This window comes from Flavobacterium sp., from assembly GCF_039916025.1.
Taxonomy (GTDB): domain Bacteria; phylum Bacteroidota; class Bacteroidia; order Flavobacteriales; family Flavobacteriaceae; genus Flavobacterium.
The window spans coordinates 1-42984 of record NZ_JBDSMB010000103.1; the positions used below are offsets into that span (position 1 = coordinate 1).

The following is a 42984-nucleotide window of genomic DNA, read 5'->3' on the forward strand; positions in this document are numbered from 1 at the left end:
AGCACAAAGACAAAATCCATGATTTAAAAGTTTCGGATGAACACTTCAGAAAATTGTTTGATGATTACCACGAACTGGAACGTCACATACAAAAAATAAATGCAGGTTCAGAAATTGTTATCGACGAATACGCACACGAATTAAAAGCCAAACTATTATTTATAAAGGACGAAATTTATTCGTATTTCTAATAAATAATTAAATTAAAAAACAAACCACGTTGAAAAACGTGGTTTGTTTTTTCTATAGGGTATTATGTCTTAAGTAAAAAATGAGTAAGTTCAAGACAAGTCCTAATTCGTAATTCCCAATTCCCAATTCCCAATTCAATTCATTTCTTTACATTTGTTTTTATGAATAAATCAGTGCTCTGTATTGGCGCCACTTTAGTAGATGAGTTGTATTTCTGTGAAAGCAACATCGTCTCTGCATCTTCAAATCCTGCAAGAAAGGCAACAAGTATCGGTGGTGTAATTAGCAATATTGCACAGCATTTAGCTATTTTAGAAGTCAATCCGGCAATCATCACAGCAATTGGAAATGATGCTGATGGCATGTATATCAAAGATACTTTTGTAAAAAACGGTATTTCCTGTGAGCAATCTCTTGTAGAGGATGATACTACTGGCAAATATGTTTCGATACTGCAACCCGATGGCAATTTATATGTTGCAGTTTGCGAGGATAACTGCGGAAAGTATATTTCTGTAGATTATTTAGAAACACAGATTGATTATATCAAAGGCTTTGACATCCTGATTATCGATACAAATCTGGATAGCAAAACGATTCAATGGATGATACATTTCGCCAAAGACTATCAAAAACAACTCATAATAGAACCCGTTTCAGTGGCCAAAGCAACAAAATTAGTTGGCTTAGATTTGAATGGAGTTTTTATGATAACACCAAATCAGGATGAACTACGCGCAATGTGTAGCAACGATACTCCAAAAGAACAGCGATTGACAACCCTTATTAACAGAGGCGTAAAATCCATTTGGATTCGAAAAGGAGCAAAGGGTTCTGTAATGTATACCGAAACCAAAAGAATAGATTTGTCGGTTCCGGAAATTCAAATCGTGGACAGTACCGGCGCAGGTGATGCGGCATTGGCAGGCTGGGTTTTTGGCTATGTAAATGGCGAAGACGAAAAGACTTGTTTGCAATTAGGACACACTCTGGCTTTGGAAATACTAAAAAGCAAAGGCACGGTTGACGCCACGTTAACACCTTCAGCATTATACAAACACAAGAAAACGTATTATAATGACTAAAAACGATTATATCATTATCAGTCCGGAAGTGCAAGATGCATTGGATAATAACTTACCTATTGTTGCTTTAGAATCCACCATTATTTCTCATGGGATGCCGTGGCCGAAAAATGCTGAGACAGCAGCAGCTGTTGAAGATGTTGTCCGACAAAATGGTGCTGTTCCTGCGACTATTGCCATTCAAAACGGAAAGTGCCTAGTAGGTTTGTCAAAGGATGATATTGATTATTTTGCCCAAACAAAAGACGTTTGGAAAGTAAGCTTACGCGATATGCCGTATGTGATTGCACAGCAATTGCCCGGTGCGACTACTGTTGCGGCTACGATGCGTATTGCTTCTATGGCTGGAATTAAAATCTTTGCCACTGGCGGTATTGGAGGCGTTCATCGCGGTGCCGAAGAATCCATGGATATTTCAGCCGACTTAACCGAAATGGCAACTACAAATGTTGCGATAGTTGCGGCTGGTGTAAAATCGATATTGGATATTGGCTTGACCTTGGAATATATGGAAACAATCGGTGTTCCGGTTGTAACCTATGGACAGGATGAATTCCCAAATTTTTATTCTTCCAAAAGTGGCTTTAAATCACCATTGCGTTTGGACACGGCTAAAGGAATTGCCCAACTCTTAAAAGCGAAATGGGATTTGGATTTAAATGGTTCAGTTTTGATTGCTAATCCTGTTCCTGCAGAATATGAAATGGAACCAGCCGTTATTGAACAACACATTCTCAAAGCACTAAGCGAAGCCAATAATCAAGGAATAAAAGGCAAATTGGTAACACCTTTTTTATTAAAATTCATTGCCGATAATACCGAAGGCGAAAGCCTGGAAGCGAATATTGCCCTGATAAAAAACAATGCTAAGATAGGAGCGGAAGTTGCTGTGGCGTTGCAAAATCTTAAATAAACCTTTTCTATCATAGTGCGAAAGTGCTTGAATAACCAGAGGTAAACAATCTAATGGAAAAACAAAGGCTATCCCGTTAAAAAAGGATAGCTTTTTTATGTTTTTAAGCCCATTATTCAAACATGTGAATGATACAATTATACTATTTTATTGTATAACGATACGGTGCGCTTTGGGGTCACCTTTACCAAGTAATAACGGCTAAGTTATTATGTAAAAATAAACAAGATGAAAACAAAATTACTCTATCAACTGTTAGGTATTATAATATCAATAACAGGATTGCGATCAAATGCTCAGGCACCGGTTTTAGGAACGGCGACAGATTTCGTAATTTTTTCAAGAGATGGTGCAGTTACTTCTAATGTTACCAATAGTTTAATGACTCACCTTACCGGAAATGTAGGAACTGATACTTCCGGCGCTACTTCAACTGGTTTTGGAAACGTTAACGGTGTGATGCATGATGATGATACTGCCAGTCATATTGCATCAGCGGATGTACTGACTGCCTACACACAATTAAACGCACTTATTCCCAATTATTTTCCGTCATCTTTATTAGGAAATGGAGCAACACTAACCGCGGGTACTTATTTTATCAATAGTGGCGCGAGTTTAGATGGAGAACTTATACTCGATGCCGAAAGTAATCCTAACGCCGTTTTTGTTTTCCAAATCCAGGGTGCTTTTTCCACTAATGCTTTGTCACAGGTTACTTTGATTAATGGCGCTAAGTCCTGTAACGTTTTCTGGAAAGTGGAAGGTTTGGTGGATATGTCAAGCGGAACCAAAATGAAAGGTACTGTAGTTGCTAATAACGCTGCTATTCTTATGGGTATTAATTCAACACTTGATGGAAGACTATTCTCTACTACAGGAGCCATTACCGTAAATGGTATTGTGGCTAAATTACCTTTAGGCTGTGCAAGGCCTGCACTTACCGGACCGACTGCTCCTAATTTAGGTACAGTAGTTTGTTACGCTCTGTTTTCAGGTAACCAAAATGTAATTAATGACGGCGTTACTCTTGTTACTGGCGATGTAGGAACCAATGTTGGTTTGACAACTGGTTTTGATGCAGCGAATGTTACTGGTACTATTCATCCTGAACCTGATACTTCTACAGCACAATGTGCCACTGATTTACTAACAGTTTATAGCTATTTAAATACATTGCCTACGGATATTGAATTATTGTATCCTGCACAGTTTGGTAATGATTTATTACTTACACCACATGCTTATCTGCTAAATACTGCTACAGTATTAACCAATAATTTGTATCTGGATGCCGAAGGAAATGCTAATGCCGTATTTACTATTAATATTTATGGTGCGTTTTCAACCAGTCCATCTGCTAAAGTTTTTCTTTTGAATGGAGCGCAGGCCCAAAATGTATACTGGAAAGTTGACGGGGCAGTTTCTATTAGTGATCATTCTGAATTCACGGGAACACTGGTTGCTAATAATGCCGCGATAAATGTAGCTACGGGTTCTACTGTTACAGGAAGAATGCTTACCACCAACGGTGCATTAACTACCTTTGCCATAACGGACACCATGCCGGTTGGCTGTACCTCATTAGGTATTGGCGATATTACGCCTAATAGTAAAAATGTTGGTGTGTTGTACCCAAATCCTTTTGCTGATAGCTTCGAAATTAAGCTTTCTGATTTGAATAGCTCAGGTGAATTTTATTTATATACTACTTTGGGCGAACTTGTTTATCATAAAGCTATTAATGAAACAACTACTATTGTTAAAACAAACCTTTCTGCCGGAATGTACTTCTACAGACTGATTAGCAGTACCGGATTGATACAAACAGGTAAGCTGTTGTCAAAATAAAACTGAAAAGTTGAAACCCGATTAGTTTTACTAATCGGGTTTTTTATTTAATAGCTCTAATCACTTCCCATGCCTTTAACTTCTGCTCAAAGCTTTTATCGGCATGAGCCGGACTTGTGGATGGCAATGTAATAAACTGATAATCTTTTGTAAGTCTGACATGCTTTTTAAAAAAAGCGGCAGCTTTTTGTCCGTTGAAGGCAATGAGTTTTATATTTGGATGCTGTTGTAAAAAACTTGTAAAATCGTTTGGGACTTCTTTAATAATGGCACTGTCTAAACTGCCCTGCCGTTCACAAGCCTGCAATACATCCCAAACCGCTACTTTATTTCGTTGCAGCATTTCTTTTTTCTGATTGTAATCTGTTGAAAATTCCTCATCGAAAATAGTATGCAATAATTTCCAGAAATGATTTCGCGGATGTCCGTAATACTGATTTATAGCCAACGATTGTACGCCGGGCATAGTGCCAAGAAGCAAGACTATAGCTTCGGGATTGGATAGAGACGGGAATGAGTAGATTTTCATATTAAAACAGTATAAACCAAATTAAAAGAATCTTTTCAATTAATAAAGGCTATGCTTTAGTTGTTTTATTTACAACAAAAATTCCACCAGAAAAAAGTAAAACTGCCAATCCCACATAGAGATATCCCTGTTGTTTTTCGGATTCGTTTGAAACATCTATTCTTAATCCTAAAAGATTAACTTCTTTTGCATTATCGTCTATTTTATTGATGCCGATATAGCCAATCAATAAACTGATAAGTATTAGTACTGCTCCTATAAATTTTGACATGTTCATTTTTTAGGTCTTAAGGTTAATAAATTAATAATGGATCTTATTTTTTACCGATTCGGCTTATAATCCATATAATCACACCGACTACTGCCAGCACTATAAAAATTCCGACTCCCATTCCGGCTTTAAAGATGCCTTCTACGACTTCACAACTTGTAAATAGAGTGAGGATAAAAATCAATACTGTGGCAATTTGCATTTGTTTTTTCATGACTATGTGCTTTAGGGTTAAGTGAATATAACCATTCCGTTGTTAAAAATAATATGATGAAATTACAGGAATTAACAAGAGTAGTTGTTATAATTTTTTTCAAATCAGTTATATAATCTGCATATTAAATTTGGTTTAATCACTGTTTATAGGGCATGAGGATGTAAATTCTATTTAAATCAAAATCATCATTATATAATTTAAAGGAATAATTATATAAATAATGCTTTCGGTAATGTTTTAATTTTGAATAAAATAAAGAAACAAATCATGAAAAATACTACCAACCGAAGCAGTGGGTTTGAAAAGTTTGCCAGTGCGGTTTCAAAAGCAGCTGGTTCTACTACGGCCTTTGTCATGGCTTTTTCAATTGTAATCATTTGGGCTGTTTCCGGACCATTTTTTCATTTTTCCGAAACCTGGCAGCTCTTTATAAATACAGGGACAACAATCATTACCTTCTTAATGGTTTTTCTGATTCAAAAAGCACAGAATAAAGATTCGCTTGCGATTCAGTTAAAACTAAATGAACTGGTAGCTTCGAACGAATTATCGAGCAACAGGCTAGTTGATATTGAAAGCATGACCGAGGAAGAGATGCAGGTGGTACAGAAGTATTACCAAAAACTTAGCATGCTGACAGAAAAAGAAGAATCTTTACACACTTCACATTCCCTTGGAGAGGCTCAGGAACAGCACAACATAAAAAGCAGAAAACAAGAAATTCAGGATACTAAAAAAGCTAAGGGAAGTGAAAACTCAGCTAAATAATCTGCATATCTTTTCATCATTTGTTGCTTAATTGCTCAGTTATACCTTGGTATTATTTGGAAGATGCAGGCTGTCGAGTATAATCCCCGGAAGGTGGTTAATCTCAGCTAGTGTTGCAGGTTTTCTGATAAATTTAACTTTGGGGCTGTTAATATATTTATTCTGTTCTGCGGTATTTATCTGGGTAGAAATGATAAACTTGTACATATCGGGTACCATTTGGCTTTCTTCCAGTTTTTTTACCACTTCTGACCCTGTCAATAATGGCATATACATATCGATGAGCAGGATGTCAGGAATATTTTTATTAACCATAATTTCCTTGACAGTCTCAACTCCTGAATCTAAGCATCCAATGAGTTCGAATTTTTCATTCTGGTTGAATAAAAATTTAAGCAATTCTCTGTCATCTTCATCATCGTCAGCTATAATAATCGTTAAGGGTTTATCTGATTTCATGAGGCAATTTATTTAGCTCAAAGTTGCAACATCTGTAGGATAAAGATGTTATAAGAATTTCGTTCCTCGTTACATAATTATATGTTTTTGACGGTAGAAATCAAAAATCGTAAAGAAGCAGAGCTTATAAATTAAATTAAAAAAGGGCTTAGTAACCGAACAAATTCTTTGATGGTATTTGGTTTTGCAACATATCCGTCAGCACCCAATTTATTAACCTTGTTAATTGTTTCCATATGTGAGGATGTTGAAAGAACAATAACAGGAATATTTAATCCGGGAACTTTTTTTAATTCGGCTAAAAACTGAAAACCATCCATTCGCGGCATGTTAAGATCGATGAAAATAACTTCTGGAGCAAGTTCACGGGACGTTATTCTTTTTAGTGCATCGACGGCGTTGTTTACTGAAATGCATTTGATTTTACTGTCAATGCTTTGAATTGCAGCACTGAAAATTTCCAAATCATCTTCATCGTCGTCAATATGAAGCACATTTTTTCTCATCCTTTTTAAATTTTATATGTAACAATTGTTAATCGTTTTTTTCAGAGTGAAAACATAACTTAACAGGACAAGTTTTTTAGGTTTGACCAAATTTAGGGAAAATAGTTTCCTAATGGATAAACGCCACTACAAAATCGTTGAAATGCAATATAATTTCGGTAAAGTCAGAAGAATTTTAAATTTAGTAAGAAAGTATTTTCTTTTTTTATTTTTTAAAGAGAGCTTCCATAATCACTCCATCCGGAAATTTTCGGGAAGTGATCCGACTCATCAGTGAAGAACAATTTTCAAGAAGATTCTCTTTTTGAATACAACGATTTGGCTAATTCTTCAGTATAAAGATTTAATGAGTTTGCTGACTGAATGATAATGTTTGTCATTTCTTTTGTTTCTTCAGGTGTCATAGTTTCATCGTCAATTAAATGATATGCAATACCTAAAATATTGGCTACGGCTTTTCTTATCCTATGGGATATGGCAAAAGCTATCTCATTTAAACCGGTTTCTGCATTTAGAAGTTTCGTATTAGCTATTTTGAGTTCGGCGGTACGCTCATTTTTTAATGCTGTTTCAACAATAATTTTTTTATTAGCAGTATTCAATGCTGCTGTTTGAGTTTCTGTTTTATTGTTGGAGTCTTTTAAATGTTTGTTAGCAGTAACTAGTTCCCTATTACATTTTTCAAGTTCTTGAAGATGAAGCAGTAATTCCTGATGAGCGATTGTCAATTCATTAAAAGTGCGTTGTCTTTCCATAGTTTAAAATACCCGTATGTTTAATTTAAAGAAATATAACTTTTTGTGAATTGCCAATTTTCACAACTTATCAGCAGTTAAACAGCTACTGTAAGCACTGTTTTGTTTTTGTGCTAGTTTGCTTATAGAGAAGTCTTTTAAAGGTAGCCAAAAGTTAATGAAGTTGTTTGTAATTGTATAAAAGCGGGATATAAAGCCGATAAGCAGTAGATTTTAACGTTAAAAGGATAATTAGACATTTAAGTTGAGGTAATTTCTATAACGCTATTATAGAAAAAAGATGATGCAACTCTTTCTTTAAAAAGCAAGGAGCCAAAAGGGCTTACAATTTAATAATTTTACTTGACTGTCCAGTTTCCAATCGAAGAAGATAAGTGCCCGAAGCCAGTGTGCTGATGTCTATAGCAGTGGTATCAGTATTGATGTTTACTTTTTTTAATTGTTGCCCCAACACAGAATAAATTACTGCATTTCCTCTGTAATTTGGTGAATTGAGCGTTATAAAATCTTGTGCCGGATTCGGATATACTGTCACATTATTCAATTCGGGAGCAGGGATGCCCAAGGTTGAAGTATTGATTTTAGTAACGTACGGATAGCATGTAAAGTCAGTCGCAGTGTTATGCGAAAGTGCATCAAAAGTTACATTTCCGTATGCCATTCCAGAAAGGATAATACTGCCGTCGTTTAAGATGGATATGCCATCAGCGCGGTCTTCTGAAGTACCGCCAGCTGTTTTAGCCCATAGGACATCGCCTTGCGGGTTATATTTCAATACCAAAATATCATTGTTAAAATTGAGGGATTGCGAACTTATACTTGGACTCCATTGGATAGTTCCTCTATATCGGGCGGCTATATATGGATTTCCCTGGTTGTCTATCGTCAGGAAATTTCGGTTGCCCAACTGTACTTCACCGTTTCCGGGTACTTCTTTCACCCATTGGTATTCTCCGTTGGCATTTAATTTTGCCAGAAAGAAATCGGTGCCACCACCACCAACAGGCCCTTCAGTAGCTATGGTGCCAAAGGTATAACTGCCATTTAGATATGAACTGAAATACACTTCATCCGGAGTCCGTGCGACTACCTGCGGTTCGGGACAAGTCACATCTTCTTCAAAATGCATCCACTGCATCTGCCCTAAAGGATTGTATTTGACCAAATAAGTATTGTATGGAAGTAAATTGACAACGTCTGTGCCGTTGAAACTCACGTTCATTTCTGCGCAGGCACCCGCTGCATATATATTCCCTTGACTGTCCACACTAACAGATGACAGCGATTTTACCTGAGTTTGATTAATGGTTGTAAGGGAATTGCCTTCTGAGTCTAAACGTTCAATATGGGTGTCCAGAAAATCACCATAACCTATGTATACGTTTCCGGTACTATCAACAGCCAGCGCTTTGAAGTATTCTGTAAATTCACCTCCTATTGTTTTGCTCCACAGTAAATCGCCATTACTGCTAAATTTCAATAGTATGGGTTTGACTCCCTGAAAACTGGTAGTTATATGTAAGTCATCAATGCTTATTTCATCTATATAAGCCGCAGCGATATACAGATTTCCGGCTGTATCAACAGTCATTTTGTAAGCATTCACAGTCCCAGTGATGGTTCTGCTGAACAGCAATTCTCCAGCCGCATTGTATTTCAACAGCCAAAGGTTTCCAAAGATATCGTTATAAATTAAAGGCGAGTCTTTGAATCCGCATACGAAGGTATTTCCCTGGTTGTCAGAAGCAGTAGGGTAGCCAATGCCTTCGGGATTGAAACTGAAGTTGATAGCAGGAGTTCTCAGCCATTCAAATTGCTGGGCACTCAGTTGTTGGTTTAATAAAAGGATAACTGCCAAAGTAAATATTCTTTTCATAATTGCGTTGATTTATTACTAACACAAATTTGCGAAAAAATAATATGTGGCGGGATAAAGTTAGGTTTACATGAGGTGAACAAGTAAGAAAGCAGTAAGCAGTAAGCAGAAAGCAGAAAGCAGAAAGCAGTAGTAAGAGATAACCAAGCTGACCTTAGACCGTCTCTTTGAGTGTTCCGACTTGTCAGAATGTATCGAGAAGTTTTTATGAGTGCTCTTGAGGATTATCTCTTTTCAAATCTCCTGAAAGCACCAACCCCATAAGGAATCCTGTTACCAGTCCGCCAATATGCGCCACATTATCTACATTTCCGAAAATTCCCATTAGCAGCGTATAGCCAATGGATATACTGGCAATAATGAAAAAGAACTTGTTAATTCCCGGCGATGTTACTTTCATTAAAATTAAAGCCAACATAAAACCATACAAGCCAAAGATAGCGCCCGAAGCTCCGACAGTATTTGTATGTTCGTGCCAATAGTAACTGGCAATTCCGGCACAAATACCACTTACTAGATACACCATCACAAAGCGCCACTTGCCTAATATATGTTCCAAAAAGAAGCTTACAAAATAAAGACTCACCATATTATTGAGAATATGCATTAGTCCGCCATGCAAAAACATATAGGTAACTAAGCGCCACCATTCACCCTGAATTTCAAGATAAGGTTTGTATAAAGAACCCCATTCGATTAGCTCAGACCCATTGAACGAAACTAAGCCCATTCCGCTGAAAACCATAGCCAAAAACACTAAAAGATTGGCATACAACAAAAGTGGTGTGCTATAAAAACCCTCATGAGGCAATATCCATTCGTAGTTTTTTCGCCATCCCCGGGCTTTTTCACGGGCTATTTTTTTGTTGTCTTTACTCAGTTCTGCTGTAGTTTTGAGTCGGAAGCAGAGCAGGAGCAAGGCAAAAATAGCCAGCACTATCCCTGTAGATTTAAACACCCAGCCCAGTTTTTCTCCATTGCGCTCAGCAAAGTCACCGTGTTGTGTTTCCAGGAGTATATCGATACCATCGCGTGACCAATGGTTCAGACTGGCAGCATGTCCAAAATATTTGGCATCCTGACCATGACTGATGCGCTCCAAATAAGAAAAAGAAAAGGACTCCAGTTTAAATTTCATTTCGCTCGCGCGCACAAAATTATCAAAGGCTGCTCTTTTAACTTCTTCTGACGAGTAATTGCTTATCTCGTCGATATATTTTTTACAAAGCCAGTAATGTGTGGTTCCGGCCAGAGTATCCTGTTGTGTTTTTAGAATAGGCACTACACAATAAAGCCTAAAATCCATATACTGATTGTTTTTGCCGCTGGTTCCTATATCTTCTTTGGTGCTTACATCATTTTTATAAAAATAATATTGTTTGAGGGTGTAGTATTTGGTTTTGGGTAGGGAGTCTATTTGGCTGATGTTATCCAAAGCCGTTAGTTTTCCTGTTGCGGTTGACAAATACATTTGAGCGATGATAGTAGGAATCCCTATTCCAAGTGTGAGAATGAAATAAAAAAAATCAGAACCTTTATCGTTTTTAAAATACAAGCGTCTGACGGTAGAGCGGAGCATCGTGATAGCAATTATAAACGCAATGATTGCAGGGGCAAAGATCTCAATGAAAATGTCATCAACAGTTATCCATTCGAGCTGAATAATCAGCAGCCAATTTAAGAAGCTATAGCCTAGCAGTAAAGCAATAATACACAATAAAAAAGGCAATAAGATATAGCGGAGTTTAGTCAGGTAATTGGTCATGTATTTATTTAAAACTATAATTTTATTTAGGGTCTATTATTTCTAACTCAGCACCTCAGTACCTCAGTACCTCTTAACTATTTATAAACTCCGCCAACAATTTCATCTTATAAAACAAGTTGGAAAACTGCAGTGCTATAATTGATTTATCGATATTTTCCAAGGAGCTGTGATATTGCTTTTGGTTTCTCAAATCATCAATTTTCTCATCAATGTTTTTGAAAAGCCATTCGGCACTTTTACCCCTATATTTTTTGTTTCTATCGTCTTTGATGTGCTTGTTTTCAATGACCCCTTTTTTTAAGGTTGCAAAGGTGAATCTGGATTCTCTTGCTTTCTGTATCCTATCATTCTTCAGTAGGGATAACAGCTTATCATAATTTATAGTTTTATTGTTCTGTGCCGTTTCAAACCCTTTAATATTGAGTTTTAACTCCCGAATCAACATATCTTTTGTGGCTCGGTTGTTCTTTGCCAATTCTCCGAAGGAGCTAACAATCTCGGTTATGTTTTTAATACTGGAAAGCCATTCCCAAGCCATAGAATAAAGTTTAAAAGGGTTATAAAGGTTATAAGTTTATTGAGGTCTAAAGTAGTGAAATATTTTATGTTTGAGAAAGATGAGAGATGAAAGATGAGGGGTGAGGGAGAACTGATATCAATGTTAAAATTATGTAAATAGATTTAGTATTCGTATAAAACATTCTCAGAATTATTTCCGAAATTAGTCTTGTCAAAATTTAAACTAAACTATAATGGACCAACCAGAACCATTTACTATTGTCGTGGCCGATGATGACTTCGACGACAGAGAACTTCTTAAAGATTTATTCCTGCATAATGAGCGTTTTGAGCTTATCGGGTGCCTGACTTCAGGGATAGAAGTCTTTGATGAAATCAGCCGCAAAAAGAACATTCCGGATATTTTGCTGATTGATATGTACATGCCTTTCTTCTCGGGGATAGACGTAGTAAATGCATTGCAGGAACTGGAAGCGGCACCAGCGATGGTTAAGTTTGTAATCTCAACGGCTATCAATACGGATGAGCAGGAGAGACACCTTGATAATCCATCGGTTATATTCCTTAAAAAGCCAGTAAGCATAGAAGAAATGAAGGAGTTACCGAATAGGATACTGGACACAATGATGCAAAGGAATAGTCTGAGGGTTTACTAAACTTACCTGTAGCGAGTTTCAATCCCGAAGCCTCGGGAGCAGAGTTTTAAAGTAGATAAACAGTTAATTTTTATAGTCAATTTAAAACAATACCATTATGAAAACCGCAAGCGATTATTTAAAAAATAAAAATACAATACCAACTGATGCTGTTGAACATTCTGTTTCACAGCCCGGCCCCGAAGACGGAAGAGACCAAAATATAAAACCGGATTCCAACAGCTATGATTCAGATAATGGGAAATCAAAACGATTGATAAACCATAATGAGGAAGTGTACCGTTCTGACGAAGATGATTCGGAAAAAGTACGGGTAGAAAAAAGATAACCACTATAATTTTAATACTTAACTAGTATGATTAAGACAAAGGATATAAAATTATATTCCAATAAATTTCAGCTGCAATATTTTACCAATGACGCCATTGGCGCTAATATTAATGAAGCTAATTGTGAAGATATAATAGAAGTCATTTATGCCCCATTACCAACAAAATCAAAGAAAGAGGTTGACCAAATATTCAAAGAAAGAGAACAGCAGCTACTTAAGCAAATAGCTATAGTTCTTAATGAAAATAAAAAATTCTATTCCAAATTTTATATTTCATTAAAATTAGCCAGAATAAAATATCTTTATGAGGATAACTTGGCTTCAACCGGAAATGTGATTAAGACAAGTAGTTTTTTGAAGATAACATTGAAAAATGCACGTAATTAAATAGCTGCAAAGTTTCAAAGATGCTGATTTTCAAAGTTGCAGAGTTACAAAGTTTAAAATTAGACATACGTAGAAGAAAAATTGTCCCCTTGCGGGGACTTTGGCCTGTCATTTTCAAATTTTCAAATTTCCAAATTTTCAAATTCTTTTAGGGCTACACTGCGCTTCCGGGAAAGCCTGGTTCGTTGCTATCAGGGAAAGGGCTGTTACCTTCTGCCGGATCTACATGACCCCAGTCGCCTTTTTCATCGTCTTCATCATTATCATCGTCATTATCGTTGTCATCATCCTCATCTTCATCCTCATCATCAGGATCGGGAGCATCAATACCTGACATAGCATGTATGTGTTCGTCGTCTTCGGCTATGCTATAGCGATTGACTTCGCTAATAGGATCATTGTCTCTTGCTGCATCGCTTACTGAAGCATTGGTCTCGGCATCCTGCCAGTCGTTTTGTGGAGCAGCATCTTGTGCTGAATCCCAGTTTGTATTTTCCATGATTGTAGTTTTTAGAACGTAAAGTTAGTTCCGTCTGAAACAATATTTGTTATGGAATTTTGGAGAAATGTTGCGGAATTTTATTCAGACTGGCTTAGACTGCTTAGATTTTAGAGTTAGACATTTTAGATTAAATAGCCACAGACTGAATCGCAACTCTGCAACTCTTTTAAAATAACTCCAATTGCCATGGCTTATCTAAAGAGTATCCATGGAGCATCAATGACTTTGGTATTGCTTAGCTAAGTATTTGGCGGGCAAATACAATCTGTTTGAATAATACATCGATATCCTGCAATAATTAAATACTATCCGAATCCCTTCCATACTATCAGGCTGCGAATTAATTTTGCATTCATAAATTATCATTATGATTTCAGCAAACAGAAGGCGTTTTGCCACTTACCTTGCTCTGGCTGTAATTCCGTTATCAGGTTTTGCCACCGATATCTATATCCCTTCGCTTCCACAGATGGGAACCGACCTGAAGGTATCGTCCCTGCAGGTGCAGATGACCCTCAGCATTTTCCTGATCAGTTACGGAGTCTCGCAGCTTTTTATTGGCGCTATCCTTGACAGCTTTGGACGCTACCGCCTCGGATTGCTTTCGTTAGCATTGTTCGCCGCGGCCAGTGTCGTTATTGCCACTACCACCAATATCCATATCATTTATATCATGCGTGCCATACACGGGCTCACCGTGGCTACCGTAGTGGTTGCCAAGCGCGCCTATTTTGTCGATGTGTATCAGGGTGATGAACTCAAAAGCTACCTGAGCATCTTTACCATTATCTGGTCGGCGGGACCTATCATTGCCCCTTTTATTGGTGGTTACCTGCAGGATGTCTTTGGTTGGAATTTCAATTTTTATTTCCTTGCGGGGCTCGCGGTGCTGCTGCTTGTTCTTGAGTTGTTTTTTAGTGCCGAAACCTTACCCAAGCGGTCTGTGTTTAATCTCCGAAAGATCAGCACCACCTATTTTAAAATGATTGTGACGCCAAGCTTTACATTGGGACTTATCATGCTCGGCTTTGCCTATTCGATGGTGATGGTTTATAACCTTACGGGACCCTTTGTCGTACAGCATCACTTTGGTTTTTCGCCTGTAGCAGCAGGCTATTGCTCGCTGATTCTTGGGATGGCGTGGATGGCGGGTGGGTTTATTGGCAAAGCCACGATACAAAAGCCTTTCCTGAAAAAGATTACCCTCAACCTGATAGTGCAGCTGCTTCTGATTGCGGGTATGATTGCCAGCCTTGCCTTTGGTGAAAGCCTTTACAGCCTTGTGCTCTTTGCCTTCCTGATCCATACTTGTGCAGGCTATACCTTTAATAACTATTTTACGTCGAACCTCAGCCAGTTCCCGGAACATGCCGGAATTGCCAGCGGGCTTGTGGGCGGTGTGGTTTTTATCATCGTCTCGTTTCTGTCTTATGGCATAGTATCTGTTATCCCCGCGAAAGACTCGGCAAACCTTAGCCTGAGTTACCTGCTTTTATGTGCAGCATCGTTTGTTGCGCTTTATGCTATTTTTAGGATGGGTAAAAAGGCCTGATTAGCGAATAGACAATTACTACTATTTGAAGTTACAGTTGTTAAGGAATTTTGGAGTGATGTTATTACCACACGAAAGATTCTTGCGGGAGCGGGGTTATTGAATTTGTGTTGGATTTTGATAGGGTAGATATTTAAAAAAAAAAGCTCCATTATTGTGGAGCTTTTGTATTTGTAACACGTTTATTACTGTATTTTAGAAATCATTTTTTCCTGATCGTGTAGGCGTCCAAAGATGGTGTTAAGTGTCGATTTTAATTTATCAGTCGCTCCCGATATGGCTAATGCCTCAGAATCTGCTTTGCAGGATACCGCGATTGGCTTTCTGCCTTCTAAACGTGCTTCTAATAAACAAAGCGTATCGTTAATAGCTTCTTTTTTTCCGTTTTCGTCAGACAAGTGGACTTCAATTCGTGTAATATGGCTTTCAAATCGTTTTAGGTTTTCTTCAATTACTGAAGTAAAATGGTTTTGATTTCTTTCCTCGCCACTAATGGTCTTGTCGGTGTTGAATTGAATTTTCATGATAGTATATTTTAAATTTTATCTGTTTTCGTATTTAGTAAAGATGCTGTTTATAAGACGCCTTCTATTACAGAATTAGTACTTTTAATTACATAATGTTGCTTTACTGCCTTATGATTGTTATTTGATGTATTACAGTGGATTTCCCTGTCAACAAGATACCTAGAAATAACGGTTATGAAAAGTGTTTTAACAAAAGGATAAGAGTTGTGTTATGGGATTGTCACCGTTTGTCTTTCCTGCGAAGGCGGGAATCCAATCAGATTTGAAAGCATTTTAAAATAACTCCACACAAATCCCAATATGAAAAGGATAGCTTCAAACATATTATTTAAAATTCAAGCAAAAAACTATTTTATTTTAACTCAATGCTATGCCAGTTCACTACGCTGGCTACCGTTACATAATCGATGAACTACCTGTTTATTTAACACTACACTGCTGTACCATTAACATTATGTCGTTGTGGAATGTTATATCTTTACAGTCCCAAACTGTAACAAAATAAACCTATGTCTGTAACTACTGTTATTGAGTATTGTCAAAGCATTGATAATCCTTTATTGATAGAATATTATTTTAAAGGAGAACTAATAGATGACCCTGATTTATTTTTTGATCTCAATCCTGGTCTTTTTGAACTGGCTTTTCCCTCAGCCGAAAAAACCCAGGATATGATTAACAAGAACCTATTGTATGGTACTACCCACAAACTCGTTATCTCAGAGTACGGATTTAACTTGGTGTTCCGATAATTAGGCAGGACTTTTGTTATCACTACAGGATTTTTGTATAGCCTGGAATTCGCAGAGCTGGGAAATATGTTATTTACCACACGAAAGGATTTGTGCGGTAGCCGGGGAAATCCCCGCTATCGGATTAAAAAACTACCTAAATCGTAACCCCAAGCGCGGCAGGAACTACATTCGGGGTTTTAGCAATACCAAGAGATAAACTTCCTTCCTGAATATCGTCTAACAGCCATTTTCCTTCCGTGTATTCTAAGAACCATACGAATTCTAAATCATCGTAGCCACTTTTTCCTTTAACGATCGCTTTGGTATCTCTATCCATTAAATAATCTTCGGCAACCAAATTAATGATAATCGCAATTCTGGAACCTTCAAAATTAGGTTCGTCCGTAAGTTCCAGATAGATCGGTTTTATTTTGGTAATTTCTTTAAGATTAGAAACATTTTTTACATTTTCCCGCTTCCATTGATCTAGGAAAACCATTTGTTGATTTTGCCAATACCAATGGTTCATATAATTCTTTACTTCGCTTAAATCTTCATTTGTCCACGCATTGTAAACGCGTCTGATGATATTGGAGAACTCTTTGTGCAAATGCAACCAGCCCAACTCTTTGTGCTGCACACTAAGCTGCGCCAAAATCTTTTTAATCTTAACAGCTTTTCTATATTCAATTAATTTGATGTAAATAATAAGCGGCAGCAGAATTATAGTGAGTACTATCAAAATTATTTTTCCCCACCATGTTCTAAAAAAAACTTTTGCAACCGTACCACCCGGACCGGCATAGATGGGATCTATTGTAAAAAGGATAATAACTACCGTTAGTAGCAGTAACCACTGTTTTTTTGATAAATTCATATTTAAGTATTTAAAGAAATAATTCTAACCAAATTAACGAAACCAAAGAAACATAGCAAAATGATAAACCGATAATTTTTTCGGGTATAATAACTTTTCCGCAAAAAAAAGACACTAAACCCAAACAGCGCCAGCCCAATTCCCAAAATAAAATAAATTTCTTTAGTACTGTTTTTTATAACAACCGAATTATTTTTTAGAGATATGCTGGAAACCTCTTTGGTAAAATACCTCACCTCAAGCTGCACCGAATCACCTACCGTAAGGGCATTGTATATTTTCTCAGTAAATTGGTCGTTATTGTTGGTAAAGCGAATGTTGTAGGTGGTAGTGCCAAAACGTTGTCTTTCGCTTATGCTTTTGCTTTCAACCACCGTGGTCATTTTTTGAAATGGTAAAAACTGCTCCACCAAAGTAAGCAAGCCTGCCAGTAATGGTATAACTAAAAAGAATTTGGCTATTTTATAATAAGTTGAAGACTCCATTTTTTTTATTTTTAGTTGCTGCGAAGTCAGGAGACTTCGTAGAGTGCTGTTACTAGCACATGAAAGATTCGTGCGGCAGACTTGAGAGCCATTCCTACGCCATATGTTTTAATTTAATAGTTCAATTTTACTTTTAACTTTTTCAATAAATTTACTCCTGTTTTGCCCTATTTTAATATTAGAACGATAAAAATCACCACTACCGATTAGCCAAAATATTTTGTCAACAGCATAAGTACTAACATTATTTAATTTTGCAATTCTATCCATAGCTTTTAAAGCTTCGTAATCTTGTTTTAAAGTAGATTTTTCATTTGGATTAATTATGTTTAGAGCTTTAAAGATTTCTTTTATATGTACATCAGGTTTGCCATATTCTTCAAAACCTATTTCTTTCAAAAAATCACAAGCTAATGGGAAACCAATTCCTGATATTTCTATACTAATCATTAAAGGTAAAGCTGGTTTTGACCTAGTATCATTGGTATAAAAATGAGCCCATTCGTAAAAGTCGTTTATGGTTTTAAAGTTTGCTAAAAAATGTGCAGAGTCAATAATAGTCTTGCAATACAACGGCCAAAGACTTTTTTTAGTGTCTCTTACTTTACCAGAAGGGTTTAATTTCAATTTAATTTCTTCGAATAAATGAAATGCATCCAGACTAGAATATTTTGCTGCAACTTTATGAGGATTAAAATCAAATAATATTGGACTTAGCTTTTCAACTCCGCCAATTGAATTGCCAATAACTTTTACACTCATTTGTTTGTTTTGAGCTGTTTCACAAAACCTTTTAAAAATTATATTGAAATCATTTGGTTTTTGATGCAACGGTATCAAATGTTTTTCAATTTCCTGTTTTGAAATAGAGTCGTGAGATATTAAGTAATTTAAGGCATGATTGTATATTTTGTTTTCCATAATTATTTAAAACAGATTAATTAATTTAATTAAAATATAGCGTCCCTTTAGCATAACCATAACTACTTGTAAATTTGAGAATTACTTCTTGATAGGTAGCATATTCATAACAATATTTTGTTTCTATATATAAATCAGTGCCTTCAACTTTGTATAGATTTGATGCTTTGCGGGTAAGATTGACTTTATAAGTGTCAATATTTAGTTTTGTTGGAACTAAAATCACATCAATATCTTCAATATCACCAGATGAAGTTAAAACTTTGGTGTCTCTATCATTGGGTTCTACTGCTTTGTAAAAATTAGAAATGTCACAAGTATTTGATACTGTTAATTTTTTAGATGTAAACGATGTTGTGATTATCATTGTCATGATTAGTAATAAATAAGATACTGTTTTCATAATCAAATGTTTTAAATGTTACGCACTCTTATACAAATACTTTTGAAACCCAATAAACGTTTCTCTAATTTTATCAATTCCTCCAAGTGCGATTGTAGCATCGCTAATTGATTGGTATTTCAACATCAATAATTGTGGTAGTTTTTCCTGATCTAGTTCATCAACCCCTGTTTCAATATATTTAGACAGCACGAAGTCTAAAAAATCTCTGTGTTTTGAATCTAAGTTGCTTTCAAAACTACTCTTTGCTTTCTCTACACGGACAACTCTTGGAATAGGCGTAATACTATAGGCTATGTATTCCAATACGTCAAATAAGTCACTGTTCTCGGCTTCTATTAATTCCTGTAAGTTGAGTAGAGTGTCTTTGCCATAACCGGCAGAATCTAGTTTTTCTAATAATGACTTTCTGGTTATTGGGTCTGACCAAATTGTTCTCAATTCTTCTTCATTACTAAAAAATTCCGGTAGTTTACCGTATAAGTTTTGCATAAACTGCTCTACTGAAATAGGCTTACCATCTGCATCCCAAAACGAAGTAGAAACCATACTTTTAATAGTTCTCTCTTTTCCGTCAGCAAGTTTTATTTTTACTTTATTTCTTTTCAGAACTTCTATAGGTTCTGGTGGTGGGTCGTTGACAATTGGTTTAGGTTTTTCTATGCCACCAGTGGGTATGTCAGGTTCTGGTGCAATAGGTTCACCATCCCATTCGGGGTCAAGAAAGTTTTTATAGGCATCTACAAAGTCATAAATGGTAAAATAGTCTTTACCGTCAAACATCCTAGTGCCACGACCTACAATTTGTTTGAACTCTATCATAGAATTTACCGGACGTAGTAACACTACACTTCTAACATTTCGGGCATCAACTCCAGTGGAAAGCTTTTGAGATGTTGTTAATATAGTAGGAATAGTTTTTTCGTTATCCTGAAATTCTTTTAGATATTGTTCTCCCAGCGCACCATCATTAGCAGTAACTCTAACACAATAATGTGGATTAGTATTTTTGCTATTCTGATTAATCAAATCTCGAATAGCAGCAGCATGCTGCTGATTGGCACAAAACACAATGGCTTTTTCGTTAGGATTAGCCAACTCCATAAACAACTGCACACGCTTTAGTTCCCGGGCTTTGATTTCTATATTTTTATTGAAGTCCGCTTCTTTGTATACTTTGTTGTTTTCCACTTCGCCTTCAATCACATCATCATCGGGTGTGTAGATGTATTCATCTAGAGTGGTTTGGATGCGTTTTACTTTAAACGGCGTTAAGAAACCGTCATTAATTCCTTCTTTTAATGAATAGATATAAACAGGCTCTCCAAAGTAAGCATAGGTGTCAACATTGTCTTTTCGTTTGGGAGTTGCAGTTAATCCCAATTGTACCGCAGGTGAGAAGTATTCTAATATTTTGCGCCAGTTGCCTTCGTCATTAGCACCACCACGGTGACATTCATCTATAATGATAAAATCAAAGAAGTCAGCTGGATATTCACCAAAGTATGGTTCGGGATTACCTTCTTTATCTGTGCCGCTCATAAAGGTTTGAAATATGGTAAAGAAGATATTACCATTGGTAGGTACACTTCCTTTTTTGCTTATTTCTTTAGGATTGATACGTACTAATGCATCTTCTTGAAATGCCATAAAACCTGTAAAAGCTTGATCAGCTAAGATGTTTCTATCTGCCAAAAATAATATTCTTGGTCGTCTTGAACCATCTTTCTTTAAGTTCCATCTGGTTTGGAATAACTTCCATGCTATCTGAAAAGCAATAAACGTTTTTCCTGTTCCTGTAGCTAAGGTCAATAATATCCTTTGGGTGTCGTTGGCAATAGCTTCCATCGTTTTGCTAACAGCATTCTCCTGATAGTAACGTGCGCCTTTAGTACCACCAATTAACTCAAACGGAACCGAATTAAATTTATCACGCCAGGCATTAACTTTGGCAAAAGTCTTATGCCATAATTCTTCTGGGGTAGGAAAGGAGTCAACTAAACCTTCAGTTCCGGTTTCCATATCTATCTGATAAATTTCTCTACCATTAGCCGCATAGGTAGTTTTTAACTGTAATCTTACCGCATATTCCTTAGCTTGCATAACGCCTTCGCTAACATCTAAATCATCACTCTTTGCTTCTACAACAGCTAACTTAATACCTTTATAAACTAACACATAATCAGCAATAACTGGTTTACCACGTTTACCGCCTAACTGAATTCGCCCATCGGTAATGTTGTGTTCTCGCAATACTTTGGTATCTTCTATAACACCCCAACCACTTGCTTTTAGCTGTGGGTCTATTAGTTCGGCTCTTGTTTCGGCTTCGTTCATAAACTATTGGTTTATTTCATTTTCCCAAGCATGAATTCTGGTATCAATTTCTGCCATTGGAAGACGGTCGTTCAATTCTTTTAATAATCTCAACTTTTCAACACAAGTTATAATTGGTAATAATCCTTGCACTTTTATTTGTTCAATTATATAGATCATTCCTCGTACTTCAACTCCTGACGCACTTGCTTTTGTTCTCAATTTTCCGTCACCAGTAACTAGTATGCCATCCATTTTTTGAGCAAAATACCAAGTAGAACAATCTTCAAAACTCAAACCAGCATGTTCTTCCGTCATTTCAAAAATAGCATTCATATCTGCTTCATTTGCACCAAGTTTTACAAGAACAGCAGATTGTAATGCAGCTTGTTGTTCAAGTTCCATTTCAGCAAAAACAAAATCTGTAGTATATAATTCAAACCCCAATGCCAAAAATGCCACAGCCAAATCAAGTTTGACGATGTCCATTAATATATTAGCATCATTAATATGGAGTTTCATTTATCGGATATTGGCAGTTAATTTATTTTTTAAATCTCCTAAACTAATCTGCAATAAAGAAGATGCCTTACTCATAGAAATCAATTCTTCTGAAACAGCTCTATACACTAAATTTTCATAACGGTTAGAATGTGCCAAACCATCGTAACGACTTTGCTCGGTTACTCGTTTTAACTCGGGGTCAGAATTCAATTGCTGATAGAATCGTTTAACTCGGTCTTGTGACATTATTTTAGTTTCTCCAAGTTTATATACAATAGCAGAAATACTAATACCGTATTTTTCCTGTACGTTTTTTAATTCTTCCAAAGTAACTCGGCTTCTTTGTTTGCCAAATTCAACCAAAACATTGGCTTCGGATAATAACATTTCAGAAGCAAACACATTGCAAAATCGCTCTTGTTGTTTAGCTTCCAAGTTTCCAATAGGCAATAGCAAATGTCCTAATTCATGTAGTAAAGTAAAGCGTTTGCGTTCTATAGGCATTGCTTTAGCAATAACAATAATGTGGTATTTGCAATCAATAATAGTAGCTAATCCATCAAAGTTGCCGCTTTCATCTTCTATTTCAATTACTTTGATATGATTGTCTTCTAATAAATCAATGATGTTATGAATAGCATCCTGACCGATATTGCAATAATTTCTTAAGGTGGTTACAGCAGTTTTTACATTGACTTCGCTTTGCATTACACTATTTACTAACGGATTTTGAAAAGCATTAGATACTTCGCAAATATTTTCTATATACAAATAGTTCTCTATTTGAATACGTATTTCTTCTTTTAAAGCACTTACTTTTTTAGCGCCGAATTTGCTTTTCTTTCTGAAGTTTATTTCTCCAATAATAACCTCGGGTTTTCTAAAAAAGTAATCTACTTTTTGCTGGAACAGTTTTGATAGTGCAATAAGCTTGTCACTTGTAGGCACAGATTTCCCTTGCTCATACTTGCTTATCATTTGTTTGGTTACGCCAATAGTATCGGCTACTTCTTGCAATGATAAACCTTTATGAACTCTCGAATTTCTTATTCTTTGTCCAATAATTGCTTCCATGTTTGTTGGTGTTTGGTTGACAAATATATAAATATTATTTATTTTGTCAACCATTAAAAACAATTAATTTGTTATTTATCAGGGTTGTCAAATAATATTCTGTCGAAATTAGTAGCTATATATTTTTGAAATTGTGGCTTTACATGTTCCTTTTGATTCTTGGTATCTTTACCATTAAACCAAACTGAACGTTTTCCAATATTGTTACCTTTAATATTTTGATTAGAGTTCTCGATAAACTCTTTTGAAGATAGTATCCATAAAGTATCCATCCGCTCTGAAAAAAAAACAAACCAATAATTTTTTCTGTAATCATGTCTTAAACCAGCAAACAATGCAGCATCTCCAAATTTATTACCTGTTGACCTAGCTTTTATTTGCACTTCTACAAAACTACCATCAGGTTTTTTTACCACAGCATCAATAGCATCATCATCAACCAAAGGCAAATAAACATCTAAGCCCTGTTTGAGCATTAACCCAACAACATAAAACTCTATCCTTTTACCAAAGGCAGCGGAATGGCGGAATGTTTTTATAGAATTTCCATCCATAATTTAATTATAAAAAATTATGTTCGCTAGAACTTAAATATTCAATCCTTTCTAATTTACTCATATAAAAAACCTGCGTCATCATATAGTCCAAAGAATTAAAAACACGATATTTTAAATTTTCCTTATTCTTAATTTCATTCTCCACATCATAGAATATATTCTTTATGTTTCCCTTAGTCCAATTTATTTTATCACCTTCAAGCAATACGGTCAAAAGAGCATTTTGATCTTTTTTGTCTTCAAATTGTGGCAAATATGTAATAATAGCAACTGCTTTCTTATCATTGATGATTGCCTCAAACATATCAACGAACCCATTTTCATATTGCCCTCTATCATTAACTTTGGACCATTTAAAATTCATATCATTCATTTTTATATAATTACACTTTTACTCGTTAACTCCCCACTAAACGCCTTTTGCAAAATACTCTTTTTTAACTCCTCTAAATCTAACAACTTTTGTTCATAAATGCCTTCCAACTTTTTTGTGGCAGCGCGTAAGTTGTCTAATTTGGTGACTATGTTTTGTTGTTCTTGTAATGATAATATTGGGATTTTATATTCTTTAATCATTGGTACTGTAAGTTGTGGAATGGCACTTCCGCTTCTTAAAATTTCTAAAGTATCTATTTTATATTTTAGAAATTCTAAACTCATCAGTTTATAATTTGGAATTAAAACAATAAGCCTAACTATTGGTAAATAATCTTCGTTGCGTAGTTCGGTGTGACCCGTTCCACTTCCTCTTGCTGCAATTGTTATTGATGGTTTACACACTCGGGCAAAATTTGTAAATCCATACAAACCATTTTTCTTTACAGAGTTTGCATATATTGGAATTGTAAATTTTTGTGTTTTTTCTATTGAAAAATTATTTTTAGGAGCATCACCTCCAGCAAATATTTCATCACAAACTTCTTCAATTGTTTTCTCCTCCCGACTATTACACTTATCACTAAACACCCTTTCCAACTCACTCTTAAACAACTCTTTTGCATTGTTCAGATTATGCTCTACATTGGCTTTTGCTTTGGCTATGGCTGCAAAGACTTCATCTAAAATGACAACGATGCGTTGTTGTTCTTGAAAGGTAGGTAAAGGGACTTTTAATTTTTTCAATCCTGTATTCGATATATGTATTATTCCTGTTGCTCCGGTAATGTATCTATCTAATTGATCATAAGCTGTAAATGTTTCAAAGTAATATGGTAAATATTTCTTAGCAAAAATTCCTTGCTTTGGTCTTATAACATTAATGTCCCCACCTAAAAACACTCCATCTTCATCAATTTCACGTGCAAGAAGCATATCTTTTTTGGAGGCAGTTGAAGTACCTGGAACTAAAATATCTCCTTTTATAGAGTAAAAAGCCCCAATTTTATTAGTCCTAGAAATATTATGATTTTCAATGAGAATATTTTTATGTTTAGTATATAATTCACCATATAAAATACATTTATTCTTTCCTTCTTCATCCAAGTCAGATTTTCTAAACCCACTTCCTCTTTTCCATTCAATAGGTAAGTTTAATAATTGTTCTTGCTTCATAACAATTCTACAATTGAGTTTAAAATACTATTCGTTTCAGAATCCAATTGTCGCATTTCGCTCAAAATAGTTTTAGCATCTCGCAAAGCGGCTTCTTCTTTTTTGTTGGGGTTTTTGGCACTTAAGTCAAGAGTTGTTTTATCTAAATCTGCCACTTTTATACTCCATGAGTTCTCGCTATCGGCAAAGGTTTTCTGTAATGTTAGAAACTCAGCCAAATCTTTTTCATTTAGTGGGTTGGTTTTTCCTAAGTTTCTGTCAAGGTTTAGTTGGTAGTACCAAACTTTATCGGTAGGCATTCCTTTTTCAAAAAATAACACTACGGTTTTTACTCCGGCACCGGTAAACGTTCCTCCTGGTAAATCCAACACAGTATGCAGGTTGCAGTTTTCTAACAACAGCTTTCGTAGGCTTACAGAGGCATTATCCGTATTACTCAAAAACGTATTTTTAATAACAATCCCTGCACGTCCACCAGCTTTGATAATTTTTATAAAGTGCTGCAAAAACAAACTCGCGGTTTCTCCTGTCTTTATAGGAAAGTTTTGTTGCACTTCGGCACGTTCTTTTCCACCAAAGGGTGGGTTGGCAAGCACTACATTGTAGCGGTCTTTGTCCTGTATGTCGGCAAGGTTTTCAGTAAGTGTGTTGGTATGGATAATATTGGGTGCTTCTACACCATGCAATATCATATTCATAATCCCAATAATATACGCCAAAGACTTTTTCTCTTTGCCATAAAAGGTCTTGCGTTGCAGGGTTTCAACATCAGTTGTTGTTAAGTTTTTTGCTTTACGCATATAATCAAACGCCTCACACAAGAAGCCCGCGCTGCCTACAGCACCATCATATATTTTTTCACCTATTTGTGGATTCACTACTTTAATAATGGTTTTAATCAGTGGGCGAGGAGTATAGTATTCGCCACCATTACGCCCGGCATTTCCCATATTCTTAATCTTGTCCTCATACAAATGGCTCATCTCGTGCTTCTCAGCATGGGTTCTAAAACGCAATTCATCAATGCGGTTTATCACCTCACGCAGGTTGTAGCCACTTTGTATGCGGTTTTTTAATTCGCTGAAGATTTCGCCTATTTTGTATTCAAGAGTATCGGCATGTTCGGCACTGGCTTTAAACTTTTTGAGATAACCAAAGAGTTGGTTGTTTACAAAGTCGGTCAAATCATCTCCGGTTAGTGCCGCATGATGGTCTAGTTTACCATCTTTATCTTTAGGTGCAGCCCAAATATTCCATTTATAAGAATTAGCAATAATAGGAGTGTATTCTTTCCCAGCCAAGAGGGCGTGAGTCTTTTTATCTTCTTCTAAATCGTCCAAGTATTTCAAAAACAACACCCATGAGGTCTGCTCTACATAATCTAATTCACTCCCACAACCTGCATCCTTATGCAGTATATCATCAATGTTTTTAAAGGTTTGTTCAAACATATTTGTATGCTAATTATTTTAGGTTTGTATTTCTTCAAACATACCAAAATTCTTTCACACCACCATCCCCACTAAAGGGTAATTTTAACATTTATTATATATGCATTCTTAGACTATTGAGAAAGAATTCTTATGGGAGCGAAAACAAAAACCTAAAAAAAATTTTCACGTTTAAAAATGTACACTAAAAGTGTACTTCTATTCCATTACAATCTGTACGATAAATTTATGCGGCTCAAAAATTTTAACATATATGGAACAAAATTTTTCAAATTAAAAAAAATGTTCCAAAAATTGTGGCATAATTTTTTCTTACAAAAAAAGTGTTCCAAGTCATGAAGTTTAAAAAAATTTATAAATCAAACTTCCGTATGATGAAAAAGCAACAAACCGTAAGAGAACTATTGGGGTTAACCCAAGACGAACTGGCGCTGGTACTACAGGTAAGCCGCAGCCAATTTGCAAAGTATGAATTAGGCATGCGTGATTTACCTTTGCGTGCAAAGTACCTGCTAGCTGAAATGCTCCAATACCTCCGTGATTCGGAAACAGCATTAAAACCGTCACCTGTTGTAGTAGCGCAAAACGCCCAAAAACTGCTCTCGGTTGAACAGATGCTAAAGGAAAATGAATACCAACGAATGGCAACAGCCCGCAAAATTACTACAGACGAGGCACGGTATCAAAACAAATTAAAAGCACTGCAATTGGTGAATTTTCTCTCGCTTCGCCCTGATGGCAAGGGAATAACTGAGCAGGCTGCGCTGCGGACCATTTCAAATAAGGCTTCCAAATCGATAAAGCAACAGGGTTTGGCTTCCGTTTTTAAACTCAAAATGAAATTGGAACTATTAGAACTCGAAAAATTGCTTCTCGATGCAGAATTACGAAAAATACTGTTAAATATTGATTTTATTGGCAATACGGACTAATATGTATTTGTAATACAATACTTGTTATGTTAAATATTTATTAAAATTTTATTCTTACAAAAGCTTTGGCACACGTCTTGTCTTTCAAGGAATATTATTAACAAATTAAATATTTTTATTATGTACACGATTACCAATTTGACGCAGGTTGCAGATTGCAATGCGTTACTTGCCTGGGCAGGTAGAGAGAAAGCAGATTTAGCTTTCAAAAAATTATCAGATGAGCGTTTAACTGCGAGATTCGCAGACACGTCTCAGGAGCTTGACGCCGTTTTACAGGGCGTAATTGCCGAACTTGCGGCAACAGAAACTATCATCGCGGTTTTACCCGATGGACCTACAAAAGACGAAGCCATTAACAAAAAAACCAGACTGGAGTACAAAAAGTTCCTACTCGAAACCCGTAGAGAAAGTTACGGTGTAGTAGCCTTGCTGGAAAAAGAAATGGATTTGGCAAGAGTCAATCAGGAAATTGTTGAAGTAGACACGTTTATCGCGACTATTGAAACACACAGAGATTCTTTGTAGTATCGTTTGCCATGACGATCAAGCCGCCCTTTCGGGCGGCTTTTTTTTATGGGTTTAACCACCTTTCTCGTCGAAAAAGACGAGCCACCCCTCCTTGAAAAGGAGGGGAGCCGTGTTTACTATTTACAATAATGATATATCTTCTAATTATAAAGAATTAAAAAGCTCCCCTCCTAATTTAGGAGGGGTGGATTGGTGAAGCCAAGACGGGGTGGTTCTAATTTAGAAAGTGTGGCAGTGCCTGTTCTGCTCCCGGAGTCAACAACACATAAAGTCCTACTAAGTACCATCGTGTAATGACGGTGAAGCCGCCTGAAAGGGCGGCTTTTTTTGTGAGGTTTCTGTAGTATCAATTTGCCTTAAGCAAACATTAATGATACTCGAGGGGCAATGGCACAAGCTTTGAAAAGTGTGGCTTTACCTGTTGTGCTCCCAGAGTCAACAACGCATAAAGTCCTACTAAGTACCATCGTGTAATGACGGTGAAGCCGCCTGAAAGGGCGGCTTTTTTTTGTGGGTTTTTATTTCAATCTCGGACTATTTTTAAAATATTTTATTTAGATATCTAAGATGGCATTGCTAAAGTCATGATTTCGAAAAGTGAAATAAGCCTGAAAAATCCAGACCAATACCAAGACCCCACCAATAATTACCATTATAAATCCATTTTTTTGAAGTATCAGAAAACCCAATGTCGGCACCTGCAGGTAGAAACATTAAACTTATTTTATCTTTATATGAATAACCAATTCCCATAGCAAGAGTCATATAGGCCTGGTTGGTTGGTCGATCTTTAAAAGCAGGTTCATCAGTATTAAGATTCGTAAGAGTTTCCGAGGATATACCTCCCATTACTCCAAACATCCACCTGTGAGAGGAAGTAAGTTGGTTCCAAAATATTCTTTCAGTGTTGTAATTCCTTCCCAAAAACAAATTAATATTTTTAATATCTGCTTTAGATTCTGATGGAATATTATTAGTTGCAGGCCTGATTTTAAACGGAACAGTAAGCAAACCGACTGACCATCCCCACTTTCCTGTACTGAGAAATTCGCCTCTTACTGCGGGTGTCGCGTAGACCAAAACTTTGCTGTCGCCTACTGTAATCTTGCGTTTTTTGTCGTCCGATACCATGACAAGATGATAATTTTCTATTTTTTTATCTTCGATAAATTCTTGCTGAACGTCTGCTTTAAATTTAGCATACATTATTCCATCCTTAACTTCAAATGAAATATGTTCTTTATTTTTATAGTAAGTTTCTGATTCATAATTTTTTTCAATAACAATTGTGTCATTTATGCCTTTATTGATAATCAGAGCAAGTTTATTCTTTGCAGCAGCCTCTGCTTTTGCTTCCTTTTCTATTTTATTAGCATTCAAAATACCTTCAGTAATTAATTGAGGTAATGTCTTTTCTTCAGCTTCAGCATTTCTTTTTTCTCTTTCTTTTTGGTTGGCATATAGTATTGCCTGACTAATCAGTGCAACTTGCTTTTTTTCGGCTGCAGTTAGTACTTGTGAAAAGCTAGTTTGTGTAAAAAAGATAGCTATCAAAATGGATAAGATTGTTTTCATTTTTTTTTATGTTTTAAGGGGTTTTTATTCATCAATCGGTTTATCAAATAGGGAATAGGTTCTAAACTACTAAGGCGTATTGAAGTTATACTTGATTGTCTTTTTTTTATTTAATTTAATGAAAATGCTCTTGTCGGAGAAACCTGCACGTTGAAGCAGAATTTCGTATTTGGTAAATTTTAGCAATGCAGATTTTGCCTTCAATTTTAAAGTTATATTTCCTCCCGCCCCCTGATACACTATTTGTGAAGTCTTTAAATTTTTTACCACGATACTTTGTGCTGGAGGATTTGTATCAACCTTAACCTGATATTCTTTGCTTTTTCCAATAAAAACAGCACAGCTGTAAAATGAAAAAAGTAATGATAATGTTAGAATTTTAAAAATCGATTTCATAATCAGGTAGGGAATCTAGTTTATCTAAAATCATGGGTGTTACTACATAGTAATCGTCACAGCTTAGCTTATAGTTTGGTGACAATGAATTGAACGGTTCTTTTATTTTTTCTTTAAAATTCCTAAAATCACTGTTCATTAAGGTACAGGAAGTAAATGTTGCGAGTGCTGAAGATATTTGTGAACCTATACCATCATTGCTCATGTCAAAAGCAAATTTCACAGTTGACAAATCATGGCCTTTTTCAGGATACCAACAACCGAGAGGTTGCCAACCTTCAAAATCGTATGAATCGACAATTCGGGTTCCAAGATACTTAAATGTAAATTTTGCTTTCTTCTTTCCTGGAAGTGTGCTATTCACTATCTCTAAATCTCCCTTAGTATATACATACATTCCAAAAGATCCTAACGATGATATGATATCAGGCATTTTATTTTTTGTATACTGATCTAACATCATTTCTTTAGCTAAAAAAAGTACTAATAAAGTCGAGAGAGAATTTTGGCCAATTAAAAAAGCGGTGCCTAAGTCTCTTTCTTTCAGCATCTGATCCAGAGTTTGGACTGACAAATTTCTTCCAAATTTTTCTTTTGCAAGGACTGGTGTTAACAAAACATAATTTGGTTTGTTTAATGAATTTGTCGATATGTCTCCGAAACTTCCCTTGTATCCAATTTCTTTATCTATATATTCTTTTTTTAATTCATTTTTAAACTCAACACTAAAATCCTTTGAAGAAATCATTTGCTTCCCAACTTCAAGCGAGGTTGCTTTGAATTCTTTTACTGTCTTGGAATTAATAATTTCATTCCAGTTAATTTTAAACCAAGGCCTTTCGGCACTATTAAAAAACTGTAGACCTAGTCCGAAATCTCCCAACATCATCTTGGAGTCTTGTTCTTTCCTCATTGATTTAAAACTCACATTATTTGGTCCAAACAGCCATGTGTTATATAGTTTTTCCGCAAGTGGATTGCATTCATTTCTAAATGCGTGGCCTAATAGTAAAACTCTCCTGAATTTTTCTTTCTCCTGAGTGGAAATGTTTTTATTTTGTTCGACAACCTTATTCCATACTGAAGACAGCTCTTCATACATTAAATAGGGTGAGTTCTTCGTTGGAAATTCTGTTGCAAATCCTAAAGGAATATTTAGCGGTAGCCCCATAATTAGTATCTTTTAAGTACTTCACCAGTAACGGAATGTATCAGCATAATCTTGTTTTCAATCTCCTCAATCTCCGGAGCTGCTCCTACCAAAGAAATTAGTAAAACTTTTTTGCTGGGAGTTAAAGTAATTGATGGATTTAAAATTTCGGTAGTTCCCATAAATAACCGCCACTTACTATCAGCCGTCGTATTAAATAAATGTAACTGAATTGTATATGTATCAACCGGATTAGTATTAGCATAAAGGAATAATTCTGAAATAAAATTATTCTGAGATTGCATGATCAATTTTGTTCTGGCCCGTGTCTCGTCATTTGCTACGTTTGTTTTTTCGATTTCAGATTCAACTCTGACAGTCTCCAATCTTCTCATTCTTTCGGCGTAGTCTTCGGTTGCTGGCATTATTCCTACCAAAGAGTCTACATATAAGCCTCCAGAGGCTATTATTAGATTTTGTCTTGTAACTGCATTTTCCAAAATTTCCACATTTTCCAACCCAATTTTTAACAATTTCACTTGGTCACAAACACTGCTAAATTCATCTACTAATTCAAATAGATTATTAGTTTCTTTATACCGTTTAATTTTTTCCTCTATATTTTTCTCGCTTTTAGGCTCAGTTCCATTATTCCTTCTTAGAAGTCTTTCTGCGAGAGTTGTTAAAGACGAGGACTCATTAATCCTAATAACTCTGGCACTTTCAGGTTTGGCTGGCGTCGTAGCGTCGTATTCATTACTTATGGATGCCTTCAAAGAATTCATAATTGCGGTCCAATATAGGTACCAAGGATGATTCGGGTCAGGTGGATTAACAACAACAGGAGGTGGAACTGGATTTTTTCCCGGAAGCAGATCCGGATGTAGCTTTGCAAACATATCATCAGTTTCATTTAAACGGAAGCTGTACGTTTCGTAAATTCCGCTCCCAGCTATTAATTCTACAGTTGAAGATACCAGAATCTCCAAGCCTGTTAGATATGTAGCACTATCATATTTATTATTAACCTGATAAAAGAATAGATTTAGGGTGCTGCCCTGGTTAATATTTGAAATTGTTATTGTTTTACTTGTATCTTGCGTTACCTCTGTGGAAATGCTGTTTGATGAACTTACTTCCTGGCTGAATTTACGGTTAATTGACTGAGCAGATTTTTTTGCCACTTTGGCCATTTCTCTTGAAAATGTTTTAAGGCTAGAGGACCTGCTTCCCGAAGCGCTAGCACTAGCACTAAATGGACCTACCCCGTAGCTGCCGCCAACAGATGCTTGAAAGCTATCCGATTTTGAAAATTCCTGACTAGCTTCATTTTGAAATTCTGTCGCCAAATCAAAACTTTCACTTGTGTTAACATCATTAATGCTTTTAAAAGAAGCTGTCTGAGAGGTAGTCTGTTTAAATTTTGAAGACACATTTATCGTTCTGGTTTCTCCTGGTGCTAAATTGATAGAACTAATTAACTGTCCTATCTCTGTACCGTTCCAGGACAATCTATAAGATAATTCTTCTCTTATTCCGATTGAAGGATGCTTTGTGGGATATAAACCCGGAATGGGATGTAAGAAGATAAATGCGCCTAAGTAGTAGGTCTTATTTGATAGCAGATAATCATATTCAGGAATTACAATGCAACATCTCTTACGGAAGCTTTCATCATTTTCACATCTCTTTAAAATATCCTTCAAGGGAAGGCCATCCTCTGTATAATATCCTCCATTTTTTTTCTCTGCGATGTATACAACATAGTTTTTCAAAGCACTTATTGCTGTTTGAACAGGATCAATATCTAAATCTACCTCAATATAGTTGGCGAAACTCACTGTAGTCCATATTGGTTCTTCAACCCATTCTCTAACCCAATATGAGTTTTTCCCATCTTTTATTTTTCGCCATTCCTGACGTCTGGTGACATCTTTTCTTTGATAGGTATCCTGTCTGATCTGATAGATTTTCCCCTTTTTTAAAGCAATGTTAGTAGTTGGATCAGCCGGATTAACAATAATTGTTTCATCTTTAAGTGCTAAGTAGTAGCCCATCTCTTTTACCTTGGCGGCTAATTGACGCAATTTTTGAAGTACCGAAAATGATTTTGTCTTTAAATTAGAGAAAGTACTTGCTGTTTTTTCCAACTCTTCTTCATCATCCCAAAACATTTTAAAAGTAGCATTATCGTTTATAATACCTCGCACATAGTCTGTAGATCTTGTATTAAACATTTGTAAAAAATCCAGTTGGGAAGAGAGTCGTTCGAATTCTTCTTTAAAAACGATAGCCTCTCTTTTAACATATGATGTTTTAAATGCTGACTTATCTGCATTATCAGTCGAGGTATGGGCAATTGCTAAACTGTAAAAATCGTGTGCATAGAAACTTTCCCAGGCATCCCTATTATTTATTAAGGGAGTCCATGCTAAAGCAACTTGTGTAGCAGGTTTTTGATTTCTATCTAAAAAGACGAAATACCTGCCTGATGGTTTGTGAATTAAGCAAATTGTATCTCTGTATAGTTGACTGTCGCCACTAAGATAAATATTTGCTATGGACCAAAAAACGATTGGAGGATTTGTTGCTGGAACGTTCAATCCGGAAAAAAGTTGGGTGTCATCAAAGATGTTATGCTGAGCAAAGGGTAATGATGATTTCCATGAAGAAATAAAATAGGACTTAATGTCGTCTATAGGATCAGCACTGGCAGTATTTTGATCCTGAGAAGTAATTTTAAACCAATCTATACTAACTTCACGAAAGCGCTCAAATTCGAAGATAGAATTTGATCCTTTTGAAGATGTTGGAGTTTGAAGGGAGAGGAATTCAGGAAATTCACTTAAATACGGGTTCGGATTGTTTGTTTCTGTTGTCATGATGTTGATTTTAATATTACGTAAGGTGGGTCATTTGGATCTGGATTAGCTCCGATTTTCTCTATTCTAATACTATAGCTATCCAATGCTAGTTTAAATTTACCTTGTGTGAAGGTCTTGCTTTCATTGATATTGAAGATGTTTGCTGACTTTGCCCCTTTGTAACAAATAATTTCAATATTTGGATTACTATTATTTGTAATAGTGAAGTCTAAGACTTCGGGATCTTTTCCCATAAAAACTTTTAGTTCCATTTTTTAATGATTTAAGTTGATATTCTATTGTTTCGCTAATGTTATAGCTAGTACACCAACTAACACCCCTAAGAATGTTTTAGCCTGATCTGGAAGTGTCGGAACAATTTGCGTGGAATCAGTGGTGAAATTTTTTATCCCCCAAACTACAGATGATACAAGTAATGCTAGTAAATAAATCAAACACGCAGTAATTTGGAAATTTGTTACGGTTGGTTCAATAAAAAATGTGAAAGGTGATAATGATGGTGTTTCAGTTTTTGGTAATCCCAAAATAGCACCCAGATTTGTTGCCAAAACCGCACCTATCGTTGTGATTAAATTTGATAAAAATGCTGGCATTTTTGAAACATCGGGTATTTTTGCAAGCGAAATGAAGCATGCCTTCAAAATACCATACGCATAGCCAAAACATCCTATTGCAAATAAGGCTATGATTATAATTTCGACCGGGTCTTTAATGATTTTGTTCATATGATTTGTTTTAGAATTTATAACCGTGAATTTTATTTGTTGTTAGAATAAATTACTTCGTTTAATGTGCTGGATTCTAAAATTTCTAAAAGTCTTCAGCCCTTCGTTTTATTTTGAAATCGGCAATCTATTGTTCTTCAAAATTATTTCACAGTTTGTTCAAATCACTTGGGTAAATACCCCATCACGATCAGGTTTTTTACCTAGCAGATTGATTTACTAACATTTATAAGGACTGTAAGAAAAAAATTGTTATTTTAGCTTATGAATGCAGAATAGGGGTATAACCCTATTAAAATAGAGTTTTACCCCAATCTACATGCATCAGTTATCTTGAGCTTTGGTCTTTATTAACCCTTAAAATTTAAAGATTATGAACAATGAATCATTTTTGGAAAAAGCTAAAATTTCAGTGGGCGTATTGGTTTTACTTATAATAGGTGCCATATTGGGGTATTCATATTATAAAAACACACATCACGCTTTTAAGCCGAAGACAATTGCAGAAATAGTAAAGGAGTCGTGTGAAGATGCGGATTACGACCGCGTTATAGAAGCGCATATAATAGATGAGGTGGATTTTGATTATTATGCCGAGGCATTCTGGTATCAAAAACCGCCATTAAAAAATGATTTGAGCTGCACTCGCATGGTCAATATAAGTGTAGAGGATATGAAAATAATAATTGCCGGGAAAACCTGTGATGATTTTCTTCAGTTTAAACCAACCCCAATAAAAGATATGGGTGATTTAAAATTTGACATCTTTACTACTACTCATAAACCAGAAAACTCATGCCATGCCGTTTCTCTTTTTTTGGGTATCCTAAAGAATAATGAAGATAGAATTGACGAAAATACTATGTTCTGCTTTACAAAGGGATTGAAAATAATTGAAACCTCTTTTAATAAAAGGGAAATTAGAACTATTGTCATGTTCTCTATTACCTTTACCGACAATAATACCATGTATTGCGATATAGCCGATGATCCTACACATAGAAAATAAAACCTGTAAGGCAAAATAAAATTGCTCGTTAAAATATACATATTATTGACATTGGTGCATTATTTGTTTTTTAACAAAAACAAGGAACTATTAGTGGTGTTGGTATTAGGCGCTGCTAATAGTATCGTTTCGACTGTTTTTAAATGTTATGATATCTCTATTGCTTTCAATTCCTATTTGTATATATTGTTCCATACACTAGTTTGGCTGTATGTGATAAAAAGGGAAATGCAGTCAAAGAAATTTGCAACTATTGGGATAGTGGTTTTTTTTATTTTTTCAGTGTATCTTTTGTTAATCGCTGAAAGCATTATTAAAGTCGATAGTCCTCTCTTGTTTATAGTTGGCGCTTTATTTTATCTGATATTTTTTCTTTTTCTCAGCTTTAAACAACTTAGGAATGAAAATTTGGCTTTTTTTACCAACAATAATTTCATTTTGCTTTTCAGTCCTATTCTTTTTTTTATTGGCTTTAGCTTTGTTTTTGCTTTTAAAAATAGAAATCTGAATGAAACCATTCTTTGGGAAGATATCAGTTTATACAATTTAATAAGTTATTTTATCAATATTATTTACTATTCTTTAATTAACCTTTATATTTATAAAGAAAGAAGTAAGCATGAATAAGGAAATTGCTTTAGGAATTATCATTGGATTATTATTTGTTACCTTGGTAGTAATGTTTTGTGTATTGCTTGTCAAACTCTATATCAAAAAAATAAAAGAGCATAATCAAAAAGAAATAGCATTTCAAAAAACACTGAATACAACCATCATCGAAACTCAGGAACAGGTATTAAACAATATCTCTCAGGATTTGCACGATGATGCCGGACAACAGCTTACCAGTATCAATTTCCAGTTAGAAAACCTCAAACTGGATTCGCCGGAATTGGCGAAAACATTAGCGCCAGTTTCTAAATCAGTGGGTCAGTTATCACAATCAATCCGAAGCATCAGCCACTCGTTGAACAATCAATTGGTTATGCAGCAGGATGTGATTAAGGCTATTGCCACTGAAATAAAACGCCTCCAGAAAAATAAGAAAGTGACAATTCATTATTCTTTTGAGGAGTTGGTAAGTAAAAAGTTTTCAGATCATGAGAAAATATTTATTTATCGCATATTTCAGGAATGCATCAACAATGCTCTAAAGCATTCCAAAGCGAGTATCATCAATATTACCATTCGAACAAAGCCTGAGTATGAAATGGTATTTAGTGACAATGGTGTTGGGTTTGACTTAAAAACAAGCCCGGATAAAATATCGATGGGACTTACCAGTATGAAGAACAGAGCGCTCGACATTCATTATATCTTAAACATTGAATCTGAAATTGGAGAAGGTACAACGATAACCCTTAACGAAATTAAACCTGATTAGATATGGAACACACTACGATTTGTATTATTGATGATCATGCCATAGTGCGTCATGGCTTAAAGGAATTATTGCACAAACTGGGCAGTTATAGAATCATACATGAATATGACAATGGAGAAGAATTTTTAGCTTCATTGCCATTGAATCCAATACCGGATATGTATATATTAGATTATTCGATGCCACACATGAATGGGATTGAAGTCCTTAAGTCGCTTGAAGAAAAAGCTGAAGAACACAAAGTGCTACTATTGACACAGCATTTTGATGAAGAAATTATCAATGCTGCTTACCACCATGGTGCGCGAGGTTTTTTGCATAAAAACTGCACAGCTCACGATTTGAAATTCGCTATCGATAATATCATTAAAATCGGATACAATAATGTTTCAGAAATACTAAAGCGTATCCGGAATTATGAAAATGGCGATGGCAAAAAGAAAGATGCCATCGTTTTGTCACAGCGTGAGCTTGACTTTCTAACCTTAGTCTGTGATGAGCGTGAACTGACTTATGAGCAGATGGCGGATACGATGAATCTTTCGGTAAAATCAATTGAAGCTTATCGTGCCGCAATGTTTGAAAGATTCAATATCAAATCAAAAGTTGGGCTGGTTTTGTTTTCATTCAAATACCGACTAACAGAACCATTTCTATAAAAAAAATGCTCCCCAAAGTTCAAAACTATGAGGAGCAAAACCTAATCTATATTTTAATTTAAGAAGTCTAACTATCTAAGCAGTCTAACTAATCTAAATTATTGTTTCACAAACTGTACTTCAGAAGCTAGTTTAATGTCTTCACCAACCAATACACCACCGGTTTCCAATGCGGCATTCCAGGTTAAGCCAAAAGCAGCACGGTTTATTTTACCATTTAATGACAGACCGATTTTGGTGTTTCCCCATGGATCTTTCATCAATCCGCTATATTCTGCTTCCAGCGTAATGTTTTTGGTTACGTCTTTAATTGTCAAATCACCATTGATTTTATATTCTCCTTCATTTTCTTTTTGAATTGAAGTGCTGTTAAATGTCAGTTTGGCAAAATTTTCTACATCAAAGAAATCGGCACCTCTTAAGTGATTATCTCTATCACCATTTCCGGTGTCAACTGAATTTACTTCAGCACTAAAGCTGATTTTTGAAGTTTCAAATGCGTCGTCTTCATTTTCGATAGTAGCTTCAAACTGAGTGAATTTACCGGATACATTAGTAAACATCATGTGTTTTACTTTAAAACCTATTTCTGAATGCGTTGGGTCTATTGCCCATGTTGATTTTGTCATGATTCTTATTTTTAATTAGTTATTTAATTTTTACACGACAAAGGTACAGCGGGTATTTCGCTTATACACTTAACCTAGATTAAGAAATTAATTGTAGGTTGCAAAGTTGCAATCGTGTGTTACAATGCCCATTCATCCCCAAAGAGGATCGTTGGGCATTCACTGTCATTAGCAATCAACCCTTTTTGTTTTCTGTTTTTATAAGCAAGATATGCCAGCGAATTGACTTTGCTTAGCGTTGCATTTTTTGTATTTGTAATAGTTTCGCTGAAACTAGTTGTTGTTACTACCGGTTTTATCAAACCAGTCAGGAAATTCTTTTTAAATCTTAATACGTTGATCATGGTTTTATTGATTAATAGTTTATAAATATTTTTTAAAATCAGTTCATTTTGTTGTGGTAAAGCGAGGCAACTCCAATAATTACTATCGGTATAAAAATGGATTGCAAACTCCAATGACCTAAAAAAAGAGCGACAAATTGATTGACAATAAATACACTGAAATAGATGTATAACGCCAGTTTCTTCATACTCCAAATGCCAATCAGGCTTGCGAGCGTTACTATAGAAGTGAATCCGGCATAAGAATCATCCAAAAAATAATTGCTATTACTTATATGAAATGAAAACAGTAGAAATAAAAATCCAATGCCACAGATTATGGTTATTGGAAACGGTCTTTCAGATGTTGCAGCTACTTTCATTAGTTGTTATATTCAATGCTGTATAACAGTAATCTCATTTGTTTTTTCTTTCCAAATCAAAGGAGTACGAAGCCAAATAATCGTTGCGCTCGACAATCCATACATCACTTTCAGCCGGAGCGTATTCCTATCGATTAGTTTTAACTTTGCTTCGTATTCGGTTTTTAATTCGTCCTTATAAAAGGTGCCGCCATACAATTGGGTATCCGACTTCTTTATCATCTGAATCAGTACCACTTTGTTATCCATTTTTCCGTAATAAGACGAATCCTGTATGTAGATTTCAAGTATATTTCCCTCATTGGTAACCCACTTTCCGATAAAATTGTCCTGCGTCTGAGCCTGCAATGCGGAACCAAACACTAATAGAAATAATATGATATGTTTTTTCATAATGATGTGAATTAAATTATTCCCAACCGCCGCCTAAGGCACGGTATAATTCTACATTTGCGGCTAACCTGTCTTTTTTAAGCGAAGCCAATTCGAGTTCTGCCTGAAGCAAATTGCCTTGCGCCAGAATGACTTCAATATAAGTAGCCAAACCGTTTTTGAATAGAAGATTAGCATTGTTAACCGCTTTCTGAAGTGTTACAACACGTTCATTTCCTAACGTATATTGTTCTTTCAGTTTGTCAATTTTGACTAATGCATTCGTTACTTCGCTTACGGCAACCAAAACAGTTTGTCTGAATTGAATGGCTGTCTGGTCGCGCTCCACTTTGGCTATTTCATATTGTGTTCTGATTTTTTTGCTGTTCAGAAGTGGTGCTGTCAATCCACCGGCAACCGAACCAAATAAGGAAGCCGGAATTGTAAACCAATTGCTCGATTCAAATGAATTTACACCACCAACTGCCGTAATATTCAAACTAGGATAGAAGTACGCTTTGGCAATTCCAACTTTAGCATTGGCTGCCTGTAAAGCTAATTCAGCGCCTTTTACATCCGGTCTTTTGCTTAATAACTGCGCCGGAATTCCAGATGAAAGATTTTCAGGTACCACTATCGAATTCAGGTTGCTGCTTCTTTCTTTTGCTTCCGGAAAAGTGCCACTCAAAACACTGATAGCATTTTCCTGAAGCTGGATGTTTTGCTCTAACTCAGGTATCAATTTTGCTGCGATTAATCGCTGTGCTTCTGTTTGCTGTTTGGCTAATAAAGTAACCTGACCAGCTTCATACTGAAGATTTACAACAAACACAATGCTGTCGTTTAAAACCAATGTCTTCTTAGCAATATCCAATTGAGCATCCAGCATCAGCAAATCATAAAACCCTTTGGAAACATTCGCCACAACGGCAGTTTGCGTTGCTTTTTTAGCTTCTGTTGATTGTAAAAACAACGCTTTTGCCTGCTTTTTCTGGTTTCTGAATTTGCCCCAGATATCTGCTTCCCATGAAAGATTCAATCCAGCCGAATAATCATCAACATGATGCTGTCCCAAAGATTGGCTTGCGTTCATTCCGTTCAGACTGTTATCCGAAAGACGTGTACTTGTTGCATTAGCAAAAGCATTGACCTGCGGAACCGAATTCCATTTGGATTGTCTAAACTGCAGGCTTGCAATATTGATATTCTTTTCGGCAATCTGCAAATCATTGTTTTTTGTCAAAGCGTTATCAATCAGTTTCACCAAATCTTTTTCGGCAAAGAAAGCCGCCCATTTGATGTCTGCGATAGAAGCCGTATCAGTCGTAGTCGTATTTCTGTAATTATTGGGTACAGGTTCTGTGACTTTGATCTTCTGTGCCATTGTGCTGAAAGTTACTGTCAGCAAAGCGATGGCGATATATAGTTTTTTCATAATTAGATTGATTTATTTTCGTTATTGATTACGGCTAAAGGTTTACCCGAAACTAATTCGTGTAAATACTGGAACGTAATGAACAGCACAGGAATTATAAAGATTCCAAGTAAAACTCCGGATACCATTCCACCAGCCGCACCAATACTAATCGAATGATTACCCAAAGCTGATGGTCCGGTTGCGCGCATCATCGGTGTCAAACCAACAACAAAAGCAAACGAAGTCATGATAATCGGGCGCAAACGAAGTTTGGCCGCTTCCAATGCTGAAGCCAATAATGATTTTCCGGCACGTCTTCTTTGAATGGCGTATTCGACAATCAGAATGGCATTCTTGGCGAGCAATCCGATAAGCATAATAAGGGCAACCTGAACATAGATATTGTTTTCAATTCCGGTTATGCCAATGGCAAGAAATACTCCGAAGATTCCCGTTGGGATGGATAATAAAACTGCTCCCGGAAGAATGTAGCTTTCATATTGCGCTGCCAAAAGGAAGAACACAAACAGTAAACTCAGTCCAAAAATCACGGCAGATTGTCCCGATGAGGTAATTTCTTCTTTAGTTATTCCGGAGAATTCGATAGTATAGCCTTTTGGTAATTGTGTTTCGGCAACATCCTGAACAGCTTTGATGGCTGCACCTGAACTGAATCCTGGTTTTGCAATCGCATTCACTGCAATAGAATTGAAAAGATTATATCTCGATGCTGTTTCCGAACCATTAACAGGTACCAATTTTACCAGTGTTGATACCGGAACCATTTCGCCTTGTCTGTTTTTAACATAGATATTATTAAGCGAAGCCGGTGTGTTTCTGTCGGCTGTGTCGGCCTGAACCATTACACGGTAATATTTCCCGAATCGGTTGAAATCAGAAGCCTGAGCACTACCATAATAAGCCTGAATGGTTTGCAGAACATCACGCACGCTAACACCTAATTGTTCGGCTTTTACATCATCAACTTCCATTTCCAATTGTGGATAATCGGCTTTGAAACTGGTAAACGCAAACGCAATTTCAGGACGTTTCATTAATTCGCCAATAAACTTCGTGCTGATGCCGCTGAACTTACTGATGCTTCCTCCGGTTTTGTCTTTCAGTACAATATCCAAACCGTCAACATTGTTGAAACCCGGTACTGTTGGGAAAGTAAACACAAAGAAATTGGCACCTTTTATCCCAGCCAGTTTACCACGCACATCGTTCATAATGTCATTGATATCCTGATGCTCACCACGTTCTTTTGTTGGTTTCAATAATATGAAAGCAACTCCGGCAGATGAACTGGTAGAAGATGTTAGCATATTAAAACCTGAAATAATATTCAGCACTTTTTTCGATGGCAGGTTGCCTAAAGTTCCTTCAACTTCTTTCATTACATTTTTGGTGCGTTCCAATGAGGAACCCGCTGGCATTGACAATGAAATTGCAATAAATCCCTGGTCTTCTGATGGGATGAAACCTGTAGGTGTGGTTTTCACCATATAAACGGTTGCCACAATAACGACAGCCAATCCACCAAAACTCAACCATTTGTTTTTGATTAAAAAGCGAAGACTGTTTACATATTTATTAGTCAGTTTGTTAAAGCCAGAGTTGAATCCGATAAAGAATTTCTCTTTAAAGTTCTTCGGTGCTTCTTCGCCTTTATGGCCGTCATTCAGATGTGTATCTTTTAGGAATAAGGCAGCTAAAGCAGGAGAAAGTGTCAATGCATTTACAGCTGAGATTACAATCGCAATGGCCAAAGTAAAGGCAAACTGGCGATAGAAAACTCCGGTTGAACCCTGCATAAATCCAACAGGAAGGAACACTGCCGACATTACCAAAGTGATTGATATAATCGCTCCGGTGATTTCGCTCATGGCAGATGTAGTGGCAGCTTTCGCTGAAAGTTTTTTACTGTGCATTTTTTCGTGAACTGCCTCGACGACGACAATCGCATCATCGACGACAATTCCGATAGCTAAAACCAGGGCAAAAAGGGTTAGCAGGTTGACTGAGAATCCGAAAATATACATAAAGAAAAACGTTCCCAGAATAGAAACCGGAA

The 42984-nt window shown here is 36.0% G+C and carries 49 protein-coding genes; 15 read left to right on the plus strand and 34 right to left on the minus strand.

Translation table 11 applies throughout. From position 1 onward, the window contains the following. The 4 genes from ABIQ27_RS07085 to ABIQ27_RS07100 form a co-directional block, all read left to right on the plus strand. On the plus strand, window positions 1-191 hold a 191-nt coding region (locus tag ABIQ27_RS07085; RefSeq protein ID WP_348033087.1), incomplete at its 5' end, for a DUF465 domain-containing protein. Window positions 192-353: 162 nt separating this feature from the next. Next, the gene (locus ABIQ27_RS07090; RefSeq protein ID WP_348033088.1) at window positions 354-1277 is read left to right on the plus strand and encodes a PfkB family carbohydrate kinase; all 924 of its coding nucleotides are present in this window, start codon (window positions 354-356) and stop codon (window positions 1275-1277) included. Next, window positions 1270-2190 carry a pseudouridine-5'-phosphate glycosidase gene (locus tag ABIQ27_RS07095; RefSeq protein WP_348033090.1) on the plus strand — a complete coding sequence of 307 codons (921 nt, stop codon included), beginning with the start codon at window positions 1270-1272 and terminating at the stop codon, window positions 2188-2190. Before ABIQ27_RS07090 ends, ABIQ27_RS07095 begins: the two co-directional genes overlap by 8 nt. A 228-nt stretch (window positions 2191-2418) precedes the next feature. Continuing rightward, a complete protein-coding gene (locus tag ABIQ27_RS07100) occupies window positions 2419-4041 on the plus strand; it encodes an ice-binding family protein (protein WP_348033091.1) in 1623 nt (540 codons plus the stop codon). 43 nt (window positions 4042-4084) lie between these two features. Here ABIQ27_RS07100 and ABIQ27_RS07105 read toward each other — a convergent pair whose 3' ends face one another. Genes ABIQ27_RS07105 through ABIQ27_RS07115 form a run of 3 tightly spaced genes read right to left on the minus strand, consistent with a single transcriptional unit; the run spans window position 4085 to window position 5043 of the window. Then, window positions 4085-4570 (minus strand): DNA-deoxyinosine glycosylase, encoded by a 486-nt coding sequence (locus ABIQ27_RS07105; protein WP_348033093.1) that lies wholly within the window; start codon window positions 4568-4570, stop codon window positions 4085-4087. Window positions 4571-4619: 49 nt separating this feature from the next. Then, entirely contained in the window at window positions 4620-4847 is a 228-nt protein-coding gene (locus ABIQ27_RS07110; RefSeq protein ID WP_348033094.1) for a hypothetical protein, read from the minus strand. Window positions 4848-4884: 37 nt separating this feature from the next. Continuing rightward, window positions 4885-5043: a hypothetical protein gene (locus ABIQ27_RS07115; protein ID WP_348033095.1), complete on the minus strand. Its 159-nt coding sequence runs from the start codon at window positions 5041-5043 to the stop codon at window positions 4885-4887. A gap of 282 nt (window positions 5044-5325) precedes the next feature. Here ABIQ27_RS07115 and ABIQ27_RS07120 point away from each other — a divergent pair, with 282 nt between their 5' ends. Then, window positions 5326-5826, plus strand: a complete 501-nt coding sequence (locus ABIQ27_RS07120) for a low affinity iron permease family protein (RefSeq protein WP_348033097.1) — start codon at window positions 5326-5328, stop codon at window positions 5824-5826. A 39-nt stretch (window positions 5827-5865) separates the two neighbouring features. On the opposite strand, the gene ABIQ27_RS07125 is transcribed toward ABIQ27_RS07120, so the two are convergent. The 6 genes from ABIQ27_RS07125 to ABIQ27_RS07150 form a co-directional block, all read right to left on the minus strand. Then, entirely contained in the window at window positions 5866-6285 is a 420-nt protein-coding gene (locus tag ABIQ27_RS07125; protein WP_348033098.1) for a response regulator, read from the minus strand. Window positions 6286-6416: 131 nt separating this feature from the next. Then, window positions 6417-6791 carry a response regulator gene (locus ABIQ27_RS07130; protein ID WP_348033099.1) on the minus strand — a complete coding sequence of 125 codons (375 nt, stop codon included), beginning with the start codon at window positions 6789-6791 and terminating at the stop codon, window positions 6417-6419. Window positions 6792-7078: 287 nt separating this feature from the next. Then, complete coding sequence (locus ABIQ27_RS07135) at window positions 7079-7546, minus strand: hypothetical protein (protein ID WP_348033100.1); 468 nt, start codon at window positions 7544-7546, stop codon at window positions 7079-7081. 322 nt (window positions 7547-7868) lie between these two features. After that, on the minus strand, window positions 7869-9422 hold the full coding sequence (locus ABIQ27_RS07140; RefSeq protein ID WP_348033101.1) for a T9SS type A sorting domain-containing protein: 1554 nt from the start codon (window positions 9420-9422) through the stop codon (window positions 7869-7871). 205 nt (window positions 9423-9627) lie between these two features. After that, window positions 9628-11187 carry a rhomboid family intramembrane serine protease gene (locus ABIQ27_RS07145; RefSeq protein WP_348033102.1) on the minus strand — a complete coding sequence of 520 codons (1560 nt, stop codon included), beginning with the start codon at window positions 11185-11187 and terminating at the stop codon, window positions 9628-9630. Window positions 11188-11260: 73 nt separating this feature from the next. Continuing rightward, window positions 11261-11728: a hypothetical protein gene (locus tag ABIQ27_RS07150; RefSeq protein WP_348033103.1), complete on the minus strand. Its 468-nt coding sequence runs from the start codon at window positions 11726-11728 to the stop codon at window positions 11261-11263. A gap of 214 nt (window positions 11729-11942) precedes the next feature. On the opposite strand from ABIQ27_RS07150, the gene ABIQ27_RS07155 reads away from it, so the two are divergent. The 3 genes from ABIQ27_RS07155 (at window position 11943) to ABIQ27_RS07165 (ending at window position 13083) form a co-directional block, all read left to right on the plus strand. After that, window positions 11943-12365 (plus strand): response regulator, encoded by a 423-nt coding sequence (locus tag ABIQ27_RS07155; protein WP_348033104.1) that lies wholly within the window; start codon window positions 11943-11945, stop codon window positions 12363-12365. Window positions 12366-12462: 97 nt separating this feature from the next. Then, entirely contained in the window at window positions 12463-12693 is a 231-nt protein-coding gene (locus ABIQ27_RS07160; RefSeq protein ID WP_348033105.1) for a hypothetical protein, read from the plus strand. A gap of 27 nt (window positions 12694-12720) precedes the next feature. Further along, window positions 12721-13083: a hypothetical protein gene (locus ABIQ27_RS07165; protein ID WP_348033107.1), complete on the plus strand. Its 363-nt coding sequence runs from the start codon at window positions 12721-12723 to the stop codon at window positions 13081-13083. A 154-nt stretch (window positions 13084-13237) separates the two neighbouring features. Here the strand turns inward: ABIQ27_RS07165 and ABIQ27_RS07170 are convergent, their stop codons facing one another. Further along, a complete protein-coding gene (locus tag ABIQ27_RS07170; protein WP_348033108.1) occupies window positions 13238-13582 on the minus strand; it encodes a hypothetical protein in 345 nt (114 codons plus the stop codon). Window positions 13583-13952: 370 nt separating this feature from the next. Here ABIQ27_RS07170 and ABIQ27_RS07175 point away from each other — a divergent pair, with 370 nt between their 5' ends. Beyond that, a complete protein-coding gene (locus tag ABIQ27_RS07175; RefSeq protein WP_348033109.1) occupies window positions 13953-15137 on the plus strand; it encodes an MFS transporter in 1185 nt (394 codons plus the stop codon). A gap of 185 nt (window positions 15138-15322) precedes the next feature. Here ABIQ27_RS07175 and ABIQ27_RS07180 read toward each other — a convergent pair whose 3' ends face one another. Further along, complete coding sequence (locus ABIQ27_RS07180) at window positions 15323-15661, minus strand: HPF/RaiA family ribosome-associated protein (protein WP_348033110.1); 339 nt, start codon at window positions 15659-15661, stop codon at window positions 15323-15325. Between the two features lie 512 nt (window positions 15662-16173). Between ABIQ27_RS07180 and ABIQ27_RS07185 the strand changes: the two genes are divergently transcribed. Then, complete coding sequence (locus ABIQ27_RS07185) at window positions 16174-16416, plus strand: hypothetical protein (protein ID WP_348033111.1); 243 nt, start codon at window positions 16174-16176, stop codon at window positions 16414-16416. 136 nt (window positions 16417-16552) lie between these two features. On the opposite strand, the gene ABIQ27_RS07190 is transcribed toward ABIQ27_RS07185, so the two are convergent. From ABIQ27_RS07190 to ABIQ27_RS07240, 11 genes are all read right to left on the minus strand, one after another. After that, window positions 16553-17275 carry a hypothetical protein gene (locus tag ABIQ27_RS07190; protein WP_348033112.1) on the minus strand — a complete coding sequence of 241 codons (723 nt, stop codon included), beginning with the start codon at window positions 17273-17275 and terminating at the stop codon, window positions 16553-16555. 2 nt (window positions 17276-17277) lie between these two features. Further along, window positions 17278-17760 (minus strand): hypothetical protein, encoded by a 483-nt coding sequence (locus tag ABIQ27_RS07195; RefSeq protein WP_348033113.1) that lies wholly within the window; start codon window positions 17758-17760, stop codon window positions 17278-17280. Window positions 17761-17868: 108 nt separating this feature from the next. After that, window positions 17869-18681 carry a hypothetical protein gene (locus ABIQ27_RS07200; protein WP_348033115.1) on the minus strand — a complete coding sequence of 271 codons (813 nt, stop codon included), beginning with the start codon at window positions 18679-18681 and terminating at the stop codon, window positions 17869-17871. Window positions 18682-18706: 25 nt separating this feature from the next. Further along, on the minus strand, window positions 18707-19084 hold the full coding sequence (locus tag ABIQ27_RS07205; RefSeq protein WP_348033116.1) for a hypothetical protein: 378 nt from the start codon (window positions 19082-19084) through the stop codon (window positions 18707-18709). Between the two features lie 18 nt (window positions 19085-19102). Continuing rightward, on the minus strand, window positions 19103-21421 hold the full coding sequence (locus tag ABIQ27_RS07210; RefSeq protein ID WP_348033118.1) for a DEAD/DEAH box helicase family protein: 2319 nt from the start codon (window positions 21419-21421) through the stop codon (window positions 19103-19105). Window positions 21422-21424: 3 nt separating this feature from the next. Continuing rightward, a complete protein-coding gene (locus ABIQ27_RS07215; protein ID WP_348033120.1) occupies window positions 21425-21922 on the minus strand; it encodes a hypothetical protein in 498 nt (165 codons plus the stop codon). After that, window positions 21923-22978 carry an XRE family transcriptional regulator gene (locus ABIQ27_RS07220; RefSeq protein WP_348033122.1) on the minus strand — a complete coding sequence of 352 codons (1056 nt, stop codon included), beginning with the start codon at window positions 22976-22978 and terminating at the stop codon, window positions 21923-21925. A gap of 71 nt (window positions 22979-23049) precedes the next feature. Further along, complete coding sequence (locus tag ABIQ27_RS07225; RefSeq protein ID WP_348033123.1) at window positions 23050-23532, minus strand: hypothetical protein; 483 nt, start codon at window positions 23530-23532, stop codon at window positions 23050-23052. A 7-nt stretch (window positions 23533-23539) separates the two neighbouring features. Continuing rightward, entirely contained in the window at window positions 23540-23899 is a 360-nt protein-coding gene (locus ABIQ27_RS07230) for a hypothetical protein (RefSeq protein ID WP_348033124.1), read from the minus strand. An 11-nt stretch (window positions 23900-23910) separates the two neighbouring features. Next, window positions 23911-25086 carry a restriction endonuclease subunit S gene (locus ABIQ27_RS07235; RefSeq protein ID WP_348033125.1) on the minus strand — a complete coding sequence of 392 codons (1176 nt, stop codon included), beginning with the start codon at window positions 25084-25086 and terminating at the stop codon, window positions 23911-23913. Beyond that, window positions 25083-26537, minus strand: a complete 1455-nt coding sequence (locus ABIQ27_RS07240; protein ID WP_348033126.1) for an N-6 DNA methylase — start codon at window positions 26535-26537, stop codon at window positions 25083-25085. Before ABIQ27_RS07240 ends, ABIQ27_RS07235 begins: the two co-directional genes overlap by 4 nt. A 335-nt stretch (window positions 26538-26872) precedes the next feature. Here ABIQ27_RS07240 and ABIQ27_RS07245 point away from each other — a divergent pair, with 335 nt between their 5' ends. Both ABIQ27_RS07245 and ABIQ27_RS07250 read left to right on the plus strand, forming a co-directional pair. Continuing rightward, window positions 26873-27469, plus strand: a complete 597-nt coding sequence (locus ABIQ27_RS07245; RefSeq protein ID WP_348033128.1) for a helix-turn-helix domain-containing protein — start codon at window positions 26873-26875, stop codon at window positions 27467-27469. 120 nt (window positions 27470-27589) lie between these two features. Further along, window positions 27590-27997, plus strand: coding sequence for a hypothetical protein (locus ABIQ27_RS07250; protein ID WP_348033129.1), 408 nt, complete (start codon window positions 27590-27592; stop codon window positions 27995-27997). A 585-nt stretch (window positions 27998-28582) separates the two neighbouring features. Here ABIQ27_RS07250 and ABIQ27_RS07255 read toward each other — a convergent pair. The 6 genes from ABIQ27_RS07255 to ABIQ27_RS07280 all read right to left on the minus strand — a co-directional run bounded on the left by ABIQ27_RS07255 (window position 28583) and on the right by ABIQ27_RS07280 (window position 34731). Then, on the minus strand, window positions 28583-29575 hold the full coding sequence (locus tag ABIQ27_RS07255; protein ID WP_348033130.1) for a hypothetical protein: 993 nt from the start codon (window positions 29573-29575) through the stop codon (window positions 28583-28585). 69 nt (window positions 29576-29644) lie between these two features. Then, window positions 29645-29971: a hypothetical protein gene (locus ABIQ27_RS07260; RefSeq protein ID WP_348033132.1), complete on the minus strand. Its 327-nt coding sequence runs from the start codon at window positions 29969-29971 to the stop codon at window positions 29645-29647. Beyond that, window positions 29955-31142, minus strand: a complete 1188-nt coding sequence (locus tag ABIQ27_RS07265) for a DUF6402 family protein (RefSeq protein WP_348033133.1) — start codon at window positions 31140-31142, stop codon at window positions 29955-29957. The genes ABIQ27_RS07260 and ABIQ27_RS07265 overlap by 17 nt, the downstream gene beginning before the upstream one ends. Window positions 31143-31144: 2 nt before the next feature. Continuing rightward, window positions 31145-34003, minus strand: a complete 2859-nt coding sequence (locus tag ABIQ27_RS07270) for a hypothetical protein (RefSeq protein WP_348033134.1) — start codon at window positions 34001-34003, stop codon at window positions 31145-31147. Beyond that, the gene (locus ABIQ27_RS07275; RefSeq protein WP_348033135.1) at window positions 34000-34257 is read right to left on the minus strand and encodes a hypothetical protein; all 258 of its coding nucleotides are present in this window, start codon (window positions 34255-34257) and stop codon (window positions 34000-34002) included. Before ABIQ27_RS07275 ends, ABIQ27_RS07270 begins: the two co-directional genes overlap by 4 nt. A gap of 24 nt (window positions 34258-34281) precedes the next feature. Beyond that, window positions 34282-34731 carry a hypothetical protein gene (locus ABIQ27_RS07280; RefSeq protein WP_348033136.1) on the minus strand — a complete coding sequence of 150 codons (450 nt, stop codon included), beginning with the start codon at window positions 34729-34731 and terminating at the stop codon, window positions 34282-34284. 373 nt (window positions 34732-35104) lie between these two features. Here ABIQ27_RS07280 and ABIQ27_RS07285 point away from each other — a divergent pair, with 373 nt between their 5' ends. The 3 genes from ABIQ27_RS07285 (at window position 35105) to ABIQ27_RS07295 (ending at window position 37783) form a co-directional block, all read left to right on the plus strand. After that, the gene (locus tag ABIQ27_RS07285; RefSeq protein WP_348033137.1) at window positions 35105-35740 is read left to right on the plus strand and encodes a hypothetical protein; all 636 of its coding nucleotides are present in this window, start codon (window positions 35105-35107) and stop codon (window positions 35738-35740) included. 619 nt (window positions 35741-36359) lie between these two features. After that, a complete protein-coding gene (locus ABIQ27_RS07290; protein ID WP_348033139.1) occupies window positions 36360-37124 on the plus strand; it encodes a histidine kinase in 765 nt (254 codons plus the stop codon). 2 nt (window positions 37125-37126) lie between these two features. Beyond that, window positions 37127-37783 carry a response regulator transcription factor gene (locus ABIQ27_RS07295; protein WP_348033140.1) on the plus strand — a complete coding sequence of 219 codons (657 nt, stop codon included), beginning with the start codon at window positions 37127-37129 and terminating at the stop codon, window positions 37781-37783. Window positions 37784-37881: 98 nt separating this feature from the next. Here ABIQ27_RS07295 and ABIQ27_RS07300 read toward each other — a convergent pair whose 3' ends face one another. The 6 genes from ABIQ27_RS07300 to ABIQ27_RS07325 form a co-directional block, all read right to left on the minus strand. Then, window positions 37882-38412, minus strand: a complete 531-nt coding sequence (locus tag ABIQ27_RS07300) for a YceI family protein (protein WP_348033141.1) — start codon at window positions 38410-38412, stop codon at window positions 37882-37884. 119 nt (window positions 38413-38531) lie between these two features. Continuing rightward, a complete protein-coding gene (locus ABIQ27_RS07305) occupies window positions 38532-38756 on the minus strand; it encodes a hypothetical protein (protein WP_348033142.1) in 225 nt (74 codons plus the stop codon). 38 nt (window positions 38757-38794) lie between these two features. Beyond that, window positions 38795-39118 carry a hypothetical protein gene (locus ABIQ27_RS07310; RefSeq protein WP_348033143.1) on the minus strand — a complete coding sequence of 108 codons (324 nt, stop codon included), beginning with the start codon at window positions 39116-39118 and terminating at the stop codon, window positions 38795-38797. 12 nt (window positions 39119-39130) lie between these two features. Further along, window positions 39131-39511 carry a hypothetical protein gene (locus ABIQ27_RS07315; RefSeq protein WP_348033144.1) on the minus strand — a complete coding sequence of 127 codons (381 nt, stop codon included), beginning with the start codon at window positions 39509-39511 and terminating at the stop codon, window positions 39131-39133. Window positions 39512-39527: 16 nt separating this feature from the next. Next, complete coding sequence (locus tag ABIQ27_RS07320) at window positions 39528-40925, minus strand: TolC family protein (RefSeq protein WP_348033146.1); 1398 nt, start codon at window positions 40923-40925, stop codon at window positions 39528-39530. A gap of 2 nt (window positions 40926-40927) precedes the next feature. Further along, a partial coding sequence (locus ABIQ27_RS07325; protein WP_348033148.1) for an efflux RND transporter permease subunit occupies window positions 40928-42984 on the minus strand: 2057 nt, incomplete at its 5' end.

What these genes read in the sequence shown, in the direction of transcription:
- ABIQ27_RS07090 (WP_348033088.1), top strand. Translation starts at nt 354, where the DNA reads ATGAATAAATCAGTGCTCTGTATTGGCGCCACTTTAGTAGATGAGTTG.
- ABIQ27_RS07095 (WP_348033090.1), top strand. Translation starts at nt 1,270, where the DNA reads ATGACTAAAAACGATTATATCATTATCAGTCCGGAAGTGCAAGATGCA.
- ABIQ27_RS07100 (WP_348033091.1), top strand. Translation starts at nt 2,419, where the DNA reads ATGAAAACAAAATTACTCTATCAACTGTTAGGTATTATAATATCAATA.
- ABIQ27_RS07105 (WP_348033093.1), bottom strand. Translation starts at nt 4,570, where the DNA reads ATGAAAATCTACTCATTCCCGTCTCTATCCAATCCCGAAGCTATAGTC.
- ABIQ27_RS07110 (WP_348033094.1), bottom strand. Translation starts at nt 4,847, where the DNA reads ATGAACATGTCAAAATTTATAGGAGCAGTACTAATACTTATCAGTTTA.
- ABIQ27_RS07115 (WP_348033095.1), bottom strand. Translation starts at nt 5,043, where the DNA reads ATGCAAATTGCCACAGTATTGATTTTTATCCTCACTCTATTTACAAGT.
- ABIQ27_RS07120 (WP_348033097.1), top strand. Translation starts at nt 5,326, where the DNA reads ATGAAAAATACTACCAACCGAAGCAGTGGGTTTGAAAAGTTTGCCAGT.
- ABIQ27_RS07125 (WP_348033098.1), bottom strand. Translation starts at nt 6,285, where the DNA reads ATGAAATCAGATAAACCCTTAACGATTATTATAGCTGACGATGATGAA.
- ABIQ27_RS07130 (WP_348033099.1), bottom strand. Translation starts at nt 6,791, where the DNA reads ATGAGAAAAAATGTGCTTCATATTGACGACGATGAAGATGATTTGGAA.
- ABIQ27_RS07135 (WP_348033100.1), bottom strand. Translation starts at nt 7,546, where the DNA reads ATGGAAAGACAACGCACTTTTAATGAATTGACAATCGCTCATCAGGAA.
- ABIQ27_RS07140 (WP_348033101.1), bottom strand. Translation starts at nt 9,422, where the DNA reads ATGAAAAGAATATTTACTTTGGCAGTTATCCTTTTATTAAACCAACAA.
- ABIQ27_RS07145 (WP_348033102.1), bottom strand. Translation starts at nt 11,187, where the DNA reads ATGACCAATTACCTGACTAAACTCCGCTATATCTTATTGCCTTTTTTA.
- ABIQ27_RS07150 (WP_348033103.1), bottom strand. Translation starts at nt 11,728, where the DNA reads ATGGCTTGGGAATGGCTTTCCAGTATTAAAAACATAACCGAGATTGTT.
- ABIQ27_RS07155 (WP_348033104.1), top strand. Translation starts at nt 11,943, where the DNA reads ATGGACCAACCAGAACCATTTACTATTGTCGTGGCCGATGATGACTTC.
- ABIQ27_RS07160 (WP_348033105.1), top strand. Translation starts at nt 12,463, where the DNA reads ATGAAAACCGCAAGCGATTATTTAAAAAATAAAAATACAATACCAACT.
- ABIQ27_RS07165 (WP_348033107.1), top strand. Translation starts at nt 12,721, where the DNA reads ATGATTAAGACAAAGGATATAAAATTATATTCCAATAAATTTCAGCTG.
- ABIQ27_RS07170 (WP_348033108.1), bottom strand. Translation starts at nt 13,582, where the DNA reads ATGGAAAATACAAACTGGGATTCAGCACAAGATGCTGCTCCACAAAAC.
- ABIQ27_RS07175 (WP_348033109.1), top strand. Translation starts at nt 13,953, where the DNA reads ATGATTTCAGCAAACAGAAGGCGTTTTGCCACTTACCTTGCTCTGGCT.
- ABIQ27_RS07180 (WP_348033110.1), bottom strand. Translation starts at nt 15,661, where the DNA reads ATGAAAATTCAATTCAACACCGACAAGACCATTAGTGGCGAGGAAAGA.
- ABIQ27_RS07185 (WP_348033111.1), top strand. Translation starts at nt 16,174, where the DNA reads ATGTCTGTAACTACTGTTATTGAGTATTGTCAAAGCATTGATAATCCT.
- ABIQ27_RS07190 (WP_348033112.1), bottom strand. Translation starts at nt 17,275, where the DNA reads ATGAATTTATCAAAAAAACAGTGGTTACTGCTACTAACGGTAGTTATT.
- ABIQ27_RS07195 (WP_348033113.1), bottom strand. Translation starts at nt 17,760, where the DNA reads ATGGAGTCTTCAACTTATTATAAAATAGCCAAATTCTTTTTAGTTATA.
- ABIQ27_RS07200 (WP_348033115.1), bottom strand. Translation starts at nt 18,681, where the DNA reads ATGGAAAACAAAATATACAATCATGCCTTAAATTACTTAATATCTCAC.
- ABIQ27_RS07205 (WP_348033116.1), bottom strand. Translation starts at nt 19,084, where the DNA reads ATGAAAACAGTATCTTATTTATTACTAATCATGACAATGATAATCACA.
- ABIQ27_RS07210 (WP_348033118.1), bottom strand. Translation starts at nt 21,421, where the DNA reads ATGAACGAAGCCGAAACAAGAGCCGAACTAATAGACCCACAGCTAAAA.
- ABIQ27_RS07215 (WP_348033120.1), bottom strand. Translation starts at nt 21,922, where the DNA reads ATGAAACTCCATATTAATGATGCTAATATATTAATGGACATCGTCAAA.
- ABIQ27_RS07220 (WP_348033122.1), bottom strand. Translation starts at nt 22,978, where the DNA reads ATGGAAGCAATTATTGGACAAAGAATAAGAAATTCGAGAGTTCATAAA.
- ABIQ27_RS07225 (WP_348033123.1), bottom strand. Translation starts at nt 23,532, where the DNA reads ATGGATGGAAATTCTATAAAAACATTCCGCCATTCCGCTGCCTTTGGT.
- ABIQ27_RS07230 (WP_348033124.1), bottom strand. Translation starts at nt 23,899, where the DNA reads ATGAATTTTAAATGGTCCAAAGTTAATGATAGAGGGCAATATGAAAAT.
- ABIQ27_RS07235 (WP_348033125.1), bottom strand. Translation starts at nt 25,086, where the DNA reads ATGAAGCAAGAACAATTATTAAACTTACCTATTGAATGGAAAAGAGGA.
- ABIQ27_RS07240 (WP_348033126.1), bottom strand. Translation starts at nt 26,537, where the DNA reads ATGTTTGAACAAACCTTTAAAAACATTGATGATATACTGCATAAGGAT.
- ABIQ27_RS07245 (WP_348033128.1), top strand. Translation starts at nt 26,873, where the DNA reads ATGAAGTTTAAAAAAATTTATAAATCAAACTTCCGTATGATGAAAAAG.
- ABIQ27_RS07250 (WP_348033129.1), top strand. Translation starts at nt 27,590, where the DNA reads ATGTACACGATTACCAATTTGACGCAGGTTGCAGATTGCAATGCGTTA.
- ABIQ27_RS07255 (WP_348033130.1), bottom strand. Translation starts at nt 29,575, where the DNA reads ATGAAAACAATCTTATCCATTTTGATAGCTATCTTTTTTACACAAACT.
- ABIQ27_RS07260 (WP_348033132.1), bottom strand. Translation starts at nt 29,971, where the DNA reads ATGAAATCGATTTTTAAAATTCTAACATTATCATTACTTTTTTCATTT.
- ABIQ27_RS07265 (WP_348033133.1), bottom strand. Translation starts at nt 31,142, where the DNA reads ATGGGGCTACCGCTAAATATTCCTTTAGGATTTGCAACAGAATTTCCA.
- ABIQ27_RS07270 (WP_348033134.1), bottom strand. Translation starts at nt 34,003, where the DNA reads ATGACAACAGAAACAAACAATCCGAACCCGTATTTAAGTGAATTTCCT.
- ABIQ27_RS07275 (WP_348033135.1), bottom strand. Translation starts at nt 34,257, where the DNA reads ATGGAACTAAAAGTTTTTATGGGAAAAGATCCCGAAGTCTTAGACTTC.
- ABIQ27_RS07280 (WP_348033136.1), bottom strand. Translation starts at nt 34,731, where the DNA reads ATGAACAAAATCATTAAAGACCCGGTCGAAATTATAATCATAGCCTTA.
- ABIQ27_RS07285 (WP_348033137.1), top strand. Translation starts at nt 35,105, where the DNA reads ATGAACAATGAATCATTTTTGGAAAAAGCTAAAATTTCAGTGGGCGTA.
- ABIQ27_RS07290 (WP_348033139.1), top strand. Translation starts at nt 36,360, where the DNA reads ATGAATAAGGAAATTGCTTTAGGAATTATCATTGGATTATTATTTGTT.
- ABIQ27_RS07295 (WP_348033140.1), top strand. Translation starts at nt 37,127, where the DNA reads ATGGAACACACTACGATTTGTATTATTGATGATCATGCCATAGTGCGT.
- ABIQ27_RS07300 (WP_348033141.1), bottom strand. Translation starts at nt 38,412, where the DNA reads ATGACAAAATCAACATGGGCAATAGACCCAACGCATTCAGAAATAGGT.
- ABIQ27_RS07305 (WP_348033142.1), bottom strand. Translation starts at nt 38,756, where the DNA reads ATGATCAACGTATTAAGATTTAAAAAGAATTTCCTGACTGGTTTGATA.
- ABIQ27_RS07310 (WP_348033143.1), bottom strand. Translation starts at nt 39,118, where the DNA reads ATGAAAGTAGCTGCAACATCTGAAAGACCGTTTCCAATAACCATAATC.
- ABIQ27_RS07315 (WP_348033144.1), bottom strand. Translation starts at nt 39,511, where the DNA reads ATGAAAAAACATATCATATTATTTCTATTAGTGTTTGGTTCCGCATTG.
- ABIQ27_RS07320 (WP_348033146.1), bottom strand. Translation starts at nt 40,925, where the DNA reads ATGAAAAAACTATATATCGCCATCGCTTTGCTGACAGTAACTTTCAGC.